This window comes from Rhizobium sp. CAU 1783, assembly GCF_054551725.1.
The window spans coordinates 1,182,080-1,237,141 of the sequence record NZ_JBTOLM010000002.1 but is presented as its reverse complement, the minus strand read 5'-3'; the positions used below and the strand labels follow the sequence as shown (position 1 = coordinate 1,237,141).

Annotated in this window: 60 protein-coding genes (2 of these 60 only partly in view); 13 read left to right on the top strand and 47 right to left on the bottom strand. The window is 66.9% G+C overall.

Going from position 1 to position 55,062, the window contains the following annotated elements:
* Window positions 1-724, top strand: partial view of a Fe(2+) transporter permease subunit FeoB gene (gene feoB / locus ACX93L_RS12855; RefSeq protein WP_459405192.1) — the 3' end only. It extends 1,601 nt beyond the left edge of the window; the window shows 724 of its 2,325 coding nt (coding positions 1,602-2,325); the start codon falls outside the window, past its left edge; it ends in the stop codon at window positions 722-724.
* Window positions 724-960 (top strand): FeoC-like transcriptional regulator, encoded by a 237-nt coding sequence (locus ACX93L_RS12850; protein ID WP_459405191.1) that lies wholly within the window; start codon window positions 724-726, stop codon window positions 958-960. Before feoB ends, ACX93L_RS12850 begins: the two co-directional genes overlap by 1 nt.
* Window positions 961-982: 22 nt before the next feature.
* On the opposite strand, the gene ACX93L_RS12845 is transcribed toward ACX93L_RS12850, so the two are convergent.
* From ACX93L_RS12845 to ACX93L_RS12700, 30 genes are all read right to left on the bottom strand, one after another.
* Window positions 983-2,413, bottom strand: a complete 1,431-nt coding sequence (locus tag ACX93L_RS12845) for a sensor histidine kinase (protein ID WP_459405190.1) — start codon at window positions 2,411-2,413, stop codon at window positions 983-985.
* Between the two features lie 7 nt (window positions 2,414-2,420).
* The gene (locus tag ACX93L_RS12840; protein ID WP_459405383.1) at window positions 2,421-3,122 is read right to left on the bottom strand and encodes a response regulator transcription factor; all 702 of its coding nucleotides are present in this window, start codon (window positions 3,120-3,122) and stop codon (window positions 2,421-2,423) included.
* A 146-nt stretch (window positions 3,123-3,268) separates the two neighbouring features.
* Window positions 3,269-4,840 (bottom strand): Do family serine endopeptidase, encoded by a 1,572-nt coding sequence (locus ACX93L_RS12835; protein ID WP_459405189.1) that lies wholly within the window; start codon window positions 4,838-4,840, stop codon window positions 3,269-3,271.
* Between the two features lie 154 nt (window positions 4,841-4,994).
* A complete protein-coding gene (locus tag ACX93L_RS12830) occupies window positions 4,995-5,432 on the bottom strand; it encodes a cytochrome c-type biogenesis protein (RefSeq protein ID WP_459405382.1) in 438 nt (145 codons plus the stop codon).
* Between the two features lie 179 nt (window positions 5,433-5,611).
* Complete coding sequence (locus tag ACX93L_RS12825; RefSeq protein ID WP_459405188.1) at window positions 5,612-7,603, bottom strand: heme lyase CcmF/NrfE family subunit; 1,992 nt, start codon at window positions 7,601-7,603, stop codon at window positions 5,612-5,614.
* A complete protein-coding gene (gene ccmE / locus ACX93L_RS12820; protein ID WP_459405187.1) occupies window positions 7,600-8,046 on the bottom strand; it encodes a cytochrome c maturation protein CcmE in 447 nt (148 codons plus the stop codon). Before ccmE ends, ACX93L_RS12825 begins: the two co-directional genes overlap by 4 nt.
* Entirely contained in the window at window positions 8,043-9,212 is a 1,170-nt protein-coding gene (gene ccmI / locus ACX93L_RS12815; protein WP_459405186.1) for a c-type cytochrome biogenesis protein CcmI, read from the bottom strand. Before ccmI ends, ccmE begins: the two co-directional genes overlap by 4 nt.
* Before the next feature lie 117 nt (window positions 9,213-9,329).
* Window positions 9,330-9,755: a hypothetical protein gene (locus tag ACX93L_RS12810; RefSeq protein WP_169589432.1), complete on the bottom strand. Its 426-nt coding sequence runs from the start codon at window positions 9,753-9,755 to the stop codon at window positions 9,330-9,332.
* Between the two features lie 115 nt (window positions 9,756-9,870).
* Complete coding sequence (locus ACX93L_RS12805; RefSeq protein WP_459405185.1) at window positions 9,871-11,277, bottom strand: sensor histidine kinase; 1,407 nt, start codon at window positions 11,275-11,277, stop codon at window positions 9,871-9,873.
* Entirely contained in the window at window positions 11,274-11,945 is a 672-nt protein-coding gene (locus tag ACX93L_RS12800; RefSeq protein ID WP_169589437.1) for a response regulator transcription factor, read from the bottom strand. Before ACX93L_RS12800 ends, ACX93L_RS12805 begins: the two co-directional genes overlap by 4 nt.
* 55 nt (window positions 11,946-12,000) lie before the next feature.
* A complete protein-coding gene (locus tag ACX93L_RS12795) occupies window positions 12,001-12,216 on the bottom strand; it encodes a hypothetical protein (RefSeq protein ID WP_459405381.1) in 216 nt (71 codons plus the stop codon).
* 155 nt (window positions 12,217-12,371) lie between these two features.
* Complete coding sequence (locus ACX93L_RS12790; protein ID WP_459405184.1) at window positions 12,372-12,596, bottom strand: hypothetical protein; 225 nt, start codon at window positions 12,594-12,596, stop codon at window positions 12,372-12,374.
* Between the two features lie 165 nt (window positions 12,597-12,761).
* Complete coding sequence (locus ACX93L_RS12785; RefSeq protein WP_459405183.1) at window positions 12,762-16,619, bottom strand: baseplate multidomain protein megatron; 3,858 nt, start codon at window positions 16,617-16,619, stop codon at window positions 12,762-12,764.
* A 318-nt stretch (window positions 16,620-16,937) separates the two neighbouring features.
* The gene (locus tag ACX93L_RS12780) at window positions 16,938-17,375 is read right to left on the bottom strand and encodes an NlpC/P60 family protein (protein ID WP_459405182.1); all 438 of its coding nucleotides are present in this window, start codon (window positions 17,373-17,375) and stop codon (window positions 16,938-16,940) included.
* Window positions 17,376-17,659: 284 nt separating this feature from the next.
* Entirely contained in the window at window positions 17,660-18,553 is an 894-nt protein-coding gene (locus ACX93L_RS12775) for a DUF2163 domain-containing protein (RefSeq protein ID WP_459405181.1), read from the bottom strand.
* Complete coding sequence (locus ACX93L_RS12770; RefSeq protein ID WP_459405180.1) at window positions 18,550-19,191, bottom strand: phage distal tail protein, Rcc01695 family; 642 nt, start codon at window positions 19,189-19,191, stop codon at window positions 18,550-18,552. The genes ACX93L_RS12775 and ACX93L_RS12770 overlap by 4 nt, the downstream gene beginning before the upstream one ends.
* A 159-nt stretch (window positions 19,192-19,350) precedes the next feature.
* A complete protein-coding gene (locus tag ACX93L_RS12765; RefSeq protein ID WP_459405179.1) occupies window positions 19,351-19,953 on the bottom strand; it encodes a phage tail tape measure protein in 603 nt (200 codons plus the stop codon).
* Between the two features lie 146 nt (window positions 19,954-20,099).
* Window positions 20,100-20,315 (bottom strand): rcc01693 family protein, encoded by a 216-nt coding sequence (locus ACX93L_RS12760; RefSeq protein ID WP_459405178.1) that lies wholly within the window; start codon window positions 20,313-20,315, stop codon window positions 20,100-20,102.
* On the bottom strand, window positions 20,312-20,713 hold the full coding sequence (locus ACX93L_RS12755; protein ID WP_459405177.1) for a gene transfer agent family protein: 402 nt from the start codon (window positions 20,711-20,713) through the stop codon (window positions 20,312-20,314). The genes ACX93L_RS12760 and ACX93L_RS12755 overlap by 4 nt, the downstream gene beginning before the upstream one ends.
* Window positions 20,713-21,120 (bottom strand): phage major tail protein, TP901-1 family, encoded by a 408-nt coding sequence (locus ACX93L_RS12750; protein ID WP_459405176.1) that lies wholly within the window; start codon window positions 21,118-21,120, stop codon window positions 20,713-20,715. Before ACX93L_RS12750 ends, ACX93L_RS12755 begins: the two co-directional genes overlap by 1 nt.
* Before the next feature lie 80 nt (window positions 21,121-21,200).
* Window positions 21,201-21,599, bottom strand: coding sequence for a DUF3168 domain-containing protein (locus tag ACX93L_RS12745; RefSeq protein WP_459405175.1), 399 nt, complete (start codon window positions 21,597-21,599; stop codon window positions 21,201-21,203).
* Window positions 21,600-21,783: 184 nt separating this feature from the next.
* Window positions 21,784-22,119, bottom strand: a complete 336-nt coding sequence (locus tag ACX93L_RS12740) for a phage head closure protein (RefSeq protein WP_459405174.1) — start codon at window positions 22,117-22,119, stop codon at window positions 21,784-21,786.
* A 1-nt stretch (window position 22,120) separates the two neighbouring features.
* A complete protein-coding gene (locus ACX93L_RS12735; RefSeq protein WP_459405173.1) occupies window positions 22,121-22,690 on the bottom strand; it encodes a head-tail connector protein in 570 nt (189 codons plus the stop codon).
* A 533-nt stretch (window positions 22,691-23,223) separates the two neighbouring features.
* On the bottom strand, window positions 23,224-23,994 hold the full coding sequence (locus ACX93L_RS12730; RefSeq protein WP_459405172.1) for a hypothetical protein: 771 nt from the start codon (window positions 23,992-23,994) through the stop codon (window positions 23,224-23,226).
* Window positions 23,995-24,159: 165 nt separating this feature from the next.
* Window positions 24,160-25,443, bottom strand: a complete 1,284-nt coding sequence (locus ACX93L_RS12725) for a phage major capsid protein (protein WP_459405171.1) — start codon at window positions 25,441-25,443, stop codon at window positions 24,160-24,162.
* Window positions 25,444-25,446: 3 nt separating this feature from the next.
* On the bottom strand, window positions 25,447-26,022 hold the full coding sequence (locus ACX93L_RS12720) for an HK97 family phage prohead protease (RefSeq protein ID WP_459405170.1): 576 nt from the start codon (window positions 26,020-26,022) through the stop codon (window positions 25,447-25,449).
* Window positions 26,023-26,072: 50 nt separating this feature from the next.
* Entirely contained in the window at window positions 26,073-26,393 is a 321-nt protein-coding gene (locus ACX93L_RS12715; RefSeq protein WP_459405169.1) for a DUF6107 family protein, read from the bottom strand.
* Window positions 26,394-27,005: 612 nt separating this feature from the next.
* The gene (locus ACX93L_RS12710) at window positions 27,006-28,184 is read right to left on the bottom strand and encodes a phage portal protein (RefSeq protein ID WP_459405168.1); all 1,179 of its coding nucleotides are present in this window, start codon (window positions 28,182-28,184) and stop codon (window positions 27,006-27,008) included.
* Between the two features lie 344 nt (window positions 28,185-28,528).
* Entirely contained in the window at window positions 28,529-28,873 is a 345-nt protein-coding gene (locus tag ACX93L_RS12705) for a Dabb family protein (protein WP_459405167.1), read from the bottom strand.
* Window positions 28,874-28,977: 104 nt separating this feature from the next.
* A complete protein-coding gene (locus tag ACX93L_RS12700; RefSeq protein WP_459405166.1) occupies window positions 28,978-29,598 on the bottom strand; it encodes a glycoside hydrolase family 19 protein in 621 nt (206 codons plus the stop codon).
* Window positions 29,599-29,837: 239 nt separating this feature from the next.
* Between ACX93L_RS12700 and ACX93L_RS12695 the strand changes: the two genes are divergently transcribed.
* On the top strand, window positions 29,838-29,969 hold the full coding sequence (locus ACX93L_RS12695; protein ID WP_459405165.1) for a hypothetical protein: 132 nt from the start codon (window positions 29,838-29,840) through the stop codon (window positions 29,967-29,969).
* 124 nt (window positions 29,970-30,093) lie between these two features.
* Here ACX93L_RS12695 and ACX93L_RS12690 read toward each other — a convergent pair whose 3' ends face one another.
* The 8 genes from ACX93L_RS12690 to ACX93L_RS12655 all read right to left on the bottom strand — a co-directional run bounded on the left by ACX93L_RS12690 (window position 30,094) and on the right by ACX93L_RS12655 (window position 39,213).
* The gene (locus tag ACX93L_RS12690; RefSeq protein ID WP_459405380.1) at window positions 30,094-31,326 is read right to left on the bottom strand and encodes a DNA-packaging protein; all 1,233 of its coding nucleotides are present in this window, start codon (window positions 31,324-31,326) and stop codon (window positions 30,094-30,096) included.
* Window positions 31,327-31,825: 499 nt separating this feature from the next.
* The gene (locus ACX93L_RS12685) at window positions 31,826-32,446 is read right to left on the bottom strand and encodes a hypothetical protein (RefSeq protein ID WP_459405164.1); all 621 of its coding nucleotides are present in this window, start codon (window positions 32,444-32,446) and stop codon (window positions 31,826-31,828) included.
* Window positions 32,447-33,321: 875 nt separating this feature from the next.
* Window positions 33,322-34,494, bottom strand: a complete 1,173-nt coding sequence (locus tag ACX93L_RS12680; RefSeq protein ID WP_459405163.1) for a GGDEF domain-containing protein — start codon at window positions 34,492-34,494, stop codon at window positions 33,322-33,324.
* 174 nt (window positions 34,495-34,668) lie between these two features.
* Window positions 34,669-35,019, bottom strand: coding sequence for a hypothetical protein (locus ACX93L_RS12675; RefSeq protein ID WP_459405162.1), 351 nt, complete (start codon window positions 35,017-35,019; stop codon window positions 34,669-34,671).
* Between the two features lie 129 nt (window positions 35,020-35,148).
* Window positions 35,149-35,499: a carboxymuconolactone decarboxylase family protein gene (locus tag ACX93L_RS12670; RefSeq protein ID WP_169595374.1), complete on the bottom strand. Its 351-nt coding sequence runs from the start codon at window positions 35,497-35,499 to the stop codon at window positions 35,149-35,151.
* Window positions 35,500-35,830: 331 nt separating this feature from the next.
* A complete protein-coding gene (locus ACX93L_RS12665; protein WP_169595376.1) occupies window positions 35,831-36,037 on the bottom strand; it encodes a heavy-metal-associated domain-containing protein in 207 nt (68 codons plus the stop codon).
* A gap of 120 nt (window positions 36,038-36,157) precedes the next feature.
* Window positions 36,158-36,619 (bottom strand): Cu(I)-responsive transcriptional regulator, encoded by a 462-nt coding sequence (gene cueR, locus ACX93L_RS12660; RefSeq protein WP_459405379.1) that lies wholly within the window; start codon window positions 36,617-36,619, stop codon window positions 36,158-36,160.
* A gap of 47 nt (window positions 36,620-36,666) precedes the next feature.
* Window positions 36,667-39,213, bottom strand: coding sequence for a heavy metal translocating P-type ATPase (locus ACX93L_RS12655; RefSeq protein WP_459405161.1), 2,547 nt, complete (start codon window positions 39,211-39,213; stop codon window positions 36,667-36,669).
* A 474-nt stretch (window positions 39,214-39,687) separates the two neighbouring features.
* On the opposite strand from ACX93L_RS12655, the gene ACX93L_RS12650 reads away from it, so the two are divergent.
* The gene (locus ACX93L_RS12650; protein WP_459405378.1) at window positions 39,688-40,173 is read left to right on the top strand and encodes a chemotaxis protein CheW; all 486 of its coding nucleotides are present in this window, start codon (window positions 39,688-39,690) and stop codon (window positions 40,171-40,173) included.
* 284 nt (window positions 40,174-40,457) lie between these two features.
* On the opposite strand, the gene ACX93L_RS12645 is transcribed toward ACX93L_RS12650, so the two are convergent.
* Window positions 40,458-40,922, bottom strand: coding sequence for a YcgN family cysteine cluster protein (locus tag ACX93L_RS12645; protein ID WP_459405160.1), 465 nt, complete (start codon window positions 40,920-40,922; stop codon window positions 40,458-40,460).
* A gap of 202 nt (window positions 40,923-41,124) precedes the next feature.
* Between ACX93L_RS12645 and ACX93L_RS12640 the strand changes: the two genes are divergently transcribed.
* Window positions 41,125-43,284: a transglycosylase domain-containing protein gene (locus ACX93L_RS12640; protein WP_459405159.1), complete on the top strand. Its 2,160-nt coding sequence runs from the start codon at window positions 41,125-41,127 to the stop codon at window positions 43,282-43,284.
* A 173-nt stretch (window positions 43,285-43,457) separates the two neighbouring features.
* Complete coding sequence (locus ACX93L_RS12635; protein WP_459405158.1) at window positions 43,458-44,657, top strand: GGDEF domain-containing protein; 1,200 nt, start codon at window positions 43,458-43,460, stop codon at window positions 44,655-44,657.
* A gap of 28 nt (window positions 44,658-44,685) precedes the next feature.
* Here ACX93L_RS12635 and ACX93L_RS12630 read toward each other — a convergent pair whose 3' ends face one another.
* Window positions 44,686-44,907, bottom strand: coding sequence for a hypothetical protein (locus ACX93L_RS12630; protein ID WP_459405157.1), 222 nt, complete (start codon window positions 44,905-44,907; stop codon window positions 44,686-44,688).
* Between the two features lie 312 nt (window positions 44,908-45,219).
* On the opposite strand from ACX93L_RS12630, the gene greA reads away from it, so the two are divergent.
* The gene (greA, locus tag ACX93L_RS12625) at window positions 45,220-45,702 is read left to right on the top strand and encodes a transcription elongation factor GreA (protein ID WP_459405156.1); all 483 of its coding nucleotides are present in this window, start codon (window positions 45,220-45,222) and stop codon (window positions 45,700-45,702) included.
* A 27-nt stretch (window positions 45,703-45,729) separates the two neighbouring features.
* Here greA and ACX93L_RS12620 read toward each other — a convergent pair whose 3' ends face one another.
* Window positions 45,730-46,635 carry an AraC family transcriptional regulator gene (locus ACX93L_RS12620; RefSeq protein ID WP_459405155.1) on the bottom strand — a complete coding sequence of 302 codons (906 nt, stop codon included), beginning with the start codon at window positions 46,633-46,635 and terminating at the stop codon, window positions 45,730-45,732.
* Window positions 46,636-46,733: 98 nt separating this feature from the next.
* On the opposite strand from ACX93L_RS12620, the gene ACX93L_RS12615 reads away from it, so the two are divergent.
* The 4 genes from ACX93L_RS12615 to ACX93L_RS12600 all read left to right on the top strand — a co-directional run bounded on the left by ACX93L_RS12615 (window position 46,734) and on the right by ACX93L_RS12600 (window position 49,379).
* The gene (locus ACX93L_RS12615; RefSeq protein ID WP_459405154.1) at window positions 46,734-47,483 is read left to right on the top strand and encodes an SDR family oxidoreductase; all 750 of its coding nucleotides are present in this window, start codon (window positions 46,734-46,736) and stop codon (window positions 47,481-47,483) included.
* Between the two features lie 205 nt (window positions 47,484-47,688).
* Window positions 47,689-48,081: an MAPEG family protein gene (locus ACX93L_RS12610; RefSeq protein WP_459405153.1), complete on the top strand. Its 393-nt coding sequence runs from the start codon at window positions 47,689-47,691 to the stop codon at window positions 48,079-48,081.
* 169 nt (window positions 48,082-48,250) lie between these two features.
* Window positions 48,251-48,838 carry a DUF1214 domain-containing protein gene (locus tag ACX93L_RS12605; protein ID WP_459405152.1) on the top strand — a complete coding sequence of 196 codons (588 nt, stop codon included), beginning with the start codon at window positions 48,251-48,253 and terminating at the stop codon, window positions 48,836-48,838.
* Window positions 48,831-49,379, top strand: coding sequence for a DUF1254 domain-containing protein (locus ACX93L_RS12600; RefSeq protein ID WP_459405151.1), 549 nt, complete (start codon window positions 48,831-48,833; stop codon window positions 49,377-49,379). Before ACX93L_RS12605 ends, ACX93L_RS12600 begins: the two co-directional genes overlap by 8 nt.
* Before the next feature lie 19 nt (window positions 49,380-49,398).
* Here the strand turns inward: ACX93L_RS12600 and ACX93L_RS12595 are convergent, their stop codons facing one another.
* On the bottom strand, window positions 49,399-49,593 hold the full coding sequence (locus tag ACX93L_RS12595; RefSeq protein ID WP_459405150.1) for a hypothetical protein: 195 nt from the start codon (window positions 49,591-49,593) through the stop codon (window positions 49,399-49,401).
* Window positions 49,594-49,935: 342 nt separating this feature from the next.
* Between ACX93L_RS12595 and ACX93L_RS12590 the strand changes: the two genes are divergently transcribed.
* Window positions 49,936-51,036, top strand: coding sequence for a DUF2336 domain-containing protein (locus tag ACX93L_RS12590; RefSeq protein WP_459405149.1), 1,101 nt, complete (start codon window positions 49,936-49,938; stop codon window positions 51,034-51,036).
* Between the two features lie 128 nt (window positions 51,037-51,164).
* The gene (locus tag ACX93L_RS12585; RefSeq protein WP_459405148.1) at window positions 51,165-51,581 is read left to right on the top strand and encodes a rhodanese-like domain-containing protein; all 417 of its coding nucleotides are present in this window, start codon (window positions 51,165-51,167) and stop codon (window positions 51,579-51,581) included.
* Window positions 51,582-51,606: 25 nt separating this feature from the next.
* Here the strand turns inward: ACX93L_RS12585 and ACX93L_RS12580 are convergent, their stop codons facing one another.
* From ACX93L_RS12580 to bufB, 5 genes are all read right to left on the bottom strand, one after another.
* A complete protein-coding gene (locus ACX93L_RS12580) occupies window positions 51,607-51,948 on the bottom strand; it encodes a DUF1491 family protein (RefSeq protein WP_459405147.1) in 342 nt (113 codons plus the stop codon).
* A gap of 21 nt (window positions 51,949-51,969) precedes the next feature.
* Window positions 51,970-53,190, bottom strand: a complete 1,221-nt coding sequence (locus tag ACX93L_RS12575) for an AI-2E family transporter (protein ID WP_459405146.1) — start codon at window positions 53,188-53,190, stop codon at window positions 51,970-51,972.
* 182 nt (window positions 53,191-53,372) lie between these two features.
* The gene (locus ACX93L_RS12570; RefSeq protein ID WP_459405145.1) at window positions 53,373-53,861 is read right to left on the bottom strand and encodes a DoxX family protein; all 489 of its coding nucleotides are present in this window, start codon (window positions 53,859-53,861) and stop codon (window positions 53,373-53,375) included.
* Entirely contained in the window at window positions 53,858-54,640 is a 783-nt protein-coding gene (locus tag ACX93L_RS12565) for an HvfC/BufC N-terminal domain-containing protein (protein ID WP_459405144.1), read from the bottom strand. The genes ACX93L_RS12570 and ACX93L_RS12565 overlap by 4 nt, the downstream gene beginning before the upstream one ends.
* Window positions 54,641-54,648: 8 nt before the next feature.
* On the bottom strand, window positions 54,649-55,062 hold the end of the coding sequence (gene bufB, locus ACX93L_RS12560) for an MNIO family bufferin maturase (protein WP_459405143.1). Its footprint extends 441 nt past the window's final position; only the last 414 of its 855 coding nucleotides appear in the window; its start codon lies off the right edge, out of view — the gene reads right to left on this strand; it ends in the stop codon at window positions 54,649-54,651.

Below are 55,062 nucleotides of genomic sequence, written 5' to 3'. Positions count from 1 at the left end.
CCGGGGCAATTTCGGCAGCGCCGAAAGCGACCGCTCGATCCTGGCGGTCGCCAGCAAGGCGGCTGCCCCGGTCTTCCAGCCGATGGGGCTCGACGAACGCAACTGGCCGGCCATTGTCGGCATCGTCACCGGTGTCTTCGCCAAGGAGGCGGTTGTCGGCACGCTCGATTCGCTCTACGGGGCGCTGGCGCGCGATGCCGCCCCCGAAGCGCCCGAGAAACAGCAGAGCACGACACAGATCATCGTCGAGGGCCTTGCCCGGGCCGCGGCCTCCGTGCCCGCCAACCTTGCCGCGCTGACGACCAGGATCACCGACCCGCTCGGTATCGACATCGGCGACGTTACCTCGACGGAGGCCGCCGCTGCCGAACAAGAGGTCAAGACCGGCACTTTTGCCGAGATGCAGGCCCGTTTCGCAAGCAGCGCCGGCGCCTTCGCCTACCTGCTCTTCATCCTGCTCTACACACCTTGCGTCGCTGCGACCGGCGCGATCTATCGGGAGGCCGGCGCCCGCTGGATGACGGCCACTGTCGCCTGGACGACGGGGATCGCCTACGGCTCTGCCGTCATCGCCTACCAGACGGCGACATTCGCGGAAGCACCGCTGCGCGCCTCGCTGTGGATCACCGCGATCCTGGCGGCCTTCGCCGTCACCATCCTCGCGCTGCGGCACACGTCCGCCCGGCTGCGCCGCCCGGTGCTCGCCAAGGCGGGGGCCATCTGATGGCCAGCCTGACCGAACTGCGCGACATCCTGCGGGAAAGTCCGCGCGCCTCCCTCCTCTCCCTCTCGCTGCAAAGCCACAGCGAGCCCGACGCGGTAGAGGCGATGATGCGGGTCTGGGAAAAGAAGGGCCGCGTCAAGCGCACGGCGCCCGCCCCGTCCGCCTGCGGCGGTTGCGGCGGCTGCGTGGCCGGCTGTTCGCCCTCGCAGATCATGTTCGAATGGCTCGGGGACTGACGCCGGCCGACCCGGCGCCGTCTTACATCTTCTGCCCGGGAAAGATCATGCGGGCGGTCAGGCCGCGGGTCGCACCGCCGTCCACCGTCGTGTCGGAGAGTTCGAGCCGTCCGCCATGAAGGGCCATGATCGCCTCGACCAGCGACAGGCCAAGGCCGGTTCCGGGCTTGGTGCGGCTCGCTTCGAGACGGACGAAACGTTTCACCACGTCCTCGCGCTTGTCGGCATCGACGCCCGGCCCGTTGTCGGAAACAGCGACCTCGACCGCACCGCCGACCTTGCCCACGGTGACCGTGATCTTTCCGCCCGATCCGTGATCCTGCCCGTCCGCGGCCGCCATTCCGTACTTGATGGCGTTGTCGATCAGGTTGGAAAGCGCCTGGCCGATCAGCTCGCGATTGCCCCTGACCGAAAGGCCCGGCGCGATCGTCGTCTCGAGCGCGAGGCCCGCCTCTTCCGCCACCGGCTCGTAAAGCTCTGCGCTGTCGGCGGCGATCGCGGACAGGTCGATGTCGGAGAGTTCGGCGGCAATCGAGCCGGCCTCCACGCGACTGATCATCAGAAGTGCGTTGAAGGTGCGGATCAGCTGGTCGGATTCGGCGATGATGCCTTCAAGGGCTGAACGGCGCGCCGCCTCGTCGTCCTCGGCCAGCGCGTCCGTTGCCTTGTTGCGCAACCGCGTCAGCGGCGTCTTGAGGTCGTGGGCGATGTTGTCGGAGACCTGGCGCAGACCCTCGTTCAGCTTCTCGATACGGCCGAGCATCGCGTTGAGAGAGGAGGACAGGCGGTCGAATTCGTCGCCCGACCCGGAAACCGGCAGGCGCTGCGACAGGTCGCCCGCCATGATCTTCTTGCTGGCCGCCGACACCCGGTCGATGCGCTTCAGCGCATTTCGGCCGATGGCAAACCAGATGATGACCGCGCCGAGACCCATGATGGCGAGCGCCACCATCAGCGCCTGGCGGACGAGCAACCTGAGCTTGGTCGGCTCGCCGAGGTCGCGGCCGACGAGGATGCGGAGCTTGTTGTCGAGGAAGAAGACGTGACCGGCCGCCACGTGCCGCTGCACGTCGCCGCTCTCGTTGTAGCGCTCGTAGCGGAACGGGTGCTCGGTCCAGCCCTCGTGGTCGAAAAGGCCCGGCTCGACGGAGGCGACGTTGCCGGCCAGGATCTCGCCGTTCGGGCCGGCGATGACATAGAGATTGGCGCCCGGTTGGCGGGCGCGCCGCTCCATGATCGCCAGCAGCCGGTTGATGCCGCCGCGCTCGAAGGCCGTCTCGATCTCCTGCACCTCCTCCTTCAGCGTGTCACGCGTCTGGACATAGAGGATGCGTTCGGAAAGGGCGGTCACATAGATGACGAGCAGGCCCGCGCACAGCGCGAAGAGGCCGATATAGAGCGCCGACAGCCGGACGGCGGCCGACTTGGAAAGAAGCTTGAGGCGGGCGTTCATGGGAGGCTCAGCCTTCGTCCTTGATCATGTAGCCCGCACCGCGCACCGTCTTCAGGAGCGGCTTGTCGAAGTCCTTCTCGATCTTCGAGCGCAGCCGCGAGACGTGCACGTCGATGACGTTGGTCTGCGGGTCGAAGTGATAGTCCCAGACGTTTTCGAGAAGCATGGTGCGGGTCACCACCTGGCCGGCATTCTTCATCAAATACTCGAGCAGGCGGAATTCGCGCGGCTGGAGCAGGATCTCCTTGCCGGCGCGGCGGACCTCGTGGGACAGGCGGTCGAGTTCCAGGTCGCCGACGCGGTAACCCATGTCCTGCTCAGGCTTGCCCTTGCGGCGGCCGAGCACCTCGACGCGGGCCAGAAGCTCGGAAAAGGCATAGGGTTTGGGAAGATAGTCGTCGCCGCCGGCGCGAAGCCCGGTCACGCGGTCGTCGACCTGGCCGAGCGCCGAGAGGATCAGCACCGGCGTCTCGATGCCGCGCTTCCTGAGCTCGCTGATCACCGAAAGGCCGTCGCGGCGGGGCAGCATGCGGTCGATGACCATCACGTCGTAGGCGTTTTCGCTGCCCATGAACAGGCCGCTCTCGCCGTCGCTGGCGTGGTCGGCAACAATGCCGGCTTCCCGGAAAGCCTTGGTGATGTAAGCCGCGGCTTCGAGATCGTCTTCGATGACAAGTATCTTCATGTGGGCGACATTAGCGCCGGCCATGCCCTGCGCACAACCGGAATCGCCCGGCTGCGGCGCGTTGCCCTGCCCGGTAATCATCGTCTCGTCCTTTCCATCGATCAAAAGAAAAGGGCGCCGCGTCGGCAAAGACGACGGCGCCCCTCAGAGGTCGGTTCAGGCCGGCGCCGTCAGCCCTGGTTGATCGGCAGGGCCACGAAGCGGCTGCCGCTTTCCGATTCGATCTGGAAGAGCGCCTTGGTGCGGCCGTCCTTCTTCGCCTGATCCAGCACCTTCATGACGTCGGCTGCGGTTGCGACCGCCTGGTTATTGACCGAGGTGATCTTTTCGCCGGCCTTAAGGCCCTTGTCGCCAGCGTCGGAGTCCGGATCGACGTCGACGATGGTCAGGCCCTTGCCGTCTTCGGCCGGGGTGACGCTGACGCCGAGATTGGCGAGCGCCTGCTCGGTCGACGGCGTGGTCTCGTTCTGGCCGCCGTTCTCGTCGGTGGACGCAGCGGCCTGGTCGTTCGGCAGCTGGCCGAGCTCGACCTTGACGGAGGACGACTTGCCTTCACGCCAGATCGACACGTCGACCGTGGTTCCGGGTGCGAAAGCGGCGATGCGCTTGGCGAGGTCGCGCGGATCCTTGACCGGGTCGCCGTTGACGGCGGTCACCACGTCACCCTGCTTGATGCCGGCCTTGCCGCCAGGCGAGTCGGGCTGCGGGGCGACGACCAGGGCGCCGCTGGCTTCCGCCAGGCCGAGCGAGTCGGCAATGTCCTTGGAGACCGGCTGGATCTGCACGCCGAGCCAGCCGCGATTGACGCTGCCAGACTTCATCAGTTCGGCGACGACGCCCTTGGCGACCGAGGCCGGAATGGCGAAGGCAATGCCGACATTGCCGCCCGAGGGCGAGAAGATCGCGGTGTTGATGCCGACCACCTGGCCCGACAGGTTGAAGTCCGGGCCGCCGGAGTTGCCGCGGTTCACGGCGGCGTCGATCTGGATGTAGTCGTCATACGGACCGGAGCCGATGTCGCGGCCGCGGGCCGAGATGATGCCGGCGGTCACCGTGCCGCCGAGGCCGAACGGGTTGCCGACGGCGACGACCCAGTCGCCGACACGCATGTCCTTGTCCTCGGCAAACTCGACATAGGTGAACTTCTGCTTCGGGTTCTCGATCTTCAGCACGGCGAGGTCGGTGCGGCTGTCCTTGCCGACCAGCTTGGCGTCGAGTTCGGTGCCGTCGTTCAAGACGACCGTGAAGGCGGCGCCGTCATCGACCACGTGGTTGTTGGTGACGATATAGCCGTCCTCGGAGATGAAGAAGCCGGAGCCCTGCGAGGTCGGGCGCAGGCGGCCCTTGCCGTCGGCATGGCCGCGCGGGCGGCGATCCGGATCGGCGTTCGGGCCATGCTCGCCGTCGGGGCCGGGCATGCCGAATTCCTTGAAGAAACGCTTCAGCGGATGATCATCCGGCAGGTCCTCGAAACCGCGACCGCCGAAACCGAAGGAGAAGTTGCTCTCGTCGGAGGTCTGCTGGACGGTGGACTGCACACGGACGGAGACGACGGCGGGCGATACCGCCGAGACCACGTCGGCGAAGCTCGGCACCTGGGCCGCTTCGACCTTGACCGCGTCAGCATAAGCGGGGGTAACGACGGCCGGAAGGGCACCCGCCAGCATCACGGCCGCAAGGCCGGCAGCGGTCGAGTTCTTCAGGATCGTCTTGAGCTTGGAGCGACCATTGAGTGTGGACATGAAATCTACCTTCATCTTTTCTTCTGGCTGGAGGCCGGAAAGTCCGGCGGAAGCGGTGGATGATGGAGATATAGGGCGCGTCACCTTACAGCGAACTGTACGGAAGATGAAATCTTTGTAATCTTGGCCGGCAACTTGCCGGCCCGATCACGCATCACTCGTCGAGGAGCTTTCCGAGGCGCGCCTCTTCCTCCGCCGTCAGCGCCTTCTGCTCCGGGCGGCGCGTGCGCCGCGCATAGCCGAAAGCCACGCCGAGCCCGATGACGAAAAGCACCGCAGGCGCGCCCCAGAGGATTGCCGTCTTGGCTGAAAAGCGCGGTTTCAGCAGCACGAATTCGCCGTAGCGCGAGACGATGTAGTTCATCACCTCCTCGTCGCTATCGCCCTTGACGATCCGATCACGGACCAGAAGCCGCAGGTCACGGGCGAGCTCGGCGTTCGAGTCGTCGATCGATTGATTCTGGCAGACCATGCAGCGCAGATGCGCTGAAAGATCCCGCGCCCGCTGCTCGAGTTTCGGGTCGGAAAGCCGCTCGCCCGGATCGACCGCAAAGGCCGGAAGGGGGGCGAGGAGAATTGCGAAAGCGATCAGGAGCGCCCCGAAGCCTCCGTTCGCGGTCCGCCCCTCATCTGGCTGCCGCCACCTTCTCCCCGTCAAAACGGGGAGAAGGGACAAGACGCACCGCTTTGGCTGTCCCCTCTCCCCGCTTGCGGGGAGAGGGTCAGGGTGAGGGGCAGAACCTGCGACATGCGAAGTTCCGAAAAACGATTTCATTCCGCCGCCTCCAGTGCCGCCGGGACCGTGGCCTTGACGTGGCGCTTCGGCACGCCCACCCTGAGCCTGCGGTCGGAGAGCGAGACGAAGCCGCCGGCCATCATGATCAGCGCGCCATACCAGATGCACAGGATGAAGGGTTTCCACCAGATGCGAACGACGATGCCGCCGTCGTCCATCATGTCGCCGAGCGAGACATAAAGCTGGCTCGTGCCGAAGGTGCGGATGCCGGCCTCGGTGGTGGGCATGCGGCGCGCGGTGTAGAGACGCTTGGACGACCAGACGTCACCCCGGTCGACACCGCCCTCGCGAATGGTGAAATGGCCGCGATCCTCGGTGAAGTTCGGGCCGGTCGCCGACTTCATGCCGTCGAAGGTGACGCTGTAACCGCCAGCTTCCACGGTCATGCCCGGCTTCATCTCCACGACCGTTTCCGTCTCGAAGGTGGTGACCGCGACGATGCCGAGCACGGTGACGCCGAGCCCGAGATGGGCGAGCGCCGTGCCGATCGCCGAACGCGGAAGGCCGTTGAGGCGGCGAAACGCCACCGAAGTCGCAACCTTGCGGAAGCCGGCGCGGTACCATAGGTCGGCGATCGCGCCGAAGACCAGGAAGAAGCCGGCCGCAAGCCCGAGCACGGCCATCACCGGTCCGCCATGCTCGACATAAAAGAAGACCAGCGCAACAACGAGCGATAGCGCCGCGGCGACCAGAAGGCGCTGGCTGGCGGCATAGAGGTCACCACGCTTCCAGGCGAGCATCGGGCCGAAGGGTACGGCGATCAAGAGCGGCGCCATCACCAGCCCGAAGGTCAGGTTGAAGAAGGGGGCACCGACCGAGATCTTCTCGCCCGTCAGCGTCTCAAGCAGCAGCGGATAGAGCGTGCCGATCAGCACGGTGGCTGTCGCCACCGTCAGGATGAGGTTGTTGAGGACAAGCGCCCCCTCGCGCGAGATCGGATGGAAGAGACCGCCGGCCTTCAGCTTCGGCGCGCGCAGCGCAAAGAGCGAGAACGCGCCGCCGATGAAGAAGGTGAGGATCGCGAGGATGAAGATACCGCGGCTCGGATCGCTGGCGAAAGCATGCACCGAGGTCAGAACGCCCGAGCGCACCAGGAAGGTACCGAGCAGCGAGAGCGAAAAGGCGAGGATCGCGAGCAGCACGGTCCAGATCTTCAGCGCCTCGCGCTTTTCCATGACGAGTGCGGAGTGGAGAAGTGCGGTGCCGGCGAGCCAGGGCATGAAGGAGGCGTTTTCGACCGGATCCCAGAACCACCAGCCGCCCCAGCCGAGCTCGTAATAGGCCCAGTAGGAACCCATGGCGATGCCGGCGGTGAGGAAGGTCCAGGCCGTCAGCGTCCAGGGTCTGACCCAGCGCGCCCATGCGGCATCGATGCGGCCGTCGATCAGGGCGGCGATGGCGAAGGAGAAGCAGACGGAGAAGCCGACGTAGCCGAGATAGAGCAGCGGCGGGTGGATGGCGAGACCGACGTCCTGCAGGACCGGATTCAGGTCCTTGCCCTCGGCCGGGATCGGCGAGAGCCGGTTGAACGGATTGGACGTCAACAGGATGAAGAGCAGGAAGGCGCTGGCGATCCATGACTGAACGGCGAGCGCATTGGCCTTCAGCCGGTCCGGCAGATTGCCTCCGAAGAAGGCGACCAACGCCGAAAACAGCGTCAGGATCAGCAGCCACAGCATCATCGAGCCTTCGTGGTTGCCCCAGACCGCGGAGAAACGGTAGATCGCCGGCAGCATCGAATGGGAGTTTTCCCACACGTTGGAGACCGAGAAATCGGAGACCATGTAGGCCCAGGCGAGCGCGCCGAAGGAGAAGGCCACGAGGGCGAACTGCGCGACCGTTCCGGAGACCGCGACCGCCATCAGCGCCGCGTCGCCGCGCCGCGCGCCAATCACCGGCAAGACGGAAATGACGACCGATGCGGCCAGCGCCAGCACCAGGGCATAATGGCCAAGCTCGATGATCATTGGGTCTTTTCCTCCACCCAGACACCGTCCTTCTTCAGGCGGTCGGCCACTTCCTTCGGCATGTAGTTCTCGTCGTGCTTGGCAAGCACGCTGTCGGCAGTGAACACGCCGCCGCCGGCTTCGAACTTGCCTTCCGTCACGACGCCCTGCCCCTCACGGAAGAGGTCGGGCAGGATGCCGGTATAGGTGACCGGAACGGTTGCCGTGCCGTCGGTGACGGAGAACTTGACCGTCGATCCCTCGCCGCGCACCACCGAGCCTTCGGCGACCAGGCCGCCGAGGCGGATGCGGGTTCCGGGGCCGACGGCGGTCGTTTCGAGATCGGCCGGCATGTAGAAATAGGCGACCGACTGGCCGAAGGCGAACATGACCAGCAGGACGGCGGCGATGATGAAGGCCATGCCGCCGCCGATCACGGCGAGGCGTTTCTGCTTGCGGGTCATTTCAGTGCCTCCTCAACCGGCAGGCCGAGTTCGCGGCCCATGGCGATCAGTTGCTTGCCCTCTTCGCCGTCGGCGGGGAAGGCAGCCAGGCCCGCCTTCAGGGAGGCCATCGCCTTGTCTTGTTCGTTCAGCATGGCATAGGAGCGCACCAGGCGCATCCAGCCTTCGAAATTGTTCGGGTCGGCCTTGAGCTTGGCGTCCAGGCCTTCGACCATGCCGCGGATCATGGCGGTGCGGTCGGTGGCCGTCATGCCGGCTGCGGCCTCGACGTCGGCGGAGGTCGGATTGCCCGGCGCATTGGCATTCGGCGCAATTGGTGCCGGAAGCCCGGCAAGCGGCGCGCCGCCGGCATTGGCGGCAATGTGCTCCTGAACCAGCGTCAGCCACGGTGCATCCGGCGGAGAGGCCTTGGCAAGCGCCTCGAAGGCGGCGAGTGCCTCCGGCTTCTTGCCCGCCTGTTCGAGCGCCAGCGCCAGATAGAACTGTGCGCGCGCATTGCCCGGTTCCAGCCGGATCACTTCCTCGAAGGCAGCGCGCGCGTCGTCGGTGACGATGCCGCTGTTGCTCGCGACGAGCACCTCGCCGAGGCCGCTCATCCGGCCGGCGCTGGTGCCGAGCAGGCGGATCGCGTTGCGATAGGCGAGTTCGGCGTCGCCGAGCCGCGCGCTCTTGAAATAGATCGGACCGAGCACTTCCCATCCCGACCCGTCATTCGGGTTTTCGGCGAGATGGCGTTCCACCTTGGCGACCAGAAGCTCGATATTGTTGCCCGGGTTTTCCAGACGCTCGGCAAGCGGTGCCGCCGGCATCTCGGGATTGCCGACCTTGAGATAAAGGCCGAGCGCAATGACGGGAAGACAGAGGACGACGAAGGCCTGGGCCAGGGTATTGACCCGCCCGGAAGACGAAGCGGAGGTGCCGCCATTCTGCGCAGGACCGGAAACCGCCAGCAGACGCCGGCCGATCTCGGCACGCGCGTAACCCGCGTCTTCCTCGGAAATCAGGCCCTCGGCCTTGTCGCGGTCGAGTTCGCGCAACTGATCGCGATAGACGGCCGCCTCACCGAGGTCTTCGACCGGTGCGCGCGCCGCACCCCGCATCAGGGGCAGCAGGAGGGCGATGGCAACAGCCACCGTCAGCAAAGCAGATACGATCCAGAACAACATGGTGCCCAATTACTTCAAGCCGAGGCTCGATTCCACAGACAAACGGCGGATGACGCAAAGTTGAGGCGTTTGGCCGCAAGCTGATGTCTAGGGAAGTGGGCGCGGTCAAGCCTTGACTTATGTCAAGGGCGTCCATGTGCCGTTGGTGTTGCGGCAAGCGGCGCCCCGCGCCGAAATCTGCCGTCCCTGGTCGTTCAGCTTGTGAGTATACTGGCGGCAGTTCTGCTGGCCGACCTGGTAGGGTGCCGCGGCGACGACCTCGCCGCTGACGCTGTCGCCCTTCCACGCAACCGGCTGGCCGCCCGGGGCTGCCTCGAGTGCTCGATATTCGGCTTCGAGCGCACGCTGAAGTTCGCTGTTCGAGAGTTTTACGCCCGAGCGGGCGACGATGCCGCCCTGCAGGGCCGAAATGTAGAGGGCGGACGGATTGCCCTTGCGGGAGGACAAGACGCCGCCGCGAGTCCCGCCGGTCGTCGTGCAGGCGGAAAGTGCAAAAGCGGCAAGCGCGATTGCCGCCGCGCCACGAAAGCGGGATACACCCATTGGACCAGCCCCAATCTCGTTCCCGGAACGATCGATCATTACGTAAGTCCCTCGCTTGCTGCGGCACGCAGATGGCATCTTTATGGCCAGCCTTGTTTTTTCACAACAAAATTGATTACGCAGTGTCCCGCGTCACAGCCGGCAGCACAAGCGTCGCCTTGAGCCCGCCGATCGCCGCACGCGACAGACCGAAGGACCCCTGGTATTCGCTGGAAATCTCCTTGACGATCGACAGACCGAGACCGGTACCCGGTTTGCTCTCATCGAGCCGCTTGCCGCGCTTCAGGGCCTCGCCGATCTGATCGGGCGCAAGACCGGGCCCGTCGTCCTCGACGGACACCTCGATCCAGCCGCGCCGTGCCCCCTCGCCGGTGCCCTCGGGGCCTTGAGCGGTCGTCGCCGCGCTCACGACGATCCGCGCCTTGGCGAAACGTGCGGCGTTTTCCAGGAGGTTGCCGACTGTTTCCTCGACATCCTGCTGTTCCATGGCGAAGGCCAGCCCAGGGGCGACCTCGAGCACGATGTCGATCTGCGGATTGAGGCGACGCATCACCCGGACCAGCCGTTCGAGCGCCGGTTCCGCGTCGCAGCGCGCCAGGACGGAGTCGCGCTGGGCGGCGATGCGGGCGCGGTTGAGATAGGTGGAAACCTGCGCCTGCATGGCCTCGGCCTGGCTGCGGACGACGTCGCCGTGGGTCTTGTCAAGGCCGCGCGCCTCGTTGAGCAGCACGGCAATCGGCGTCTTCAGCGAATGCGCGAGGTTGCCGACCTGCATGCGGGCACGCTCGACGATGCGTCGGTTGCTGTCGATCAGCGCGTTGATCTCGTTGGCGAGCGGTTCGATCTCGCGCGGATAGTCGCCGACGATCCGCTCGGCCTCCCCGCCGCGGATTTTCTCCAGCGCCCGGCGCGCCCGGTCGAGCGGCTTCAGGCCGTAGAGAATGGCCAGACCGTTGACCAAGAGCCCGCCGAGACCGAAGACGGCGAGCGACAGGTAGAGGCGGGTCGAGAAGAAGGACACCTCCTCCTCCACCACTTCGAGATTGCCGGACACGCGGAAGCGGGCGGCGCGGTCGCCGCCGTCGAGCACGACTTCGGTTTCCGCCACGAGAAGGTTGTTCCCGACGGAATCGGTCATCGGATAGAAGCGCTCGTAGTGCTCGTCGAAGGGCACTTCCTCGAGGCTCGGGACGGAAAGCTCCGCCATGCCGAGCGAGGTGGAGGCAAGAGGGGCAGCGGCAAAATTGCCGAGCGGCTCGACCAGCCAGTACCAGCCCGTCTCCGGCTGCGAGAAACGCAGGTCCCCGAGTTCCGGGCTTCCCGACAGGCTGTTGCCGTCGCCGATCGAAACGGAATTGATGACGTTGGAGAGCTGGGCGCGCAGCAGGTTGTTGAAGCCGCGCTCGACGCCCTGGCGATAGAGCGTCGAGATGACCACCGCGATCGTGACGAGCGAAAGCGCCGACCACAGCGTGGCCAGCAGAAGCACCCGGACCGTCAGCGATCGGGAGCCGCGGATCATTTCGCGGCTTGCGGCGCTTGGATGCGGTAGCCGAGGCCGCGCACGGTCTCGATCATGTCGATGCCGATCTTCTTGCGTAACCGGCCGACGAAGACCTCGATGGTGTTGGAGTCACGGTCGAAGTCCTGGTCGTAGAGATGCTCGACCAGTTCGGTGCGCGAGACCACCTCGCCCATGTGATGCATGAGATAGGACAGCAGCCGGTATTCGTGGGAGGTCAGCTTCAGCGCCTTGCCGTCGACGGTCGCCTTCGAGCTCTTGGTGTCGAGCCGGACCGGGCCGCAGACGATCTCGGAGGAGGCATGTCCCGCCGCGCGGCGAATGAGAGCCCGGATGCGGGCCAGCACTTCCTCGAGATGGAAGGGCTTTGCCACATAGTCGTCGGCGCCTGCGTCGATGCCGGCGACCTTGTCGCTCCAGCGGTCGCGGGCGGTCAGCAAGAGAACCGGCATGACGCGGCCGGCGCCGCGCCATTTTTCCAGCACGGTGATGCCGTCCATTTCCGGCAGGCCGATGTCGAGGATCACGGCATCATAGGGCTCGGTATCGCCGAGAAAATGGCCTTCCTCGCCGTCGAATGCCTTGTCGACCACATAACCTGCTTCCTGCAGGGCCTCGACAAGTTGCCGGTTGAGGTTGACATCGTCCTCGACGACCAGAATCCGCATATAGTCCGTTCCTTGTTGAGTTCAGGTCCCCGCCGCACCGATGGGAGGCGTAAGATCAGTTGGAAACCCGCATCGTGACCTTGCGCGGGCGCTCGTTGCCGTTGCCGGGGATCAGCACCGTGACGACACATTCGCTGCCCGACCGGCGGACCGAGAGCAACTGGCCGCCGACCTCCTCGACCGCGCGATAGGCGGCGCTGCGGCAGTCGACTGCATCCGCTGCCTGGCCGTTGCCGTCCTGAGACTGCACCGGCACGAGCATCGGGTTCATGGCATCGCCGAGGGTGTCCGGCATGGACGAAGCCGCCATACCGGCCGCCAGACCTGCGATGATCATGATTGATGCCATTGCTTCTTCTTCCGCACGACTTGAACTCTTGTCTCTCTATCTATCGCATGCCTTCTGAATGGCAAATGAATGCGCCGTCAACTGCGCCGGTTGCCGAGATCGATCGGCCGCGTCGCCGTGACGCGCCCGTAGACCGCCAGCATCCCCCCGGCAGCACCCGCAAGCGCAGCCAGAGCATCGGCGAGGTAGCCCTGTTCGGCAAGGCCGAATTCCAGCCCGAAGTGTTTCAAAAGCGGCGCGCCTGCAGCAATCAGCGCTCCCCATACGGTCTTTGACTGGTACCACGGCTTGATGTCGAGCATTTCTGTCTCCTTTCACTGAATTTTGATGGAAATGAACCTGTGCGGACCCCATGCGCTGCGCCCGTGGGTACGGACCCCGATCTGCGTGAGGGATTGCGTGTCATCCGCGCCTGTCGCATCGAGGTCTCTCCGGCCCGTCGCCCTTTCCCCCTGCCCGCCTGCCCCTCACCCGACGACCAGATCCGCCTCCGCGGCAATCCCTTCGGCCAGCCGGCCCAGTTGGCGCACCCGCACCCGGATCACGCCCTGAACAGCCCCGAAATCGGCAAGCTCGTCGGCAGCCGAATAGGAAAGCCGCGTCTCACCGACCTCCACGCCACGCCGCACCTCGGCACCCTCGAGGATCTCGACGCGATAGGCCTCCACCGCCTCGTCGAGTGGCACGTCGAGCCCCTGCCAGGTATCGGCATCGACGCGCGAGCGCCGGATCCAGCTCAAGTCGATAGCGCCCGCCGCCGTGCGCCGCGCCTTCAGGTGGACCGGCGACAAGGGTGTTTCGGCCCTGAGGCCGCCGGCGAATGTCCCGAGCGAGACCGGTGAAGCGACGCCCCCGAGCGGTTCCGCAAAGTAGTCGAGCGCCAGTCCGGTTTCCTCGCCCGTCAGCCCGAGCGGACGGACCGCCTCGTCGAGCAGGACGGCAACCGCGCCGGTGTCGGCCCCGGCCGCCATCGCGTCCTCGGTGCCGGCCAGCCCGCGCAGGAGCGTCGAGACCCGCCAGCGGCCGGTGGCGATCTCGACGGCATCGGCAAAACCGATCACCTCCCAGCCGCCATTCGCCGAGCCCACCGCCAGGCGATTGGCGCCGTTCAGCACCGAAAGACGGTCGGCCGAGGAGAGACCGCCGAAGAAGAGATCGAGCGCGACCGACCGGGCCAGATCGAACCGGCCGGAAACGCCGGCGGTAAGAGGTGCCGTCAGGCGGCCGATCGTTGCCGGCCGGTCGAGTGCGGTCCGCGTCCTGGCGCTGTCCGCGGTGACTGCCGACGAGATCGTCATCCGCCGCCAGGGCCGCACCAGTCCGGCGACGCAGGCGAAGTCGGTCGGCGCGCCGGACGAATGGCGCGGCAGGTCCATCAGCACGACGAGCGGATCGAAACCCGCGGATGCCGGATTGTCCGGAGTCCGTCCTGAACCGGTCGTAACCGGGGTCGTCGACACGGCTGCTGCTACCTCGCGCAGCGACAACCGCCGGGCCGCACCGTCCTCGATCTCGCCGACAAGAAAGCGCCCCTCCGGCCCCTCGCCCAGCCCGACCTCGCCAAGCCTGATCACATCGCCGGGTTGGATGCCAAGTTCACCCGGTCCGAGCGCAAATTCGAGCCTCCGCCGGGCGACGCGGTGGTCGCGCAACATGCCTTCGGCGAGCGAAAGCGCCGTCTCCTCCGGCAAAACGGCGGGCAGGTCGCGGGCAAGCTGGCGACGGGTGGATGCCCCGACCCGTCGCGAGCGGGCGCTCGCCTCGCCATAGTCACTGGCCGGATCGAAATAGCCGAGCGAGGCCTCCGCCGCGAAATCGCTGTCATGGCCGCGCGTCTCGCGCCACAGCGGCTCGTCCTCGAGATCCGCCAGCACGTCGATCTCACGTGCCGGCAGGCTGGCGGCGGCCCGGGAGCGAAATTTCAGCCGCGCGCCGTTCTCGACGACATCGATCAGGAAGGCCTCCGCCAGCGGTTCGATCAGGCTGCGGGCCGAGGCGAGGTCGCCCTGCACATAGCCGGTGAGATCGCCGCCAACTTCCGAGACGTCGAGATCGTCGAAACCGTGATCGCGGAGCAATGCGGCGATCACGTCGGCGACCGTTCCCGACCCCAGCCGCCCGTTCAGCCAGTGCCCCGTCCGCCAGTTTCCACCGTCCGACCATAGCCCGAGATCGGCGGGAAAGGCAGGCTGCGGCCGCGCGTCCCAGGTCCAGAGATAGATGCGGTCTGGATCGACCATGCCGGCCGGCGCCGGCCCGTCCTGCCAATGTCCGAGATGCGCCTCGAGGAAACGCCGTTGCAGGCTGTCGGAGCGCGTTCCTTGAGAGAAGTACGGCCAGGCGCTTTCCGCCGATTTCGGATCGGCAAACACGTTCGGCTGGTTCGCACCCCCGTCGACCGCCGGGCAGCCGAGTTCGGTGAACCACACCGGTTTCATTCTCGGGGCCCAGGTGGTCGGGATCGCCCGCTCGGTCCCGCCGACGCGGTCGAAATGCCGATTGCCCCACCAGGCCTCGATGTCCTTGTACCGAAAGACCCAGGGCTTGCCCGCCAGACCGTCGGTGATCGGCGTTCGCGTCCGGGCCAAACGATCCGCCTCGCTTGCGTAATACCAGTCGAACCCCTCGCCAGCCGTGATCTGCGCGGCCATGGCCTCCCGGTCGTCGGCGAGGCGAAAGCCGTCCGGACTGGCGCTCTCCAGGTCCGCGTCGCGCCAATCGGCAAGCGGCATGTAGTTGTCGATGCCTACCGCATCGATCGCAGGATGGGCCCAGAGCGGATCGAGGTGGAAGAACACGTCCCCCGTCCCGTCGGCCGGTTGATGGCCGAAATATTCGCTCCAGTCGGCGCCGTAGGTGATCTTCGTTCCCGCTCCCAGGATGGCGCGCACGTCGCCGGCAAGATCGGCCAGCGCCTGCACGAAGGGAAAGCCGCCCGCCCCGTCCCTCAGCGTCGTCAGGCCCCGCAGTTCCGAGCCGATCAGGAAGCCGTCGACGCCGCCCGCGGCCTTCGCCAGCAGCGCATAATGCAGCACCATGCGGCGATAGCCTTCGCCTGCCCCGTGATAGGAAACAACGGTGCCCGAGACGCCGAAATCGCCCGCCTCGGCACTCCCGCAGAAGGCGGCCACCGTCGCGGAAATCGCGGCACTCTCGTCCGGGGAGCCCGGCCGCCCAGGCGCCGGATCACAGGTGATGCGCCCGCGCCAGGGATAGGCCGCCTGTTCAGTGCCGCCATAGGGATCGGCAAGCCTGTTGCCGGCCGGAATGTCCATCATCAGGAAGGGATAGAGCGTCACCTTCAGCCCGCGCGCCTTGAGGTCGGCGATCGCTTCGAGGACGCTTGCGTCGTCCGGCGTTCCGCCGAAGGCCGGGCCTCCGTCATGACGGCTGACGAGATGCGCGGCGTCGCGCGCGATACCCGACACCTGCCAGGGCCGGCTTTCGCGATCGCGCCCGCTGACCTCCACGCCCGGCACGACCCGGCACTGCCCGGCCCTCAGGTCGGTGCCGAACCAGCTGACGACCAGCGCCACGTTTTCGAGATTGGGGCAAAGCGCCTGCAGCTCGTCGATCGACGCCAGCCAGTCGGTGTGAGCCGTCAGCGTGTTGCGGTTGAGGATGCGCGACTGTCCCTCGCCGATCCGCTCGCTCACCTGCGTCGTCGCATAACCATGCTCGGTCGCGCCCGGAATGACGGTGACGGCCCGCACCATCTGCTCCAGCGCGCCGACCGGCCTGATCACCTCGAACTGCAACAGGGGAATACGGTTGCCGAAGCTGTCGAGCGGCAGGTGTTCGAACACCACATAGGCGAGCCCGCGATAGGCCGGGGCATTGCCGGTGCCCTGCTTCGCCTCAATCAGCGGATCGGGCGCCTGGGTCTCGCTGCCGGGATAGAAGCGCATCTCGACCCCGGTCAGGTCGATCTCCTGCCCGTCGGCCCAGACGCGCCGGACGGCCGCGACCTCGCCTTCGCAGAGCCCGAGCGCCAGATTGGCGAAATAGCGATAGGTCCTTGTCCGCTGGCTGGTCGCCTTTCCGCCGCTACGCTCTGTCGTCACCTCCTCCTCGAAGCGCGTCGCCCAGATCAGCGTGCCGCCGAGACGTGCCGTACCGTAGAGACGTGGCACGGCCGCACCTTCGACCGCTCCCGGCAGTCTCGCGGTGGCAAGGCGGGCACCGGTCACCGTCGCCCCGCCGATCAGCGCCCGGTCGACCATGTTGCCGGCGAGCGCGCCCGCTGCCCGCCCGATCACCGCGCCGATCGGCCCGAACGCCGAGCCTAGTGCCGCGCCCGCCGCCTGAAAGAGGATTGTCGCCATAGAAACCCCTCGCGCCAACTCTCTGGATGCGCGCATAGATTGCGATAGATTGGAAAGGTTCGGGAGCAGAAGCTGCAGGCGCCGCGCCAGCCGGCGCGTCGGCGAAGACGGGCTCCGCCGACCTCGGCAAAGGCCTTGTGCTCTCGAACGTGGAGGTGATGCTATGCGGCTCTTGCCAACCGGCATTACGCTGGTCTTGAGGATAACCCGGACGGGCTGATTTATGACCGTCCGGGTCGTCTTCAAAGACTAGCAAACGGTGAGCGAGGTAGCAGCCTCGCGCACCACTCCATCACCATACGTCAACAACCGCCGGCTTCAAGGAATCCCGGGAAAGCGGTAGATGCCGGCGAGCCGCCCGCGCCAGGACGGCACAAGGGCCGAGCGGATCACGGCTGCCTGCTCATAGGCGTGGATGAAGGTTTCCGGCGACGCGAGGATGCCGGCATGCTTGGCGGCGAATTGCGGGCGAAACCGGAAGATCAGCAGATCCCCCGGCAGCGCCTGCCCGATACCTGCCACCGGACTGCAATGCCGCGCCGCTGCCTCGATCAACCGCTCGCGCCCGCCGCGCTCCGCCCAGTCTGGCGCATAGGGTGCAACCGCCTCCGGTTCGGCGCCATAGATCTCGCGCCAGATCCCGCGCACCAGCCCGAGACAGTCACATCCCACACCCTTCACCGCGCCCTGATGGCGGTAGGGCGTGCCGATCCACGCTTCGGCAACCGCCACCACCCGTTCACCGATCCCGGTCATGGGACTCTCCGTCAGATGTCGAACAGGAAATGCCCCTCACCCTGACCCTCTCCCCGTAAACGGGGCGAGGGGACGGCCACGGCGGTGCCGCTTGTCCCTTATCCCCATGATTATGGGGAGAAGGTGCCGGCAGGCGGATGAGGGGCCGTTTGAAGAGATAAATGGGCAAAACAGACCGTAACCGTCCCCTCACCGGTTCACGAGAGTGCGAAAGACGGGTCGAGACACGCGGATCGACTCCGGTCAGGCCAGCGCGCGGGGCGATCCGCGCCGCGCCCAGCCCCTCACTCAAACAGCACGCTCCCGTCATGAGTGCTCTCGCCCTTCACATAGGAGTAGGCGAAGTCGCTGCCCGGCATGTGCGGGAAGCCGCGGAAATTCCCGGCATTGGCAAAGCGATCCCGGCAGGTCGAAAAGGCCTTGTCGCAGCCGACCGTGACCGTCACGGCATCACCCGCCGACGGCAGGCTCTCGAGCGGCAGCCAGAGCGAGAGCCGGGTGCCCTGGCCCACTGCCGCATTGCCGTCGATCTCGACCGTCGGGCCATGGTTCACGCCGGTCCCGAACCGCAGCGTGCCGAGGCGAAAGTGGCCGTCGGCGAAACCGTCGAGCCCAGCCACCACGATCCGGTCGCGCCCCTCGACGGCGAGAACCGTGGCGTCCGCCCTTCGCCCTTCCACGGCGAGGCTCACCTTGCAGCGGCCGTCGCCCAGATCGGCATCGCAGCGCCGGCAGTAGAGCCGTCCCTGCTCCTGGGACAGCCGGTGGGCGAAACTCCTGAGCTCGGCGGTAAAGGCGCCGCCTGCCCGCGACACCTCGCCGATCTCCTGCACCTTCAAGAGCAGATGCGCCGCCTCCGGCGCCCGCCAGTTGACGGTGAACACTTCGACGCGCGCGCCGTCATAGCGCCCGGCGGCGAGATCCGCCTCGCCGATCGCGGTGCTGGAAAAGCCGCCGCTCACCTCCGCCCCCGGCGCCGAAAGGCCTGCCGCTTCCCGCGCCTCGGTCCCGGAAAAGCCGCTCGCGGCCAGAAAGGTCGTGCCGTCGAAGACAAGGTTGCGGTCGTGCTCGGTAAAGCCGAGGATCACGCCGTCGCGCCGCGTGACGCGCCAGGCGCGGCAGAGCGTGGTCGCGTCGCCGGCAAGATGTGCGGCGAGTGCTGCCGGTATCTCTCTCACGGCATAATCTCCGTCAGCGGTATGGTCGGAATGCGCCCGGCCCGGAAGGCCTCGATGTTGACCTCGATGCGATCGGTGTCGAAGCGCACCGGCACATCGAATTCGAAGCCGGCCTGCACGAGCGCACCAGCATGCGGAATATATTCCTCGTCAATTGTGACCAGCCCGGTGGCCACATCTGAGGTGAAGCCCGAGATCGGCAGCGTCGTGCCGTCGATCGCGACCCTGACCGTGCCGGCCACCGGTTTCGAGATGTCGCGACGCCATTCGCCGCCCGCATCCCCATAGGTCTTGGCGAGCAGGAACTCCGAGGTCTCCCCGTCGCCGGTGCCGATCACCTGGTCGAACGGGGAGATCGCCTCCCCCGGACCGCAGGAGCGCGCGTCCAGCGGATCGCGGAAGCGGAACCCGTTGAGTTGCCCGCCCCGCGCCTCGAAGAAGGCGACGACCGCATAGAGGTCGTCGAGCGAACGCAGGCCGGAGCCCGCATCATAGACGCGCCGAGAATTGCGCCAGCGCGCATTGCGCGCCTCGCGCCCATTGGTCAGATCGACGATGTCGGTGCGCCTCTGCGGCCCGCCGCTGGTCGCCAGCGACAGCCGCAAGGGAAAGCGCACCTCGTGAAAACCGGCGGCCATGGCAGGGTTTCCTTGTTCTGAGGGATGGAGGGAGAGCGACAAGTGCGCCTCAGCGAGAGCAAGGCCGGCAAACGTGTGGAGCGGCTTTTCGTCCGGAGTTGCTTGCAAACAGAAAGATCGAGCGTTTCCGTCTCTCGGAGAAAACGGGGCCCCTCACAACTAGAGATGCCGCCGACCGCGTCCGACGCTGCGGGCCAGCATGGCGGTGATCTGGCCTTCGCTGCGGGCAAAACTCCCCGCGTCGGTCGCCGTCACGTGGAAATTGATCTGCGTCGCACCGCCGGCTTGAGCCGCGACCCCAAGCGCACCGTCGGCGCCGCGCTTCAGCGGGAGGATCGCCTCCGTGCCCGCCTCACCCATCAGGCCGAGATCGCCGCCGAGCGGAAAATAGGTGGGGGCCGAGACCAAGCCGCCCGAGGCGAAGGCCGTCACGCGCCCGGTCCCACCTCCGGGCACCCCGCCGTCGGCAAACGGCATCAGCGACCCGAAACCGGCCGTCAGCGACGAGATCAGCCCCGAGGTCGCCGAGCCCAGCATGGTTTCCAGCGGCTTCAGCCCGGCCGACAACGCGATGTCGGCGAGCCGCAGCCCGAGCGTCCTCAGCGTCTCCTCCAGCCCCTTGCCACCCACCGTCGCACCTTTGAGCGCCGAAGTCAGTGCCGCGCCAAAACGCTGCGATCGGTTTTCGAGGTCCTCCAGCACCTTCAGCGCCACCGTCCCGTCGATGTCGAGCGAAAGCGCCAGAATGTCGTCGTCATCCATGTTGGTGATCCTTCGTATGTCTGCGCCTTTGCGGTCCAGGACACGCACCCGGCCTCGCCCTTCGGCGGAAAGCGCGAGCCACGCGCGCGACCCCGGTCAGCCTAGGTTGAGTAGCCTTGTTCGAATGGATTGCCAGATCCGCCGCCTCAATCCGGAAAGGCCCGCATCAGGTCTTCGAGCGACGCTCGCCCGAGAACCGGCGGCCTTGCGGCAAACGCCCCGGTCATCGCGGCGAACTCGACGAGGCTGAGGGTCCAGAAACGTTCGGGGTGAAGCCGCAGGCGGCAGAGCCCGGCGTCGAGCACGGCGTCCCAGGGAAAAGCCCGGGCCGTCGTCGGCGCCGCGCCGCCTGCGGCGCTCAAGGGTCCGGCGACGTTGTCCCTTCCGGCCCTGCCTCGTTTCCCTTCCCGGCAGGCGCCTCCGGCGCGAAGGTCACCACCAGTAGGTCGCGCACCACGGCCGCCGCGCCGGTAATTCCGCCCTCGACCGCCATGCCGGCAATGTCCTCGTCGCTCAGCCGGTTGCCGCCGCCGCGAAGCCCGGCGCCGAGGATCGCCATCAGGTCGGCCGCCTTCAGCCGTCCGGCGGAGAACCGCTTTCCCAGATCGGCAAGGCTTTCCGCCCCGAAGGCCGTCTCCAGTTCGGCCAGCGCGCCGAGCGTCAGGCAGAGAATGCGCCGTTCACCGTCGATCACCGCCTCCACCTCGCCGCGCCGCCGGTTGGCCCGGCCGGCAAACGCAATCTCTCCCGCGCCCCGCATCAGAGCGCCCCGAAGGTCAGCGCGCCGGCCGATTCCAGCGCGATCTCGAAGGTCACCTCGCCGTCATGGGCGCCGGCATATTCGAGCGCGGTGATCTGGAACGGACCGCTCACCGTGCCGAAATCCGGGATCACCAGCTGGAACGACAGGATGTCGCCGGCAAAGAAGGCGCTGCGGACGAGCGCGTCGGACGCCTGGTCCTTGAACAGGCCGGCGCCCGACAGCGCCGCGCGCTGGATGCCCGCCCCGCCGAGCAGCTCGCGCCAGCGCCCGGCACTCTCCGCGTCGGTGACGTCGACCGTCTGGGCATTGAAGGCGAGCCGCTTGGTCCTCAGCCCCGCCACCGTCGCATAACCGACCCCGTCATGGACCTTCACCAGCAGGTCCTTGCCTCTCTGTGCCGTCATGGAAAAATCCCTTCGATCATGTTGAAACTGTTCGGCTCAATGCCGGTGCTGCAGGGATACGGCCGTGAAGGCGTCAGCCCTCACTCCACGACCGCCCGGAACGACGCCTCGGCGACGAAGAAGGCGGTCTTCGGCTCACGGCGGCTCACCGTGCGGCGGTGGCTAAGGCTGACGAGGTGTCGGCCGGAAAGGGTGAGATCGGCATCGTCGAGCAGTGCGCGCAGCGCCTCGGCGATCGCCTCCGCCGCGCGGCGTCCCTCACCCGACCAGGCCTCCAGCGTGAAAATGATCTCAGCGCCGGGTTCAGTCGCGGTCGAAAGATCGCGGGTCTCGACCGAGCCGGCCACGACGACCGGGAGGTCCAGTCGGTTGACCCGCCGGTCGCCGAGGCCGCCCGGGCCGATCAGCGCGACCAGCCCCGCATCGGCGGTCAGTCGCGTCTGGATCGCGGTCATCAGTTCGTTTGCCGGGCTCGTCATCGTCCGCCTGCCTTCCCGCTCTCGAGACCCGACCCGTCCGGCCCGCTCCGTTGCGCAGCATCGTCCGCCGTGGCGCTCGATCGCCTCTCCCTCAGTGTCCGCCTGAGCCTTTCGCCGAGCCCCCGCGACAAGGCCATGGCAATATCTTCGCCGGTCCGTGCCAGTGGTGTCCGGATCTCTGCCTTCATCGTCCCTTCTCCCGGCAGCGGCACAGGAGGTACCGCTCCGTTTCATCCGGATCGCGCAGGCTTTCGATGACAAGCCGCCGGCTTCCCTTGACAAGCCGCATGCCGGCCGCAACGTCGGCGCGAAAGCGCAGCCAGACGGCATGGGTGACGGTGACACGACCGGCACCGGCCATTTCCTCCGGGGCGGCGGCCAGCGGTTCGATGCGCGCCCAAAACTCCGCCACCGGCTCGAAGGCGATCGTCGCGCCGCCCTGGCCGTCCGGCGTTGCGACCGGACGTTCCAACCTCAGCCGCGCGCTCATCTGTCCGGGGTCGAAATCGGCAAGTCCCATGTCAGAGCCCCCGCCGGCAGAAGGGCGCGATCAGACGCTCGTAACCGGGCGGGATCGCCGCCGGCATCGCCTCGGGCGAGACGACGCCACGCACCGAAAACATCGCCGCCACATGCATCAGCATCGCCCGCTTCAACGTGTCGGGCACGTCGGCGCCGCTCTCGCCGAAGCCGGCGACGAAATCGATCTCGATGCCGTTCAGCATCCGCCCAGGACGGGGCGGATCGGCGAGCCACAGCCGCGCCGGGCGCGCCTCGCCGTCCAACAGATGGCCGGCCAGCGGCACAGCCTGCGCTTCGCCCTCTCCGTCATAGATGGTGACGGCCTCGATCGTGCGAACCGGCCCGCACGGAATGCGGACGACGCCGTCATCCGGCCAGGCGTCGAGGCACAGGCGAAAGCCGCGCGACAGCATGACCAGCCCGGTCTCGCGCTCGACATGCTCGCGAGCCGTTGAGATCAGCGCGCCGATCAGCGCGTCCTCGTCGTCGGCATCGATCCGCAAATGGGCCTTCGCCTCGCCAAGCGTCACCGGCTCGGCCGCCGGCGGGGCGGTCGCAAACAGCGTCATGGTTGTCTCCTGGGATTGGATTGGAAAACAGAGCGGTTGGGGCAATCTCCCCCTTGAGTGGGAGATGTCGGCGCAGCCGACAGAGGGGGGCGACCGGAAGAATGCCTCCTCCTGCCCTCCTGCTGCTCGACAACCGCCCCTCGTCTCTTCTCCCCATGATCACGGGAAGAAGGTGCCGGCAGGCGGATGACGGGCAGGAACCGGATGAAGGATGACGTCAGCTCCGGAAGTCTCTCCCAGAGACATCCCCTTCATCCGGGAAATCTGGCACCTGGCCGAAGCCGTGACGCCGATTTCTCTTCGTCTCCCTCAAGGAGAGAAGAGAGGCCGTCGCGGAAGCCCTCCTCTCCCCCTTGAGGGAGAGGATACAAAATCACGGCCTTGGCAAAGCCAAGTCGTAGAATTTGTTGGTGAGGGGTCAATGTCGCGGCCCCTGCCCTTAGTTCGCCGGGAACGTCACCAGCGCGGCAGTCGGAAACAAACCCGTCGAGATCTTCCGGCATTGTCCGAAAAGAATGGCAAAGCCGCGCCGCTCAATAGGTCGTCGCGATGCGCTGCGCGCCGCATTCCTTGATCAGGCTGCGGGTGCTCGCCGCGACGTCCTGGCAGAAGAACAGCTTCAGTTTCTCGTTTTCGAGAAAGTCCTCCGGAAACACGCGGGTCAGGTGAACCGATGCATAGGTTCGACCGTCGAACTCCTCCTTGCTGAAATACCAGCTGATCGCATAGCCGCCGATCTCGGTGTAGCGCTGCAGCGCCCAGTCGAGCTTGTCCTTCAACCCCTCGACCTCACCCTGCGACGCCGCCGGGAAGTAATAGGAGACGGTCAGTTCGTAGACATTGGCCTGCACCCGCATCGTCAGCGCGCGATCCTGCTTGCCGATGCGATAGAAGGCGGCGTTCTCGCCCATGTTGTGGCGCACGAGAACTTCCGTCGGCGCCTGCTCACGGTTCTTGCGGATGAACCGCTGGCCGATCTTCATGTCGGCCCAGGTCCGCGGCTCGGCGACCGGAAAGTCGATCAGTGCGCAGGCGCTCGGAAACGTGGTGCAGAGAAAACGGTCCGCCTTGTGCTGCAGGCCGGTCGAGCCCACATCGCGGGCCGAGAAGAACAGGAACAGCACGACCACCAGACCCGAGGCCGAGACCTGCGCAGCCGAAAGCGCCAGCAGGATCCAGTCCTCCTTGTTGGTGTGGATGTAGAAGATGGTGACGACGATGGAGAGCGCCAGAATCGCGGTCAGGCAAACGATCGCGACCACGCGAAGCCAGTAGGGCGTGTAGATAAAATGCTGTCCGTCCATTCGCTCCTCGCTCGTGTCACCGGCGCTGGGCCGCCGCCCACCCGACTCGTTTCGGCTATCGCCGCCTTCCGTCTTAGCCAGCTTTGGCGCTCGTCGAAAGGCGTCGTTGCCCGCGCGCGGACCGCGCCCGTCAACCGAACGCGGCCCTTTGTGCACGGCCCTCCACTACGCCGAGAACTTCACCAGCTTGATCGCCTCGAAGTTCTGCACCCCGCCGCCGACGCGCTTGGTGGTGTAGAACAGCACATAGGGCTTGGCCGAGTAAGGATCGCGCAGCACCCGCACACCCACCCGGTCGACGACCAGATAGCCGGAGCGGAAGTCGCCGAAGGCGATCGCGGTCGCATTGGCGGCGATCGCCGGCATGTCCTCGGCTTCGGCGACCGGGAAGCCGGCGAGCGAGGCCGGCTCGCCCGGCCGGGCCGGCGGATGCCAGAGATAGTTGCCATCCGCATCCTTGAACTTGCGGATCTCGCCTTGCGTCTTGCGGCTCATGACGAAGCTCGCATTCTGCCGATGGCCGGCCTTCAGCGCGTAGATCACGTTGATCAGCACGTCGGAGGGACCGGAAGAGGCAAAGCCGCCCGCCGCCCCGGTGGCGATGGTGCCGATCTTGCCCCATTCCCAGGCGCTGTCGGCCACCTGGTCATAGCTCAGAAAGCCCTTCGGCCGGTTCACCCCGTCGCCGCTGACGAAGGCGGTGCCTTCCTGCTCGGCGAAGGCGATGTCTACCTCGCCGGCGATCCAGGCCTCGATGTCGACCGCCGCGTCGTCGAGCAGCGCCTGGCTCGCCGCCGGCATGGCATAGAGCTCCATGGTCGGGAAGGAGAGTTCGGAAAGCTGGGCGGTCGCGGTCTGTGGCCGCGCCGCCGTCTCGGAAACCCAGCCGGCGGTCATTCCGGCGGGCGAGAACGGCTTCTTCAGCACCGCGCCCGACACCTGCCGGACGGTCGCCAGCGAGCGGATCGGCGAGACGACGGAGAGCCGGCGGCCGATCTCGGTGTCGGTTTCCGGCGGCACCAGATAACCGCCGTCGGCGGGCGTGCCGGCGCTCATCGCCTTGGCCTCCAGTTCGCGCAGCCCCGTCTCGTCGCCGCGGCGGATATAGGCCTCGAAGGCCGCCTTGTGCTCGGCCGCATCCGGACCGTCCGCCTCGCCGCCCCGGCCGAGCGGCGGGCGCAGCTTCTTCAGCACCAGCTCGTCGAGCACCCGGCCCTGCTCATCCATCGCCTTGTTGATCCGCTCCATCTTGTCGCGGGTCACGACGTCGGCTGTCAGCTTCTGCTCGATCTCGGCGAGGCGCCGGTCGTTGACGTCCTTGAACGCCTCGAAGGCGGTCATGAAATCCTCGAAGGCCGCCGTCACGCTGTCGGGCGCCGCCTTCACCTCGGGTGCGGTCCGCTTGCGCGTAGCACCGGTCGTCTGCTCGTCCATCTTCGCATCGCTCATCTGTCATCCTTTCCTGAAGACATCCACCGCCATTGTCCGGGCTGCCCGGCGCATGGCGCGGACCAGCTCGGTTTCCCTGTCGCGGAAGAACCGCGCATGCTTGACGTTCGAAACCCGTGCCGTCGGCAGCATCGGGAAGGTCACCACCGAGATCTCCCAGAGATCCGCCTCGAGGATCCGGCGCACGCCGCCCTTGCGGTCGGACCGCGAGCGCACGGTGCGGAAGCCGATCGACAGCCCGTCGAGCGCGCCCGACTTCATCAGCGCATGCACCTCCCGGGCCCGCGCCACGCCGAAGGAAAGCTGGCCTTCGACATAGAGCCCGCGGGCATCCTCGCGGATCAGGCGCCAGGCGCCGATCGGCTCGGCCGGATCGTGCTGGAAGAGCATGCGCACGCCGGCCGCCCCGCGCCGTGCCAGCGACCTCTCGAAGGCCCCCGGCTCGATCGCGTCGCGCCCGAGATCGACCTCGCCGAACAGGCTCGCATAGCCGGAAAAGGTCCCGTCGCCGGAAACGCCCTTCAACGTCAGGTTGACGAATTTTTCGGTCAGCGAGACCGGTCCGCGATAGGCGTACATGGCATTCTCCTCGTGATGGATGATCGATGGCCGACGGGTGGGCTGAACCCTCACCCGCCCGGCCGCTGGCCGTAGCGGGCAATCAGGCGGACCATGAGCCCGAGCCCCCACCAGGCCGAAAGGCTCGCCGCCGTCGCCCCGGCCAGCATGATCTCCGGGGGCGAAAGTTCGGCGGCGACGTCGAGCTTGCGGACGATCCACAGCCCCACCGGTCCGCCGAAGATCAGGCCGCAGGCGACGCCGGTCAGGAAGCGGATCGCCGCCTCCCGGCGCCCCTTCGGCAGGAGGTAGACGAGCGAAATCGCCGAGCCGGCGACCGCGCCCACCAGGCGCGCGCTCCACACGCCGCCGTCATGGCCGAAGTCAGTCATTTGTTAATCTCCCGCCGCTAAAATTAGAAAAGGCGGAGAAAGAGCCGCGCGGTTTTCCGCGTCCCGTCTCCCTTCGCCGATGGAGGCCGACACACCCGGATCACACCCTTTCCGGGCGCACATTTCCCCGTCTTCCGGCCTCGATCCCGGGCAGGATCCGCTTCACGCGACACTTTAACGATCGTCAAATTCGCGATTCGAATGAACCGCTTGGGCGCCAATGCTCAGAGCTTGATTCATCTCCCGGATGTTCCGGGTGAACCGCCTCATCTTCCGATTCAGGTTGAACCTGCGGGACGCTTGCGGCCATCCGATCTCCCCCTTGGGAGGGAGATGCCCTGCAGGGCCAAGGGGTGAGTTTTTTTTCCGTGATGCCTCCACGTCCACGCCCCGTCCTTGAGCCCGCCGTCGGACGCAGGATTTTGGAGATTGCCCCTCACCCTGACCCTCTCCCCGCTTGCGGGGAGAGGGAACGGCCACGGCGGTGCGGCTTTGTCCCTTCTCCCCGTCCAGACGGGGAGAAGGTGCCGGCAGGCGGATGAGGGGCAGAACTACGCGGACAACATTGCCGAGAAGAATCTCCCGCCAAGCGCACCCTCTCTCCCCCTTCCCTCAATATCCAACCGCCCGGCGCTTCTCCTCCTCGGTCAGGAAATCCGCCGCACCTAGCCTTGCCCAGAGCGCGTCACGTTCGGCGGAAAGCCCCGCCACCTGGTCGAGGTCCGGAACCATGTCGACGGCCTCTCCGAAGAGGCCCGAGAGGAAGCCGGAAAAGCGCGCCGCCGTGCGCGCCACCAGCGGCAGGACGGTCAGCCGGTAGAAGGCGCGGTTCGCCTCCTGGTAGTTGGCATAGGTATTGTCGCCGGGAATGCCGAGCAGCATCGGCGGCACGCCGAAGGCGAGTGCGATGTCGCGGGCGGCGCCGTTTCTGGCCTCGACGAAGTCCATGTCCTTCGGCGAGAGCCCCATCGATTTCCAGTCGAGCCCGCCTTCGAGCAGCAGCGGCCGGCCGGCCCGGATCGGTCCCGAATAGCCTTCGTCGAGCTCCACCTTCAGCCGCTGATACTGGTCGGCCGAGAGGTTGCCGCCCTCCTTCGGCTGGTAGACCAGCGCGCCCGAGGGCCGGGCCGAATTGTCGAGCAGCGCCTTGTTCCAGCGTGCCGCCGCATTGTGCAGGTCGAGCGCCACTTGCGCGGCGGCGAGCGGCGGAAAGCCGAGATGGTCGTCGAGCGGATGGAAGAGTTTGAGGTGCAGCAGCCCACCGCCGCCCGTCGCTGCCCCCGACGGATCACCCGCCGGGATACGCCGCCTCGCCGTGCCGGCGCGATAGTCATAGGCTTCGGGCCAGCCGTCGGCCCCCGCCACGACCGCCACCCGGTCCGGCCGCAGGAGATGCAGTTCCGCCGGGCGCGGACCGATCGCCAGCGCCTCGACATAGGCATTGCCGGCGAGCAGCAGATGGCCGTAGAGCGCCTCGAAGAAATCCGCGCCGCCCATCCGGGCATTCGGCCGGCCGACAAGCGCCGCCGCCGGATGATCCTCGAGCTCCCGCCCGTCGCGATAGGCAAGCCAGGGGATTGCGGCGGCGGCCTCGGCCACCAGCCGGACGGTGCGGTGCGCGACCGGGTTTTTCATGAAACCCTCGCGCGACAGCGACGCATAGGAGCGGCCCGACCACCGCGCCTCGCCATCGCCTGCCACCAGCGACAACCCGCCCCCCACCGCCTTGGCTTCGGACACGGATCCCCGTTTTGCCGGGGACACCCACGGCAATCGAAACGGCAGTTTCATCGGATGCTCCTGTTGTTCGGCGATTGAGGCGGGCAAAGCCCGTCGTTCAAGGGGTCGAATGCCCCTACCACTGACCTACCGGAGCAGAGCCGCCTGTCTCTGCCCGTCCTTCGGACCCCCGCTTGCGGGGGAAGGGGACGGCCACGGCGGTGCCGCTCTTGTCCCTTCTCCCCGTCAGAACGGGGAGAAGGTGCCGGCAGGCGGATGAGGGGCTCATTTCCATTGACAATCGTCGTCGCGCTCCCTCCCGAAGAGGGAGAGGATACAAAATCGAGGTCTTGGCCAAAGGCCAAGTCTCAGATTTTGTTGGTGAGGGGGGACGCCCCCTGGCTCGCTGCCCGCCCTCAGGCCTTGCCGGCGCGGCGGGTCATGCGGACGTCTTCCACGGCGCCGGTCAGGGCATCCTCGGCCACATAGTCCACGGCATAGCGCTGGTCGCGCAGCGGCTTCACGCGGTCGATCGAGGCCTGGTAGAGCGGGTGAGCGTGGTAGGCGGCGAGTGCGGTTTCGTCGTCGAATTCGCCATAGACCACCACGTCGATCCGCCCGTCGAAACGGTCGGCCTTCATGTTGGTCGAGATCTCGAGCTTCCTTGCGTGCGGAATGCCGGTCAGGATCGACAGGCCCTCGAGCACGGCGTCGAGATTGTCCCGCTCGGGCACGGTGAAGAAGACGATATGACGGATCACGGTATCTCGTTCCGGTTGGACGAATTGTGCAGCGCAGTGGCGCCGTCGAAGCGGCGATAGCATGACCGGGCGCCCCGCTCAATGCGTCAAAGCTTGCAACAGCCTCATCCCGTCCCGGTGATCGCCGCATGAAAGGCCCTGGCATGCCCCGCCACGAGGGCCGCCCGGTCGCGGCCGTTGACGATGCGTCGGGCGCCGGTCCAGTCGGCATTGGCCCCGGGACCGAAGGCGTCCGCCAGCGTCATGCCGCTGAACAGCCCGTCGCGCATGCCGATCACCAGAACGCCGACCGCGACGTCGAGCACGAGCGCACGGGCCGGGTCGCCGACGAGGTCGATGCCGATCGCCCGGCCGAGCGTCTCGTAATTGCGCCGGTGGGTGATCTGCACCAGGCCGCGGCCGAACCAGCTCCGACCGTCCTCGTCCGGCCGCCAGTAGGGCGTGCGCACCTGCGGCATCAGGCCCGCCGCATAGGCCCGGTCGAGCCGTGCGATCGCCACCCGGTCGGATGGGGCAAAGGTCTCGCGCACCGGCTGCATGCGGCCGCCCGTTTCGTGGAAGGCGGTCGCCAGGCAATAGGCGAGCCGGCGCGCATCTTCGCTCGCGCCATTCCTCCGCCAGCCGGCCATCACCGCCGTCATGCCCTCCACCTGCGCCACCGTCAACGCGCCGGAAAAAAGGCTCGCCCGCACGCTTTTGAAGAATCGTCGTTCGTCGAACTGCATGGCTTTTCTCCCGCGAAACCGGCCTGCGGCCGGGGCGTTCCCGACGATCCACAGGCGTGTCGGCCGGATCGTCCCGGCCGCCGTTAACCAGGGCCAAAATTTCTTGTTCGATTAAATCGTTTGAAGGAATTTCAATCGTTTAGAGGACCAAAGGGTCGTATTTACAAAGTCTTAAGGCTGTGGAACTTTCCGGCCAATTCAGCGTTTAGGCCCGCACAGGAACCCGTGAGGAGAGACCGATGCAAGCAAACAGCACGACCCAGACCAAGGCTTCCGTAGCAACCATTCCCGCCCACGTCCTCGAGCGCCTCGAAAGCGAATGGCGCCAGATGCGTCAGGGCGCGAGCCAGCCCGCTCCGTCCGCCAAGTAAGGGCCAATTCCGTTTTGCTTCGACCGGCGCCCCAGAGGCGCCGGTTTCGTTTCCACTGGCGCCTTCGGGCGCCGGTTTCGTTTTTGCCGAGGCCTCTGGGCGCCGTTTCCGTCTGCACCGCCCCTCAGATCCCCCGGATGCGCGGTTCGCCCGCCCCTTCCAGCATCAGCGCTGTGAGCGCCCAGACCAGCGCGTCGAGCCGATCCGGCGAGCGGCCGTCCGACAGGCCGTCGGGACCGAAGTCGCACATCTGGTCTTCCAGCGCGGCGAAGCGGGCGGCATGCACCACCCGGCCCTGCTCATAAAGCGCCGCCACCGGTTCGGCGCGCAGATATTTTCCCCTGCTCGCCCTGACCATGGTCAGCGGCAGGTTCGCCTCCACGCTTCTCAGCATGGCGGCCACCATGTCGCCGCCCTGGTTGACTTCCGCCACCACCCGGTCCGCCTCGAAGCGGCGGAAGGTCGCGACCACGGCGCGGGCCCAGTCGGCCGGGCTCCTGCCCTCGACCGAGGCGTCGGCGAGCACCACGGCGCGGCCGCTCTCGCCGAGCCCAGCGACGACGATGCCGCAGACCGAGGCCGGGCCGCTGCCGGCCGGCGGATCGACCGCCACGACGATGCGCCGCAGCGGCTCGGCCAGCCGCACGGTCAGCGCCTCCAGGCGGTCGCGCCGCCACAGCCCATCCTCGCGATCCTCGATCAGTTCGCCACCGAGTTCCTGCCGGCCGAGCCGCGTGCCGCCGTAGCGGCGCTCCAGCGCGGCGATGAAGCCGGGGGCGAGGTTTGCCCGGTTGGCCGCGGTCGAAAGCCGGGACACCACCGTCTCCGCATCGCCGATCAGCCGCTTCAGGAGCGGCACGGCGCGCGGCGTGGTGGTCACCAGCTGGCGCGGCCGCTCGCCCAGCCTCAGGCCGAACTGCAGCATGTCGAAGGTTTCCTCCGCATGCTTCCATTTGGCCAGCTCGTCGCACCAGGCATAGTGAAACTGCGGCCCGCGCAGGCTTTCCGGGTCCTCCGAGGAAAAGATCTGGGCAATCGCCCCGTTCGGCCAGACGATCCTGCGCCTGGTGATCTCGACTTCGGGCCGCAGGCGCCTCGCGATCCTTGCAATGCCGGAGGCCCCGTCGATCATCACCTCGCGGGCGTCGCCCAGCGTCTCGGCGACGAGCGCGATCCGCAGATCCGTGCGCGGCCCGGCGGAAAGCGCCAGAGCGTGCACCCATTCGGCGCCGGCCCGCGTCTTGCCCGATCCGCGCCCGCCCATCACCAGCCAGGTCGCCCAATCGCCCGCCGGCGGCTTCTGCTCGTCACGGCCGGAAATCTCCCAGCTTCGCCCGATCCGTCGGGCGGCAAGCAGCCCGCGCCGCGCGATCAGCCCGGCCAGATCCGGATCGATGCCGTCCGCGGTTGTCGAGGCGTGAACCGCGGACCGGTCCTCCGTCCCGCCGGTTTTCGCCGCGGCGGTCTCTCTGCCGCCGTCGTCCTCGTCGTTCCCTTGATCTGCGGCGCGGGCTGCCGGCCCGCGATCGTCAACCGGCACCGCAGCGAGGCCGGCGACGGCCGTGCCCAGATCCGGCGCTGCCGGATGGGTGGTAGGCTGCGCCGGCCCCGGCATGTCCGCCTTGGTCCCCTCGGCACGCGGGTCTGCCGAACGTGCGACGTCCGGTGTGAAATCCGGCGCGTCCCTGAAGCAGGCATTCTCGCCGGCGGCGATCCGGTCGCCGATCTGGCCCGACAGAGCCCGACCCGCCTCGGCCAATTCGCTTTTGTGCCGCCGGCCGATGTCGCTCATCCGCTTCCCCGCGAGAGTATCGATCCGAACCCGTTTCCTTCCCGAAACCTTGGAAATCGACCGCTCAGCCGCCGCCAGTGCCCGGCGTTGCTCCCGGTTCAGGCGGACCGGCTCCGGCGATCCCGCCGGCATCGCCGGCCCCTCGCTCCCCTCCCTCTCTGGCCCGTCCTTCGGCCATCCGGGCTTCAAGGCTTGCTTCGAGGCGGGCTTCAAGGCGGGCTTCGGCCCGCGCTTCGGCGCGAACCTCGATGATGCGCAGCAGTTCCTGCCGGATCTCTTCTTCATCCTCGCCCTCGCCGCTTGCCAGTGCCGCGTCCTCGCGGTCGCGCGCCAGCTGGCGCTTCAGGCTGTCGATCTTTTCCAGCGTCCGGACGATCAGCGCGATCGCGTCGGTCGCCGCCTTCACATCGGCGCGCGCCGCCTTGGCGGCAGCCTCGTCGGCCCCGTCGATCATGCCTTCGGCCGAGGTCCGCAGCCGGCGGAACAGCTCGAACTGGTCGCGCATCTCCTGCGTCAGGTCGTCGAGCAGCCCGGTCAGCCGGTCGACCGGCGACCCGGCCTCCGCCGACTTCAGCTCGAGAACCGTCGCTTCCGCCCGCGCCGCGCACCGCTCGAGGCTCCAGCCCTTGTCGCCGCGCGGCGCCCCGAGCAGGGCAATCGCAATCTCCGGATCCTGATCCATCATGCTCTCCTGATGTCGCGGTGAAGCACCGTGGCTGACGCCCGAGAGGACAGCCCGCACGATCTCCACGTAAAGGGCCGCCGTCGCGGTTCTTCTTCAGGGATGCCCGGCGCCTCGCCTCTTGCGGCTCTCCCCCCTTGAGGGGGAGATGCCCGCCCTTCGGCGGCCTCACGGGGGCAGAGGGGGGTATCGCTGGCAGTACAGCCTAGCCGCTTGCCCCGTTGCCATTGCTCATCGGCCCCTCGCCCCTCATCCGCCTGCCGGCACCGTCTCCCCGCAGGCGGGGAGAAGGCAGAGGTGGCATCGCCGTGGCCGTCCCTTCTCCCCGGTCACCATAGCTGAGGGCCAGGCCTCGGCCGCGCCGCTTGTCCCTTCTCCCCGTCAGAACGCGGAGAAGGTGCCGGCAGGCGGATGAGGGGCAATCAGGAGGAGCAGCAGGAAGGGCAATTCCAACCAGCAATCGCAAGGCCGTGGCCCGAAACCCGACCGGCCGCAACCGCCCACCAACCGCGCAACAAAAAAGGCCCGGTCCCCCGAGCCTTCACAAACTTCCCGTCGCGAGCCGGCCAGCAAAACAACCGCTGCGGCCACAGCTTTCCGACGATGACTGAACCCTAGCAGACGACCGTCACGCCGTCAAGGACTATTTTCCTATTTCTTCATCGAACCGCGAGACGCTCCCTCAACCCGCTCCCTCACCCTGCCCCTCATCCTCCTGCCGGCACCTTCTCCCCGCCGGCGGGGAGAAGGACCAAGAGGCACCGCGCCGGCCGTCCCCTCTCCCCGTGTACGGGGAGAGGGTCAGGGTGAGGGGCAGAGGTCGAGGGGCTAGCACCAGCGATTGTCGAAAGAGACAGTCCCCCGCAGCCCCTGCCCCCTCAAGCAGCCGCGCTCAGCCGGTCGCGACCGTCGCGCTTGGCCTCGTAGAGCGCGCGGTCGGCGCGGGCGATCAGGCGGTGGGCGGTCTGCGGGGTTTCGCCGCGGCCCCAGGCGATGCCGATCGATACGGTAACGAAGGGCGCGCCGTCGGGGCGGCCGGGATGGGCGAGCGACAGCGCCCGGATCGTTTCGATCGCGTCTTCGGCGAGCGCCCGGCCGGCCGTCTCGTCGCCGTCGACCAGAAGGGTGAATTCCTCGCCGCCGAGGCGGGCGGCAAAGCCGCCGGCGCGGGCCGCACTTTCGGCGAGTGCGGCACCGATGCGGCGCAGGCATTCGTCGCCGGCGGTATGGCCCAGTCGGTCGTTGAACAGCTTGAAGAAATCGACGTCGACCATCATCACCGCGAGCGGCACGCCCCGTTCCAGCCGGGCGGACAGCTCCTCGTCGAGATGGCGGCGGTTCGGCAGGCCGGTCAGCGCGTCGGTGCGCGACAGGTCGCGAAAATGGCTGCCGATCTCCTCGGCCGTCGCCGCGCGGGTGCGGGCGTCGAGCTCGGCGAGATAGGAACGGCAGCGCTGGAATTCGGCGTGCCAGTTGGCATAAAGCGTGAAGATGCAGCAGATCACCATCTGCAGCATCAGAGAAATCCTCAAGCCGTCGTCGAGGCCGGCCTTCATCGAAAGCCCGGCGATCGTCACCGCACAGGTGATCAGCGTCATCGCCAGCGCATAGCGAAAACGGAACGCAATCAACATGTTGGCGAAGACAAGCGCCAGCGACAGTTCACCCAGCGTGTAGGCGGCGAGCGGCGATTTCGACATCAGCACCACGGCGACCGAAAACAGCGTCACGCCCAGCATGGCCGGCAGCACCATGAACTCGCGCCAGAAGGCACTGACGCGCGGGAAGGCCCAGAGGATCACGAGGCAGGCCGGGGTCTGGACGAGAACGCGCACCAGCACGGTGAAATCGTGGATGTCGGACAGCAGGTAGAAGCTGGTGATGTTGTAGAGATTGTAGAGGATCAGGCCGACCAGCGCGGTGTGCCTCAGATGCCGTGTCCGCGCCTCGCCGTTGTCGGCCTCATAGAGGGCGTCGATGTCTGGACGAAACCGAAGAAGGACGTCCACCCGGCCCCCGGCCAGGTTGTTCCTCATACCCGCAAAAGCCATCTTGCCCCTTTCCCCCCGAACGTTCCTGCGCCCCCGCAAATTTAGCTTTTACTAAAAATGTGGAAACAAAGGACTAACAGAAATGGGGGCAGGCAGGTCGGATGAGGGCGCGAGGCCCTGGCGGACAAGGCGTTGCTGGCCGTCAAGGCGATCCTTGAAGCCAGGGCAGGCCCCTTACTGCGGCATCAGCGTTTCCGTCTTGCGGACCTTGAGCCCGAGGCTCAGGCGCGCGCAGGCGGGCAGCGTTTCTCCCTCGAGCACCGCGACGACCGAGCGGCCGGCCTTCGGGTCGCAGAAGAGCTCGACCACGCCGTCCGGCAGGCACTGGATCACCCGTTCGCGGCCGTCGGTGGTGCGTCGCACGATGAAGTCGCGGCGGCGCTTGAAGTCGGGGGTCTTGTCGGAAAAGGCGGTCTCGCATTCGGTCAGCGACGTGGCCGCCTTCTCGTAGAAGGTGGGTTCCCCGGCAAGCGCGACGGCGGGGGCGGCCAGGGCGAAAAGGGTGATCGGCAGAAGGCGGCGCATCGGCGGGAACTCCAGGAGATTCGGGTCGGCTGGAGCCTAGCGCGGGTCAGCGGGCGGCGAAACCGCCAAGTGTGGGCGAACCCGAGGCGGGCGGACCCGAGGCGGCGGGTCCGCCGGCAGGATGCAGCCTTATTCGGCTGCCCCGCCATACTGTTCCCAGGCCGCCATGGCGTGGCCGGCATACATCAGCGACGGCCCGCCGCCCATGTAGACGGCCATTCCGAGGGTCTCCTCGAACTCCGCCTTGGTGCAGCCGAGCTTGACCAGCGCCTCGGTGTGGAAGCCGATGCAGCCGTCGCAGCGGGTGGAGATCGCGATCCCGAGGGCCACCAGTTCCTTGGTTTTCTTGTCCAGCGCCCCGTCCTTGGTGGCGGCCTGCGCCATGGCGGAAAAGCCGGCCATCACGTCCGGGATGTCCTTGCGCAAGGTCTTGATGCCGTTGGAGATTTCCTTGGTGATTTCGAGATAGTTCTTGGACATGGGAGCCCTGCCTTTCATACACATATAGGATTTACGCTATATATGTACGAAGCTCTGTAGATACGCAAGAACCCCGGCCGACAAAATCCACGGCGCGGCGATCCGCCCCAGTCCGGACGATCACGGCCGGTCAGCAGGCCGGACACCCCGTCAAAAGACAGGCCGTCGGCCCGCCAAGAAGACCGGCCGCCAGTTTGTCGATAGGCGCCGCCCCTTCCATCGACGCCATCCTCGGCCTCGTGCCGAGGATCCACGCCATCAGAGAGGCATCCCGCTACCAATGCCCGGGACAGGCCCGAGCATGAGGGGCGAGATCGGCCCCCCTCGCCGCTCAGGCGCTTTTCAAGACCGGCGTATAACCCGCCTCGCGGATTGCTTCCTCGGCCTTTGCCGCATCGCCCTCGACCGCCACTTCGTGGGTCTTGAGGTCGATCGCCACGGCCGCGCCCGGCAGGGCCTCGGCGAGCGCCTTGGTCACGGCCTTTTCGCAGTGGCCGCAGGTCATGTCCTCGACGAGGAAGAGATGTTTTGCGCTCATGGGTCAGTCCTTTCATGTTTCCGTCAGTGTCGCGTTCCTCTCTCTTGCACCTTTCCACCATGGGAAGGTCAAGTCGAAAAACCGCGAAACCGGGTGCCGACGTAATTCCCGGAAAACGCCCTAGATGTCGCGGGCGGCCCGGGCGGTGCGTGCCGTGCCGCGGCGGGTGGCCGGGCGCGCGACGCCCGCCGTCTTGCCGCCGGAAAGGTCGGCAAGGATCGGGCAGCTCGGCCGCTCGTCGCCGTGGCAACAGCGTGCGAGATCGGACAGCGTCGCGACCATCGCCTGCATGCCGGCGATCTTCAGCTCGAGCTCGGCGATATGGTCGGTCGCCAGCTTCTTCACCTCGGCGCTGGTGCGGTCCTTGTCGGCCCAGAGCTTCAAGAGGCGCTCGGTCTCCTCCAGCGAGAAGCCGAGCGAGCGGGCGCGGCGGACGAAGCGCAGCCGGTGCACCTCGTCCTCGCCATAGATACGGTAGTTGCTCGCCGTGCGATGCGCCGGCATCACGAGGCCGATCTCCTCGTAATAGCGGATCATTTTCGACGATACGCCCGAGGCTTCCGAGGCCTCGCCGATGTTCATGCCGCCCAGTCGTGCCATTGTCCCACCCATCGCGTTCGTCTCCAGCCTCACCGCACGAGATCGGTGACACGTGCGCGCCGCAGGCGGAGCGCATTGGTCAGCACGAAGACGCTGGACAGGCCCATGGCGCCTGCGCCGACCATGGGCGACAGCAGGATGCCGAAATTGGGGTAGAGGATGCCCGCGGCCACCGGGATCAGCAATATGTTGTAGGCGAAGGCCCAAAAAAGGTTCTGCCCGATGTTGCGGATCACCGCATGGCTGAGCTCGATCGCGTGAACCGCCGAAGCAAGATCGCCGCCGACCAGAACCACGTCGGCGCTTTCGATCGCCACGTCGGTGCCGGTGCCGATGGCAATGCCCGTGTCGGCGGTGGCAAGCGCCGGCGCGTCGTTGATGCCGTCGCCGACGAAGGCCACCTTGCGGCCTTCGGCCTTCAAGCGGTTCAGCACCTCGACCTTGCCGTCCGGCAGCACCTCGGCCACCACCTCGGCAATACCCGCCGCCCGGCCGATCGCTTCCGCCGTGCCGCGATTGTCGCCGGTCACCATGACCACGGACAAACCGAGCGCCTTCAAGGCCTCGATGGCGGCGACGCTGTTGGGCTTCAGCGGGTCGGAGACCGCGAGCGCTGCCGCCAGCCGGCCGTCGATCGCCACGTAGAGCGGCGTCTTGCCCTCGCTGGCGAGCTTTGCCGCGACCTCGGCGAAGGGGGCAACGTCGAGCCCGAGCCTTGCCATGTAGCGGTCGGCGCCGGCAGCGACCGTGCGACCTTCGACCTTTCCGGTGATGCCGAAGCCGGCCACCGCCTCGACGCCGTCGGCCGCCGCGACGGTGAGCCCGCGGGTCTCGGCAGCCCTGACGATCGCTTCGCCGACCGGGTGTTCCGAGCGGGCTTCGAGGCCTGCGGCGAGCGACAGGACCTCGTTCTCGTCAAAGCCCTCGGCCACCGATACGTCAGTCAGTTCCGGCCGGCCCTTGGTGATGGTGCCGGTCTTGTCCATGACGACGGTGTCGACCTCCTTCAGCGTCTGAAGGGCCTCGCCCTTGCGGAACAACACGCCGAGTTCGGCGGCCCGGCCGGTGCCGACCATGATCGAGGTCGGCGTGGCAAGCCCCATGGCGCAGGGGCAGGCGATGATCAGCACGGCGACCGCGGCGACCAGGCCATAGGTATAGGCCGGATCCGGCCCGACGAAGAACCAGACGAGGAAGGTCGCGGCAGCAATGGCGATCACCGCCGGTACGAACCAGGCCGTCACCTTGTCGACCATCATCTGGATCGGCAGTTTTGCCCCTTGCGCCTCCCCGACCATGCGGATGATCTGCGAGAGCATCATATCCGGGCCGACCTTTTCGGCCCTGAAACGGAACGAGCCGCGGCCGTTGATCGTACCGCCGATGACGGTGGCGCCTTGCGTCTTCTCGACCGGCAGCGGCTCGCCGGAAATCATCGCCTCGTCGACATGCGAGGCGCCGTCGATCACCGTGCCATCGACCGGCAGCCGTTCGCCCGGGCGGATCACCACGACGTCGCCGACCACCACGTCGGAGGCGGCGATGTCGAGCGTCTGACCGTTCCGCTCCACGCGGGCGGTCTTGGCCTGCAGGCCGGCGAGCTTCTTGATCGCCGCGCCCGTGCGCCCCTTGGCGCGGGCCTCGAGCAGGCGCCCGAGCAGGATGAGCGAGACGATGACGGTCGCGGCTTCATAATAGACATGCCGCGCCTCGGCCGGCAGGACGGCCGGGGCAAAGGTCGTCACCAGCGAATAGAGATAGGCCGCCCCGGTGCCGATCGCCACCAGCGAATTCATGTCGGGGCCACCGTGCAGGAGTGCCGGGAAGCCCTTGACGAAGAAGCGCCGGCCGGGACCGGCCAGCACCGCGGTCGCCAGCACGAACTGCAGGAGATTCAACTGGTTGCCGGGCAGCAGCGTCATCAGCGTATGGTGCAGCGGCGGATAGATGTGGCTTCCCATTTCCATGACGAAGAGCGGCAGGGAGAGCACGAAGGCGATCCAGAAATCGCGCGTCAGCCGGGCGATCTCGCGCTCCTTGGCCTGCTCATGGGTGTCCGGCTCGCCGGCCTCGGCCTGCAGTTTCGCCTTGTAGCCGGCCTTCTCGACCGCCTTCACCATGGCGGGTACGGCATTGCGTCCGCCGAGCACGGTGACCACCGCCTTGGCGGTCGCGAGGTTGACCGCGGCCGTCTCGACCGCCGGCACGGTTTTCAGCGCCTTTTCCACCCGCGCCACGCAGGAGGCGCAGGTCATGTCCTCGATATCGAGCACCAGCGTTTCCGCCTTCGCCTCGTAGCCGGCATCCTTCACCGCCTTGACCAGCGCCTCGGCCGAAAAGCCCGGCCCCGGGGTCACGCTCAGCGTCTCGGTGGCGAAGTTGACCGCACTCGTCTCGACGCCCGCCACCTTGGCCGCCGCCTTTTCCACCCGCTTCACGCAGGACGCACAGGTCATGCCCTCGACCGGCAGGATGATCGGCGACAGCGCTGGTGTTCTTGTGGTGCCCTTGGCCGGCAAAGGCGCCTGCCCGAAGCTTTCCCCACCCGTCGGATGGATCGTCTGATGTTCGTTCATCTCTTTACCTCTCGGCCGTGCAGCGGTCCCGTGATTCAGGACCCATATATGGGTCCCGAAACAGGAATCGCCCGCGTCCACGGCACGGAAACCGGTTTCAAAAAGCGCCCGAACCCGACCGGTCCCGAGGCGTCTTCCCCCTAGATGCACCTTCCCATCATGGGAGGGTCAAGGGGTGCGGGGCAAAAAAGGATGCATGTTGACGCGAGGCCAGGACGCGAAGCGAGGCCTGCGGACTCCCACGCTCCCCCTTGAGGGGAGATCGGCAAGCAGCCTCGCCGGCTGCTCCCTCAATCCGCGAAGAGGCTGCGCCCGTCCCCGGAGCCCGCCCCTCATCCGCCCCCTGAGCCCGTCGAAGGGTAAGGGGCAGAAATCAGGGGACGAGATCAAGCCAGCCCGGCGCCAGCTTTGACCGGTAGGAAACGAGTTCACATTCTTCCCCGTCGCGAGGATACCGGCGTGAACGTCAATGCAATGACCAATGCTTCCCTGGAAATCATCGCCTTCCGGCTCAACGACCAGTCCTTCTGCGTCAAGACGCGGTCGATCCGCGAGATCCGCGGCTGGGTACCCGTCACGCCGATGCCGCATGCCCCTTATGAGGTGCTTGGCGTCATCAACCTGCGCGGCATGGTGATCCCGATCATCGATCTCGCCTCCAAGCTCGGCATGCAGGGCACCGAAGCCTCCGAGCGCAGCGCCATCATCGTCACCGACGTCAACGACATGACCATGGGCCTCCTGGTCGAGGGCGTCTCCGACATCCTCACCGTGCCGGCCGACAGCCTTCAGCCGGTCCCGCACAACACCGGACAAGCGACCCAGTTCATCGACGGCATCCTCGCCCACCAGGACCAGATGATCTGCTTCCTGAACCTCGAAGAACTGTTCTCCGCCAGCGGCCCGAGCGGCAGTGGCGGAGGCGGTGGCGGCGCCGGTCCCGGCTGGGAAGAGTTTTGAGACGGGGCGGCAACCGCCCCATCGCGTTCTGACCGGCTGGAGAGACGACAGTCACACTACCGCCCCTCATCCGCCTGCTTGTCCCTTCTCCCCGCATGCGGGGAGAAGGGACAAGCAGCACCGCCCCGGCCGTCCCCTCTCCCCGCATGCGGGGAGAGGGTCAGGGTGAGGGGCAATGCTCGGTAGGTTAGCGTGAGGGGCAATCCCCCGCTGATCAAAGTGAGGGTCAGAGGCTGCCGCGACGGCTGCGGAACGGGGTGAAGGACGGCTCCAATGTCGCCCCCCTACTCCGCCCCTTCCCCGACATGCAACGGCCAGTCGACCACATAATCCTCGAAATCCTCGACGGCGACGTCGTCCTCGGAGACGGTGCGGTCGCGGGCGGAAATGCCGGCCTCGTGCACGGTTTCGCGATCGCCGGATACGAGGTAGTGCCACCAGTAGAGGTCGCGGCCCTCGCCGATCAGGCGGTAGGCGCAGGTCGGCGGCAGCCAGGAGATCTCGTCGACGCCCTTGACGGTGAGCTGGATGCAATCCGGCACCGTCTCCTGGCGGTTCTCGTAGTCCTTGCAGCGACAGCTCTCCCCGTCGAGCAGGCGACAGGCAACCGAGGTGAAGACGACCTCTCCGGTGTCCCAGTCCTCGAGCTTGTTCAGGCAACAGAGGCCGCAGCCGTCGCAAAGTCCTTCCCATTCGGAAAGGCTCATCTCGGCGAGCGTCTTGGTCTTCCAGTAGGGTGTGTCGTTCATCGCCATTCCCGAGCCTTGTGCCGGGCCGTCCGTGCGGGGGCGAGCCCCTCGCTTTTTTCTTGTTCTTTGCCCGCAAATCGACAATCTATCAGCCAATTGTAAGGCATGCCGATTTGCCCGGCGCTTTTCAGGGGACGGTCTTGGCCCCTGCCGGCGGTCGCGTCAAGGGCGCAGGCCTTCTCGTTGAAGGATTGAAGTGCACGTGGCCGAGGAACGTCCGCCGGAAGACCAGAAGAAGCCGCGCCTCAAGCGCCACATCCTGCTTCGCGTCGACAGCTGGATCGACTCGACGATGTGGAATGCCGGCTTCCAGGTCGCCGAAACCTGGGAGGAGATCACCATCTTCTTCCGGCGTTTCCGGGTGCGCGGCTGGAAGAAGCTGTTCTTCGAGGTGCTCGGCGAGGGCATGACGCTCGGCACCGCCGGCTTTGTGCTGCTCCTGGCGCTCGCCCAGCCGGCCTTCGAGGAAACCAAGAAGGACTGGCGCAACCACGGCGACTTCGCCGTCACCTTCCTCGACCGCTACGGCAACCTGATCGGCCATCGCGGCATCATCCACGAGAACTCCGTGCCGATCGACGAGTTGCCGGATCACCTGATCAAGGCGGTGCTGGCGACCGAGGACCGGCGCTTCTTCGAGCATTTCGGCATCGACTTCCTCGGCCTTGCCCGCGCGATGAGCGAGAATGCCAGGGCCGGCACGGTCGTGCAGGGCGGTTCGACGCTCACGCAGCAGCTCGCCAAGAACCTGTTCCTCACCAACGAGCGGTCGATCGAGCGCAAGATCAAGGAAGCCTTCCTGGCGCTGTGGCTCGAGGCCAACCTCACCAAGAAGGAAATCCTGTCGCTCTATCTCGACCGCGCCTATATGGGCGGCGGCACCTTCGGGGCGGCGGCGGCGGCACAGTTCTATTTCGGCAAGCCGCTGACCGAGGTGAACCTCGCGGAATCGGCGATGCTCGCCGGCCTGTTCAAGGCGCCGGCCAAATATGCGCCCCACGTCAACCTGCCCGCGGCGCGTGCCCGCGCCAACGAGGTGCTCTCCAACATGGTGCAGGGCGGCATCATGACGGAGGGCCAGGTGATCGCCGCGCGGCGCAATCCGGCGAGCGTCATCGACCGCGACGAGGCGGAGGCGCCGGACTTCTTCCTCGACTGGGCCTTCGACGAGGTGCAGCGCATCGCCGCCAAGTTCAAGGACCATACGCTGGTGGTGCGCACCACCATCGACACCGGCCTGCAGAAGGCGGCGGAAGAGGCGGTCGCGGCAAACCTGCGCGAATATGGCGAGAGCTACAACGTCAAGCAGGGCGCGCTGGTGATGATCGAGAACGGCGGGGCCGTGCGCGCCATGGTCGGCGGCCGAGACTACGGCGAAAGCCAGTTCAACCGCGCCTCTCGAGCGCTGCGTCAGCCGGGCTCCTCGTTCAAGGTCTATACCTATTCGCTGGCCATGGAATCGGGGCTGACGCCGGATTCGCCGATCGTCGACGCGCCGATCTCCTGGGGCAACTGGAGCCCCCACAACTACGGCAACAGCTATGCCGGCCGGATCGACATCAAGACGGCACTCGCCAAGTCGATCAACACGATCCCGGTGCGCCTCGCCAAGGACAAGCTCGGCCCGGGCGCCATCGACAAGATCATGGCCGAGGCCAAGAAATTCGGCGTCGAGACGCCGATCCGCAAGGACGTGACGATCCCGATCGGCACCTCGGAAGTGACCGTGCTCGACCAGGCGACCGCCTATGCCGTGTTCCCGGCCGGCGGGTTGCAGTCGCGACGCCACGGCATCGGGCAGATCACCAATTATGCCGGCGACATCCTCTACGACTTCGACCGCGACGAGCCGGCGCCTCAGCGGGTGCTGTCGGAGACGGCGGCTGCCTACATGAACCAGATGCTGACCCGCGTGCCCTACGTCGGCACGGCCCGGCGTGCCGCCGTCGACGGGGTCCTGACCGGCGGCAAGACCGGCACCACCCAGGCCTATCGCGACGCCTGGTTCTGCGGCTTCACCGGCAACTACACGGCCGCCGTCTGGTTCGGCAACGACGACTACACCTCGTCCAACAACATGACCGGCGGCTCGCTGCCGGCGATGACCTTCAAGACGCTGATGGATTATGCCCACCAGGGCATCGACCTTCGCCCCATCCCCGGCGTCGAGACCCCGCCGCCGGAAGCGCAAAAGGAAATCGCCAAGGCAAAGCCGGCCGAGGAAGAGGGCAAGCTGCCGCCGATGGTGCGTCCGCGCTCGCTCTCGGCAGAGACGACCCGGATGATCCGCGGCATCGCCCGCATGCTCGACGAGGCCAAGCCCATCGTGCTCGATCCGCAGAAGGTCGCGAGCGTCGACTGACACATTTCGCGACCTTTGCGAAGGCTCGGCTTACCCCCGATTAACCACAAGGCGCGGTCGGCATTTGTCACCCCGGCAAATCCCCTCAGTTTAAGAGGGGATTAATCAGCCACGGCCTAAGCCTCGCGACGAATTCAGGACACCCCGTCTCCCCGAAGACCCTTGGAAGAAGCATGGATCTCTGGTTCGGCCTCGATGCGCTGCCCCGCCTGACCGATGAGCAGGCCGCCTCCTACGAGCAGGAGCGGGCTGCCGCGCGCAACCGCGCGCTCGCCCGCACGACGGTCGCGGTCGGTGCCTTCTACCTGCTCTACGGGCTCGTCGACATCCTGCTGCTCGGCGACATCGCCTGGCTTTCCCTTTCGCTCCGCTACGGCCTGATCCTGCCGCTGATGCTGGCGCTGGGCTGGTACCAGAGCGGCCAGCATCCAATCCACCACAAGGAGATCGCCACGCTGGCGCTGGCGATTACCGGCAATATCGTCTGGTGCGTCATCGTGACGGCAAGCAAGAACCCGGCGGCGCTGCATTATTACTATGCCGCCGCGGTCTTCCAGATGGTGGTGACGATTGCTGTTCGGCCGATCTACGGCCTCTCGCTTTTCGCAAGTCTCGTCACGGCCGTGATCAATTACGGCTTCATCGGCTTCGTCGAGGGCATGACGGCGGTGAATGTCGCCTATCACCTCGCGGTCTACGGACCCACCGTGGTGCTGACGCTGGTCGCCAGTCACCAGCTCGAAGTCGAGCGGCAGCGAGCCTTCCTGCAGATGCACGAGAACGAGGCGCTGAAGCGCGAGCTGTCGCGACAGAACGACGACCTGGCGCGGCTCTCCTCCACCGACCCGCTGACCCAGTTGCCGAACCGGCGCGGCACGGAAGCCGAGATCGCCCGGCTGCGCCGGACGCTGAAGCCGCACGAACTGCAGAGCTCGGCGGTGCTGATCGTCGACATCGACCACTTCAAGGCCTTCAACGACAGCTATGGCCATGGCGCGGGCGACGGCTGCCTGCGCGAGGTCGCGCGCGCCATGCGCCGCGACCTGCCGGACACCGTGCATCTCGCCCGCCTCGGCGGCGAAGAATTTCTCGCGGTCATGCCGCTCACCGACCAGACGCGAGCCGGCATGTTCGCCGAGCGGGTCCGCCGGGCGGTTAGATCGCTGTCGATCGAGCATGCCCATACCGGAGACCGCAATCGTCATGTCACGGTGAGCATCGGGGTCGCCTGCGGCTCGATCGCCAACGACACGCTGCTCAACGAGCTGCTGGAGGCAGCGGACGAAGCGCTTTACGGGGTGAAGGGCGACGGCCGGAACGGCTGGCGGCTGGCACCGTCTCCCGGCGGATCACGCAGCATCGACGCAGCGTAATCACGCTCGGGGAGGATCGGCGGTACGGCTATTCGGTGGTATCTGCCGGGGGCACGCGGCGCTGCGTCTTCTTGAGCAGAACGATGGTCTGTTCCGTCGCGGGGGCGGCTTCCTGGGCAGGCGGGATGCTGGCGGTGGTCATCTGGCGGTCGACGTCGATCGCAGCGCTGGTATTGTGGTAGCTGCAATCGGCGAAGGCGGCACCGGCCGAAAGGGCAAGCGCCAGGACCATCAGGGAAAGCGTTTTCATCGATCATTCCTCCGTTGACTTGGCCTGCATTGACTTGACCTCAAGAGGATAGCGCGTTTTTCCGAAGTTGCTAAATCACGATTTCGGGTAAGCAAGCCGCCCTGCGGCATCCCTTCGGCGGGACCACCATCCGACCGGCGTCCCCCTCTCCACCGGAGGACGTAGCCCGCCTACCCGACCGATGGGAAAAGGGTGGGCGATGGATCAATCCAGCCCAATCGTCTATGGTCGTTCGTTCGATGTCCCGGGGCAAGCGGCGGTCAAGGCCGCCAGCCCGCCGGACAAGCCGCGCAGGCCGAGAGGAGTTGCCAATTGAGTGTCGCCTTCGTCAAGGAAGAGAGTGCCGAAGCCGCTTCGGAAACCCTGCTGCCCGATCGTCCGATCTCGCCGCATCCGAACCTGGTGACCGAGACCGGGCTGAAAGCGCTCGAACGGCAGCTTGCGGAGGCGCGCGAGGCCTATGAGGCGGCGACGACCATCGAGGACGTTAACGAGCGGCGGCGCCAGTCGGCCGGACCGCTCCGCGACCTGCGCTATTTCTCCGAGCGCCTCCGCACCGCCCAGCCGATGCCCGCCCCGAGCAGCACAGACACAGTCGCCTTCGGCTGCACGGTCACCTTTTCGCGCGACGACGGCCGGGTCCAGACCTATCGCATCGTCGGAGAGGACGAGGCCGACCCGAAGACCGGCTCGATCTCCTACGTCTCCCCCGTCGCCCGCCTGTTGATCGGCAAGTCCGTCGGCGACGTGGCGAAGATGGGCGACCAGGAGCTGGAGATCACCCGGATCGGGTGATGCGCAAAGGGCGCCGACACTCCACCGTCAGCCCGCCGACACATGCTCGGCATAACGCGAGGGCGGCAGTCCGGTGAAGCGGGTGAAGGCGGTGCTGAACGCGCTTGCGGAGCCGTAGCCGACGCGCTGGGCGATCTCCTCGATACCGATGTCGCGGGCGATGAGCAGGTTCTTGGCGAGCGCCATGCGCCATGACAGCAGATATTCCATCGGCGCCACGCCGATCGCCCGGCGGAACCGGTTGAAGAAGGCGGAGCGCGAGAGGGCGGCGTCGCGGGCCAGTTCATCCACGGTCCAGGACCGCGCCGGGTCGCCGTGCAGCCGGCGGATCGCCGCGGCAAGACGGTCGTCGGCCAGCCCGCGCAAAATGCCGGGGGGCGCCGTCTCGCCGGCGCCCGAGCGCAAGGCCTCGACGAGCAACACCTCCAGCAGGCGCTCCACGACCATGTCGCGTCCCGGCCGGTTGGCCCGCGCCTCGTCGGTGACCAGCCGGACGATCGCCGACAGCCGCGCGTCGCCCTGAACATGGAGAAGCCCGGGCAGGAGCGAAACCAGCAGCGCCGCGTCCGGCGACCCGAAGACGAAGTGCCCGACCAGCATCAGAACCTCGGCGGGGCCGTCGGGATTGCCGTGCCGCGTCTCGCCAGGAAGCTGGGTGACGGCAAGCGAATCGACACCCGCGACGTCCGCTTCGGCGTGGCTCGACATCGCAAAGGCCTGGGCAGCGGGGATCAGGACGAAGTCGCCGGCGCAAAGAGTGAGCGCAGCGTGGCCTTCGGCCTCCAGTCGGGCTTTGCCCTCAAGGACGACGCAATAGAACGGCCGGCCGCTTTCCTCGCGTTCGACACGCCAGGCCCCTGCCCCGCTCACCACCTTGGAAAAGGGTGCGCCCGGCTGAAGCAATGTGACGATCTCGGCCAGCGGATCCCGCAATCGATACTCCTGATAACGAAACTTGGATTTTGCATTATGTAAAATCCTCACTTGTCTGTCTAGTTTCCTTGAGACCACCACAGGAAAAGGAGACATCCATGAAAACCGTTCTCATCACCGGCTGCTCGTCGGGGTTCGGGCTCGAGACCGCGAAGCTCTTCCTCGACAGGGGATGGCGCGTCGTCGCGACAATGCGGACGCCGCGGGAGGATCTCCTGCCGCGGTCAGATCACCTGTCGATCATGGGGCTCGATATCCGGGATCCCGACAGCATCCGCGCCGTGGTCGAGGCGTGCGGCCCGATCGACGTGCTGGTCAACAATGCCGGCATCGGCTGGCTGAACGCGGTCGAAGGCACGCCCCTTGCCATGCTGCGCGACCTCTTCGACACCAACACGATCGGCACCATCGCCATGACCCAGGCCGTGCTGCCGCAGTTCCGCGAGCGACGGGCCGGCGTGGTCGTCAACGTCACGTCGAGCGTGACGCTGAAGCCGCTTGCGCTTCTCTCCGCCTACACGGCGAGCAAGGCGGCGGTGAACGCGTTCACCGAGTCCGCGGCCCTCGAACTCGCTCCCTTCGACATCCGTGTGCGCCTCGTGCTGCCCGGCCGCGCGCCGGCAACGCGGTTCGGCGAGACGGCACGCTCCCGGATGCAGGAACAGGGCGGCTTTCCGGAGGCCTATTCCTCGGTGGTTGCCGGCGTCTTTGCCGGATGGGAAGCGCAGGGAGAGGCGGAGACGACCACCGCCGCGGACGTTGCGGAGGCCGTCTGGCGCGCGGCGACCGATCCGTTGTCGCCGATGCGGCTTCCCGCCGGCGCCGACGCCTTGGCCCTAGCGGGCTGACGGAGATCCTGCAGGACAGGTCGTCCTCGCGCGACCTCAGGTCGCCCCCACCCGCCGCTTCGCGGCGACCTCCCCACTCGAGGGGGAGGTGGGTGGCCGGTGCCTCCGCCGGAACGGTCATCGCCGGCGCCGCCGGCTTCACCAGGGCGCCCGGATTGCGTAGCATCGGCACCGAATCGATAACGGCGAGCCGAGGAAAGCGTCGATGGTGTTTCCTGCCCTGACTGCATTTTATGCCGGCCTGTTCGGCCTCCTGTTCATCCTGCTTTCCGTCTGGGTGTCGGCCGGCCGCGCGCAGTTCAGGGCGCATCACGGCGATGCGGGCGAAGTCCGGCTTCAGCGCCGCATCCGCATCCAGGCGAACTTTGCCGAATATGTGCCTCTCGCGCTGATCCTGATCGGGTTCTGCGAGGCTGGAGGATCGGCGCCGGCGATCGTCCGCGCCCTTTTGATCGCGCTTCTCGTCGCCCGCCTCGTCCATCCCTTCGGCATGGTCGCACCGGAAGGCTCGCTGCAGCAGTATGCGTTGCGCGCGCCGGCGATGATGGCGACCTGGACGGTCATCGCCGTCGCGTCGGTCATGGCGCTGGCGCTCTGACCCGAGCCTCGACCAGTCGTATCCGCCGCGCCGGACATCACCCCCGCCCGCCGCTTCGCGGTGACCTCCCCCCTCGAGGGGGAGGTGGGTGGCCCCTCCCCGGAACCTTCCCCTTGCCTAGAATCAGTGATACCGCTTTCAGCCGTCACCAAGGGTTCAAAAGACAAACGTGTTCCGGGTTCCTCTGCTCATCGCGCTCACGCTCGCCATCGCGTTCGGCGGCGGCATTCTTACGACGCTTTCGGCGCTCAACGCGTCTGCGGGCTTCGGTGCGATCCGCATCGGAGTGTGGAGCGCCTTTCCCGACGTACAGACGGCAAATGCCGATCCTTACGCCAAGTCGCATCGCGCCAAGGCCGGCCGGCTGCTCTATGGATCGGCCGAGGGCCTGACGTTTACCGCCTCCTCCGACGAGGCGGGCGAGCAACTGAACGGCACCTGCACCTACAGGATATCCGGCAAGACGCCGACGGCACGGCTGTGGACGCTCTATGCCGCCGACCCGGACGGCCGGCCGCTCGCGACACGGGCCGAACTTCCCGCCGCGCACAATTCGCAAGGCATCCTGCGCAACCGCGACGGCTCCTTCGACATCACCGTCTCCCCGACCGCCAAGCCGATGAACTGGCTCGCGCTGCCCGATACCGGCGCGTTCTCGCTGGTGCTGACGCTGCTCGATACGCCGGCTGCGGGAAGTTCCGGGCTGATCGGGCTGGACATGCCGAAGGTCGAGCGCCTGGGGTGCGGCAATGAATAGGATCATGCATGCCGTCCTGACCGGCATCGTCGGCGCCGCGCTGCTTCACATCATCATCATCCTCTCACTGCCGAACTTCACCGGCAAGGACGCCTTCACAAAGGTCAAGGCGATCGGGCCGTCGCACAGCTTCCACAGCCTCGGCGACGTGGCGAAGGACGACGGGCTTGCCAATATCGACCCGTTCATCAAGACCGCGGTCTGCCATTTCGACATCACCCGCCAGCCGCTCCGGCTCTTGGCCCGCGGCGGTCCGAGCTTCTGGTCGCTCGCCGTCTATGACAAGGATTCCAACGAGGTCTTCAGCATGAACGACCGGACCTCGGTCGGCGGAAATCTCGACGTCGTCGTGGCGACGCCGGTGCAGCTCGCCCAGATCCGCAAGGCACCGGGTGCGGCGCTGACCCAGTCGATCATCGTCGAGCACAAGGACACGACGGGCTATGTGGTGCTGCGCACCATGGCGCCGCAGCCGAGTTTCGAGGCCGAGGCGGCAAGCTTCCTCGAAGAGGCGGTCTGCGCGCCCCTTTCCGGCCCCTGAGGACGGGGCGGGTTTCCGATCAATAGGCCAGCTGGTCGATGCCTTCGCCGGGACGCGGCAGGGCCTGCAGCAGGCCCTCCGGCCGGATCGGCGCCGGCTCGAAGCGCTCGTAGCGGATGCCGGTGAACAGCAATATTTGTGCCGCGCCGGTCGCCTTGCGCGTCGACTTGCCGTTCAGCTCCAGCCGATCCTTGATCTTTATGATTTCCGCCATGCTCGTCTCCTTCAAAACAAAGAAATCGAGACGGATGAATGCCGTGATCTCACCCTGCCCTTCACGTGAAGGGCCAGCACATCCCCGGAGGCCGAACCGCCCCTGATTGAAGGGGGCGAGCACGGCGCGAGCGGAGCATCTGCGCCTTTCTCCTTGCGCGTCACCAGAGGGGAGCCGTTCCTGCCCTCCTGGGGGCACGCAACTACGGTCGAGGCCAGGTCGCGCGAATCATGTTCCGGCGCCTTTGCCACAATCGGATTTGGCCACAGCTTAGTTAACAGCTTGCTAACAAATAGGGTCTAAGCTGTCCCAAATGGGTATTGCGTAAGCGTGGGTCTTGCCGTGAGCGATCAGTTTCGGGAACTGGAAAAGCCGTTAAGCGTAAGGAAAAGGGACGTTGTGCTGATGGCGACGGTCACGAGTTTCGAGAACCTGCAGTTTCCGTCGAAGTCGGAGCTCAGGCAATTCGCCGAGCTCTTCACCCCGCTCTTCCAGGCATCGACGGTCGAGGCCCGGCGCCAGGCGGTGGCGGCACTCTCGCAATGCCCGAACGTTCCGAGCGCGGTCGCACTCTTCATCGCCTCGCAGCCGATCTCGATCGCCGCGCCCTTTCTCGTCTCCTCGCCCTGCCTTTCCGATGACCTGCTGATCACCATCGCCCGCACGCAAGGGGCAGAACACGCCCGCGCCATCGTGCGCCGCGAGCAGCTGTCGCCGACCGTAATCGATGCGCTGGTCGGCCTTCGCCACGGCGAGCCGGCACGCATGCCCGCGACGGCCGCGAAGAAGACCCCGTCCGATGCACCCGCCACCGATGCCGCCGAGCCGATGGCTGCGGCCAAGGCGCCGGTGCAGCCGGCCGTTCCGGGCACGCAACTCACGACGGCAGAGCGCGAGGAACAGCTGCGCGACCAGATCCGCCGGCTTGCCGCACATGTGAACCGGCCGCCGGACGACCGGCTCGGCCTGCGTACCGTCACGCCGATGCAGGAGGCGCTTCTCGTCCGCTTCGCCCGCAATCGCGAGACCGGCCATTTCGCCACCACGCTCGCCGACGTGCTCTCGTCCAGCCGCTGGCTCGCCGAGCGTATCCTGCTCGACATTTCCGGCCGGCAGCTCGCCACCACGCTGATCGGGGTGGCGATGAACCCGTCCGAGGCCCTCTACGTGCTGACCCGCCTCTATCCGCATCTCGCCAAGGAGAATGCCGGCGTCAGCCGCGCCGAGGCGCTGATTTCCGGCCTCGACGCGATCGAATGCGAGGAGCGCGTCGATACCTGGCGCCGCGCCGACAGCTATACCTTCGCCGACGCCCCCGCCGACGCCGTGCCGCAGGCCGCCAATTCGTCGGCTCCGTCCACCGGCCCGGCCCCGGCCATCCGACCGTCGACCCAGGTGGTGGACGAGCGCGGCCGGCAGGTTCTGCGTCACCGGATGCGCTGACCCGGCGCCATCGGCAGCCGCACAGCTTTCGTTTCAGTTCTCCGCCCTCCGTCGCGGTTGACGCACCCTGCCCCGCCGCTCAAGATCGGCGGCGAAGAGACATCATGCATTTCACGGGGAGGATTGGCGTGAAGAAGGGCTACAAGGAACTGCTGGCGGAGGCCAATGCCCAGGTGACGGCGGTCGAGGCGGCAGACGCGCTTGCGCTGCACGGTCGCGACGACCTCGTCTTCGTCGATCTCCGCGACCCGCGCGAACGGGAACGCGAGGGCAGCATTCCCGGCGCTTTTTCCTGCCCGCGCGGCATGCTGGAATTCTGGGTCGATCCGGAAAGCCCCTATGCCAAGCCGGTCTTTGCCGAGGACAGGCAGTTCCTGTTCTTCTGCGCCAGCGGCTGGCGGTCGGCTCTTGCAACGAAGACGGTCGAGGACATGGGGCTTGACCGCGTCAGCCACATCGCCGGCGGGTTCACCGCCTGGAAGGCGGCCGGCGGCGCGGTCGAGGAGATCACCGGCAAGCATCCGACGAAGCCCACGGCGGCGTAAAGGCCGGGGCAGCGCGAAGGCGGCCTCAGCCCTCCGCCATCGGCAGGAGATCGCCGATCTCGTCGAGTTCGAGTTCCACCACCCAGAAATCCGGGTCCCATTTGCGTTCCCGGTCGAGAAGGGTATCGATCGCCTCGGGCTCGCCGCGGGCCAGCCTCAACTCGAACATGCGGCTATCACGATCCTCGTCGGCGACGAGGGCCTGGGGTGCGGGGCCATAGAGGGTTTCTGTACCGTCGCGGAACCGCTGGCGCACGAAGATGGCGCCTGCCTCCTCCACGCCCTTCTTCGCGACCGCGGCAAAGCCGCCGGCCGAAAAGGCGCGGCGGACGATGGCGGAGACGAAGAGATCGGATCTGAGGCGCATGGCGGGTCCGGTCCCGGCCGTTCAGGCGTTTTCGCCGACGGCGGTCGCGGCTGCGGATGCCGTCGCGCGGTTTTCAGCAACGTCCGGCCCAGCGTCGGCCGACGACGAGTCGGCGGGTTCCTCGCTCGCGTCGCGGATCCATTCGCGCCAGATCGCCACCAGAAGCGCCATCAGCACCGGGCCGACGAAGAGGCCGAGGAAGCCCATGGTCTTCACCCCGCCGATCAACCCGAAGAATGTCGGCAGGAAGGGCAGCTTGATCGGCCCGCCGACGAGCCGGGGCCTCAGCGTCTTGTCGACTATGAAGAGCTCGACCGTGCCCCAGGCGAAGAGTGCGAGGCCCGCGACCAGCGAGCCGCTCGCCATCAGGTAGAAGGAGACGAGCGTGAAGGACAGCGGCGCGCCGCCGGGGATCAGCGCCATGACGCCGGAAATCAGGCCGAGGGTGACGGCCGAGGGCACGCCGGCGAGCCAGTAGGCGGTGCCGAGCACGATGCCTTCGCCAATGGCGATGATGGTCATGCCGGTGACCGTCGAGGAGATGGTGAGCGGCACGATGCGCGAGACGCGTTCCCAGCGCATCGGCAGGATGCGTTCGCCGAGGCGATCGAGCTGGGCGATCAGGTGGGCGCCGTCACGATAGACGAAGAACAGCGTGATCAGCATGAAGAGCAGCGTCAGGAACCACTGGAAGGCGGAGGCGCCGACGACCAGCAGGCCGCGATAGATGCTGCCGATGTTGGAGCCACTGGTGAGCTGGATGACCTCGCCGATGCCGCCGGGATGGCTCAGATGCTTGGTCCACTGCTCGGCGAGCGCCTCCCCGATCAGTGGAATGCCCGCGAGCCAGGAGGGAACCGGCGCGCCGGAAGCATTGGACGCGATCACCCACACCGCCCAGATCTTCACCTCCTGCACGGCATAGGCGGCAGCGAGCGAGATCGGCACGACGATGAAGGAGATGACCGACAGGATGGCGATCGTCGCGCCGAGCGTGCGATTGCCGTTCACCGCCGAGAGCAGGCGGCGATAGAGCGGCCAGGAGGCAAAGCCTATGACGAGAGCGGCAAGCACCGGCACAAGAAAGCCGTGGAAGAAATAGACGCCGGCGAGCAGCACGAAGACGAGGAGCCAGCGCGCCGCCGAACGCGGGCCCACCAGCGAGATGCGCTCGTCGCGGCGAAGGTCGAACTGGCTCGGCGCCGTGACGGCCTGTCCATTCCCGGTCTTCTTCGAACTCACGCCAACCCTCCGACTTGATCCGGAGACGCCGGCGCCCTTCGGCCCAACAATCCCCGATCCACCAATGTTTGGCCGAAGCCCCGCCGTCAAGGCAAAGCTTGGAAAATGCGACCAATGACCGCCTATATGGGGGCTCGGCATGACGGGGGGAAGACGGGGAGTGTGCGCAACCGCGAAAGCGCCTATCTGCGCGCCAAGCCGAGTTTGCCGGCAATCCAGTGATCGAGGGCCAACCGACCGGGACCTCCGGCGATGATCAGCAGCAGACAGGCGGCCCAGGTGGCATGCGTTGGCCAGGCGCCGGGATAGACGAAGGTCTGGATGACCAGCGTCATGCCGAGCAGGGCGAGCGCCGAGAGGCGGCTGAACAACCCAAACACTAGCAGAACGGGGAACAGATGTTCGGCAAAGGCGGCAGCATGGGCGGCGAGCCACGGGTCGAGAAGCGGCAGCCGATATTCGTTCTCGAAGAGGTAGATGGCGCTGTCGGAGACATGCCAGCCCTCGACCTTGGTCTGGCCCGACTGCCAGAACACGCCGGCGATGCCGAGCCGCGCCACGAGCGCGATCAGGTCATGCGGGATGCGCTCGGCGAGATTTCGAGCGGTAGTGACGAGACCGACGGCAGATGGATGGCCATCGGCGACGCGTTTGGCTTCCTGTGACATCATGCTTCCTCCGGGCTCTGGATTTTCGAGAAGGCCCCGCTGGTGATCAGGCCGACGAGGTTGGTGACGAGGTCGAATTCGGGGGCGTCGCCGTTGGCCCTCTCGGCCGCTTCGGCAAGCGGGCGCCCCGCGGCAAGGCTGGACAGGAACGCCGCTGCCCCGGGCGGGAGCCGGTGCACCTCGACGGTCATGAGCGGGCGCAGCACCAGGGCGTCCTCGCCGCTCCACTGGGTGACCGGTTGCAGCGGCATCTCACCGGCATTCATGGCCCAGATCGTCACCACCGGATGGGCCGAACGCAGGATCGACAGGGACGGATGGGCAACGAGGCGTAGCTCGCCGATCCGCTCGGGGTCGAGCCCGGTCAGGTCGCTCGCCTGAAGCGGGGCCATGTCTGCGGCGTGATAGGCTCTGCCCCGGGCAACCTCGAGCCTGATGACGTCGGGCAGGTAGGACAGATCCCGCGCCGGTTCGAAGGTCGCGACGAAATCGGCGAGGTCGTCGCCATAGGTCAGCAGAAGCGGCGAGCGCGGCGGGTGGCGTGCCGCGAACTCCGCGGCCATGGCGGAGAAGAAATCCGCGCCGACGATCCGTTCCGTCACCGGAAAGCGCGAAGCGAGCGCCGCCACGAGACCGGAGCGGACATTGTTGCGATAGACGGCGAAACGCCGCTGCGGGCGGTCCATCGTCCAGGACGTCAGCCCCGCCGGCACCGGCAGCGATGGATCGGTGAGCGCAGCGGCGAATTCCGGTTGGAAGGCGGCGGGCGATGCAATGGACATCGGCGACCTCACGCGGCACGGCGTCGGGCGACGCGATCAAGGATGCCTTCGGCGGCGCGGGCTTCGGCGAGCAGGATCGGCCAGACGGGCACGTCGTTGTCCCACTCGATCAGGGTCGCGGTCGGTCCGGTGCGGTCGATCACCTCCTCATAGAGCGCCCAGACGGGATCCTTCACCGCCGTGTCGTGGCTGTCGATCAGCAGTGCTGCGCCGGCGTCGTCGGTCGCTTCCGAGTGTCCACCCAGATGGATCTCGCGCACGGCGTCGAGCGGGAAGCGCGCGAGATAGGCGCGCGGATCGATGCCATGATTCGTCGAGGCGACGAAAACGTTGTTGACGTCGAGCAGCAGGCCGCAGCCGGTGCGGCGCACGACCTCGGCGAGAAAGTCGGTCTCCTCTAAAGTGCATTCCCGGAAGGTCAG

Bases quoted from the DNA above. Each gene is read 5' to 3' on its own strand.
- ACX93L_RS12850 (WP_459405191.1), top strand. From the start codon at position 724: ATGGCCAGCCTGACCGAACTGCGCGACATCCTGCGGGAAAGTCCGCGC.
- ACX93L_RS12845 (WP_459405190.1), bottom strand. From the start codon at position 2,413: ATGAACGCCCGCCTCAAGCTTCTTTCCAAGTCGGCCGCCGTCCGGCTG.
- ACX93L_RS12840 (WP_459405383.1), bottom strand. From the start codon at position 3,122: ATGGCCGGCGCTAATGTCGCCCACATGAAGATACTTGTCATCGAAGAC.
- ACX93L_RS12835 (WP_459405189.1), bottom strand. From the start codon at position 4,840: ATGTCCACACTCAATGGTCGCTCCAAGCTCAAGACGATCCTGAAGAAC.
- ACX93L_RS12825 (WP_459405188.1), bottom strand. From the start codon at position 7,603: ATGATCATCGAGCTTGGCCATTATGCCCTGGTGCTGGCGCTGGCCGCA.
- ccmE (WP_459405187.1), bottom strand. From the start codon at position 8,046: ATGACCCGCAAGCAGAAACGCCTCGCCGTGATCGGCGGCGGCATGGCC.
- ccmI (WP_459405186.1), bottom strand. From the start codon at position 9,212: ATGTTGTTCTGGATCGTATCTGCTTTGCTGACGGTGGCTGTTGCCATC.
- ACX93L_RS12810 (WP_169589432.1), bottom strand. From the start codon at position 9,755: ATGGGTGTATCCCGCTTTCGTGGCGCGGCGGCAATCGCGCTTGCCGCT.
- ACX93L_RS12805 (WP_459405185.1), bottom strand. From the start codon at position 11,277: ATGATCCGCGGCTCCCGATCGCTGACGGTCCGGGTGCTTCTGCTGGCC.
- ACX93L_RS12800 (WP_169589437.1), bottom strand. From the start codon at position 11,945: ATGCGGATTCTGGTCGTCGAGGACGATGTCAACCTCAACCGGCAACTT.
- ACX93L_RS12795 (WP_459405381.1), bottom strand. From the start codon at position 12,216: ATGAACCCGATGCTCGTGCCGGTGCAGTCTCAGGACGGCAACGGCCAG.
- ACX93L_RS12790 (WP_459405184.1), bottom strand. From the start codon at position 12,596: ATGCTCGACATCAAGCCGTGGTACCAGTCAAAGACCGTATGGGGAGCG.
- ACX93L_RS12785 (WP_459405183.1), bottom strand. From the start codon at position 16,619: ATGGCGACAATCCTCTTTCAGGCGGCGGGCGCGGCACTAGGCTCGGCG.
- ACX93L_RS12780 (WP_459405182.1), bottom strand. From the start codon at position 17,375: ATGACCGGGATCGGTGAACGGGTGGTGGCGGTTGCCGAAGCGTGGATC.
- ACX93L_RS12770 (WP_459405180.1), bottom strand. From the start codon at position 19,191: ATGGCCGCCGGTTTTCACGAGGTGCGCTTTCCCTTGCGGCTGTCGCTG.
- ACX93L_RS12765 (WP_459405179.1), bottom strand. From the start codon at position 19,953: ATGGATGACGACGACATTCTGGCGCTTTCGCTCGACATCGACGGGACG.
- ACX93L_RS12755 (WP_459405177.1), bottom strand. From the start codon at position 20,713: ATGCGGGGCGCGGGAGAGATTGCGTTTGCCGGCCGGGCCAACCGGCGG.
- ACX93L_RS12750 (WP_459405176.1), bottom strand. From the start codon at position 21,120: ATGACGGCACAGAGAGGCAAGGACCTGCTGGTGAAGGTCCATGACGGG.
- ACX93L_RS12745 (WP_459405175.1), bottom strand. From the start codon at position 21,599: ATGACGAGCCCGGCAAACGAACTGATGACCGCGATCCAGACGCGACTG.
- ACX93L_RS12740 (WP_459405174.1), bottom strand. From the start codon at position 22,119: ATGGGACTTGCCGATTTCGACCCCGGACAGATGAGCGCGCGGCTGAGG.
- ACX93L_RS12735 (WP_459405173.1), bottom strand. From the start codon at position 22,690: ATGACGCTGTTTGCGACCGCCCCGCCGGCGGCCGAGCCGGTGACGCTT.
- ACX93L_RS12730 (WP_459405172.1), bottom strand. From the start codon at position 23,994: ATGGACGGACAGCATTTTATCTACACGCCCTACTGGCTTCGCGTGGTC.
- ACX93L_RS12725 (WP_459405171.1), bottom strand. From the start codon at position 25,443: ATGAGCGATGCGAAGATGGACGAGCAGACGACCGGTGCTACGCGCAAG.
- ACX93L_RS12720 (WP_459405170.1), bottom strand. From the start codon at position 26,022: ATGTACGCCTATCGCGGACCGGTCTCGCTGACCGAAAAATTCGTCAAC.
- ACX93L_RS12715 (WP_459405169.1), bottom strand. From the start codon at position 26,393: ATGACTGACTTCGGCCATGACGGCGGCGTGTGGAGCGCGCGCCTGGTG.
- ACX93L_RS12710 (WP_459405168.1), bottom strand. From the start codon at position 28,184: ATGAAACTGCCGTTTCGATTGCCGTGGGTGTCCCCGGCAAAACGGGGA.
- ACX93L_RS12700 (WP_459405166.1), bottom strand. From the start codon at position 29,598: ATGCAGTTCGACGAACGACGATTCTTCAAAAGCGTGCGGGCGAGCCTT.
- ACX93L_RS12695 (WP_459405165.1), top strand. From the start codon at position 29,838: ATGCAAGCAAACAGCACGACCCAGACCAAGGCTTCCGTAGCAACCATT.
- ACX93L_RS12685 (WP_459405164.1), bottom strand. From the start codon at position 32,446: ATGATGGATCAGGATCCGGAGATTGCGATTGCCCTGCTCGGGGCGCCG.
- ACX93L_RS12680 (WP_459405163.1), bottom strand. From the start codon at position 34,494: ATGGCTTTTGCGGGTATGAGGAACAACCTGGCCGGGGGCCGGGTGGAC.
- ACX93L_RS12675 (WP_459405162.1), bottom strand. From the start codon at position 35,019: ATGCGCCGCCTTCTGCCGATCACCCTTTTCGCCCTGGCCGCCCCCGCC.
- ACX93L_RS12670 (WP_169595374.1), bottom strand. From the start codon at position 35,499: ATGTCCAAGAACTATCTCGAAATCACCAAGGAAATCTCCAACGGCATC.
- ACX93L_RS12665 (WP_169595376.1), bottom strand. From the start codon at position 36,037: ATGAGCGCAAAACATCTCTTCCTCGTCGAGGACATGACCTGCGGCCAC.
- cueR (WP_459405379.1), bottom strand. From the start codon at position 36,619: ATGAACATCGGCGAGGCCTCGGAAGCCTCGGGCGTATCGTCGAAAATG.
- ACX93L_RS12655 (WP_459405161.1), bottom strand. From the start codon at position 39,213: ATGAACGAACATCAGACGATCCATCCGACGGGTGGGGAAAGCTTCGGG.
- ACX93L_RS12650 (WP_459405378.1), top strand. From the start codon at position 39,688: ATGACCAATGCTTCCCTGGAAATCATCGCCTTCCGGCTCAACGACCAG.
- ACX93L_RS12645 (WP_459405160.1), bottom strand. From the start codon at position 40,922: ATGAACGACACACCCTACTGGAAGACCAAGACGCTCGCCGAGATGAGC.
- ACX93L_RS12635 (WP_459405158.1), top strand. From the start codon at position 43,458: ATGGATCTCTGGTTCGGCCTCGATGCGCTGCCCCGCCTGACCGATGAG.
- ACX93L_RS12630 (WP_459405157.1), bottom strand. From the start codon at position 44,907: ATGAAAACGCTTTCCCTGATGGTCCTGGCGCTTGCCCTTTCGGCCGGT.
- ACX93L_RS12615 (WP_459405154.1), top strand. From the start codon at position 46,734: ATGAAAACCGTTCTCATCACCGGCTGCTCGTCGGGGTTCGGGCTCGAG.
- ACX93L_RS12610 (WP_459405153.1), top strand. From the start codon at position 47,689: ATGGTGTTTCCTGCCCTGACTGCATTTTATGCCGGCCTGTTCGGCCTC.
- ACX93L_RS12600 (WP_459405151.1), top strand. From the start codon at position 48,831: ATGAATAGGATCATGCATGCCGTCCTGACCGGCATCGTCGGCGCCGCG.
- ACX93L_RS12595 (WP_459405150.1), bottom strand. From the start codon at position 49,593: ATGGCGGAAATCATAAAGATCAAGGATCGGCTGGAGCTGAACGGCAAG.
- ACX93L_RS12580 (WP_459405147.1), bottom strand. From the start codon at position 51,948: ATGCGCCTCAGATCCGATCTCTTCGTCTCCGCCATCGTCCGCCGCGCC.
- ACX93L_RS12570 (WP_459405145.1), bottom strand. From the start codon at position 53,861: ATGATGTCACAGGAAGCCAAACGCGTCGCCGATGGCCATCCATCTGCC.
- ACX93L_RS12565 (WP_459405144.1), bottom strand. From the start codon at position 54,640: ATGTCCATTGCATCGCCCGCCGCCTTCCAACCGGAATTCGCCGCTGCG.